The sequence below is a fragment of the Streptomyces sp. NPDC023838 genome (assembly GCF_040639555.1).
In the GTDB taxonomy this organism is placed as follows: Bacteria; Actinomycetota; Actinomycetes; order Streptomycetales; family Streptomycetaceae; genus Streptomyces.
The window spans coordinates 114,949-172,619 of the sequence record NZ_JBFAAD010000015.1 but is presented as its reverse complement, the minus strand read 5'-3'; the positions used below and the strand labels follow the sequence as shown (position 1 = coordinate 172,619).

At 73.7% G+C, this 57,671-nt stretch carries 26 protein-coding genes (2 of these 26 only partly in view); 13 read left to right on the top strand and 13 right to left on the bottom strand.

What is annotated here, in order from left to right:
• Positions 1-630: the 5' portion of a saccharopine dehydrogenase NADP-binding domain-containing protein gene (locus AB0G17_RS20190; protein ID WP_361384203.1), read on the bottom strand. Its footprint begins 399 nt before the window's first position; only the first 630 of its 1,029 coding nucleotides appear in the window; the start codon lies at positions 628-630; the stop codon falls past the left edge of the window.
• Between the two features lie 121 nt (positions 631-751).
• On the opposite strand from AB0G17_RS20190, the gene AB0G17_RS20185 reads away from it, so the two are divergent.
• Positions 752-1,723, top strand: a complete 972-nt coding sequence (locus tag AB0G17_RS20185; RefSeq protein WP_361384200.1) for a helix-turn-helix domain-containing protein — start codon at positions 752-754, stop codon at positions 1,721-1,723.
• Positions 1,724-1,946: 223 nt separating this feature from the next.
• Here the strand turns inward: AB0G17_RS20185 and AB0G17_RS20180 are convergent, their stop codons facing one another.
• Positions 1,947-2,186, bottom strand: coding sequence for a hypothetical protein (locus AB0G17_RS20180; RefSeq protein ID WP_361384197.1), 240 nt, complete (start codon positions 2,184-2,186; stop codon positions 1,947-1,949).
• Positions 2,187-2,437: 251 nt separating this feature from the next.
• Between AB0G17_RS20180 and AB0G17_RS20175 the strand changes: the two genes are divergently transcribed.
• Together AB0G17_RS20175 and AB0G17_RS20170 are read left to right on the top strand one after the other, a co-directional pair.
• Positions 2,438-3,352 carry a hypothetical protein gene (locus AB0G17_RS20175; protein WP_361384194.1) on the top strand — a complete coding sequence of 305 codons (915 nt, stop codon included), beginning with the start codon at positions 2,438-2,440 and terminating at the stop codon, positions 3,350-3,352.
• Between the two features lie 426 nt (positions 3,353-3,778).
• Complete coding sequence (locus AB0G17_RS20170) at positions 3,779-4,465, top strand: hypothetical protein (RefSeq protein ID WP_361384191.1); 687 nt, start codon at positions 3,779-3,781, stop codon at positions 4,463-4,465.
• Positions 4,466-4,989: 524 nt separating this feature from the next.
• Here AB0G17_RS20170 and AB0G17_RS20165 read toward each other — a convergent pair.
• On the bottom strand, positions 4,990-5,520 hold the full coding sequence (locus tag AB0G17_RS20165) for a hypothetical protein (protein WP_361384188.1): 531 nt from the start codon (positions 5,518-5,520) through the stop codon (positions 4,990-4,992).
• Between the two features lie 359 nt (positions 5,521-5,879).
• Here AB0G17_RS20165 and AB0G17_RS20160 point away from each other — a divergent pair, with 359 nt between their 5' ends.
• The 3 genes from AB0G17_RS20160 to AB0G17_RS20150 all read left to right on the top strand — a co-directional run bounded on the left by AB0G17_RS20160 (position 5,880) and on the right by AB0G17_RS20150 (position 9,470).
• Positions 5,880-7,184 (top strand): cytochrome P450, encoded by a 1,305-nt coding sequence (locus AB0G17_RS20160; RefSeq protein WP_361384185.1) that lies wholly within the window; start codon positions 5,880-5,882, stop codon positions 7,182-7,184.
• Positions 7,185-7,431: 247 nt separating this feature from the next.
• Positions 7,432-8,616 (top strand): acyltransferase, encoded by a 1,185-nt coding sequence (locus AB0G17_RS20155; protein WP_361384182.1) that lies wholly within the window; start codon positions 7,432-7,434, stop codon positions 8,614-8,616.
• Between the two features lie 128 nt (positions 8,617-8,744).
• Complete coding sequence (locus AB0G17_RS20150) at positions 8,745-9,470, top strand: TetR/AcrR family transcriptional regulator (protein ID WP_361384179.1); 726 nt, start codon at positions 8,745-8,747, stop codon at positions 9,468-9,470.
• A gap of 145 nt (positions 9,471-9,615) precedes the next feature.
• Here AB0G17_RS20150 and AB0G17_RS20145 read toward each other — a convergent pair whose 3' ends face one another.
• Positions 9,616-11,097, bottom strand: coding sequence for an MFS transporter (locus tag AB0G17_RS20145; RefSeq protein ID WP_361384176.1), 1,482 nt, complete (start codon positions 11,095-11,097; stop codon positions 9,616-9,618).
• 472 nt (positions 11,098-11,569) lie between these two features.
• Here AB0G17_RS20145 and ccrA (AB0G17_RS20140) point away from each other — a divergent pair, with 472 nt between their 5' ends.
• From ccrA (AB0G17_RS20140) to AB0G17_RS20115, 6 genes are all read left to right on the top strand, one after another.
• Positions 11,570-12,934 (top strand): crotonyl-CoA carboxylase/reductase, encoded by a 1,365-nt coding sequence (gene ccrA / locus AB0G17_RS20140; RefSeq protein ID WP_361384173.1) that lies wholly within the window; start codon positions 11,570-11,572, stop codon positions 12,932-12,934.
• A 28-nt stretch (positions 12,935-12,962) separates the two neighbouring features.
• A complete protein-coding gene (locus AB0G17_RS20135) occupies positions 12,963-13,964 on the top strand; it encodes a ketoacyl-ACP synthase III (RefSeq protein ID WP_361384170.1) in 1,002 nt (333 codons plus the stop codon).
• On the top strand, positions 13,961-14,887 hold the full coding sequence (locus AB0G17_RS20130; protein WP_361384167.1) for a 3-hydroxybutyryl-CoA dehydrogenase: 927 nt from the start codon (positions 13,961-13,963) through the stop codon (positions 14,885-14,887). Before AB0G17_RS20135 ends, AB0G17_RS20130 begins: the two co-directional genes overlap by 4 nt.
• A gap of 169 nt (positions 14,888-15,056) precedes the next feature.
• Complete coding sequence (locus AB0G17_RS20125) at positions 15,057-25,271, top strand: type I polyketide synthase (RefSeq protein ID WP_361384164.1); 10,215 nt, start codon at positions 15,057-15,059, stop codon at positions 25,269-25,271.
• 7 nt (positions 25,272-25,278) lie between these two features.
• Complete coding sequence (locus AB0G17_RS20120; protein ID WP_361384161.1) at positions 25,279-30,399, top strand: beta-ketoacyl synthase N-terminal-like domain-containing protein; 5,121 nt, start codon at positions 25,279-25,281, stop codon at positions 30,397-30,399.
• Positions 30,400-30,611: 212 nt separating this feature from the next.
• Positions 30,612-31,310: a TetR/AcrR family transcriptional regulator gene (locus tag AB0G17_RS20115; protein ID WP_361384158.1), complete on the top strand. Its 699-nt coding sequence runs from the start codon at positions 30,612-30,614 to the stop codon at positions 31,308-31,310.
• Positions 31,311-31,473: 163 nt separating this feature from the next.
• On the opposite strand, the gene AB0G17_RS20110 is transcribed toward AB0G17_RS20115, so the two are convergent.
• From AB0G17_RS20110 to AB0G17_RS20075, 8 genes are all read right to left on the bottom strand, one after another.
• Positions 31,474-31,821, bottom strand: coding sequence for a nuclear transport factor 2 family protein (locus AB0G17_RS20110; protein ID WP_361384155.1), 348 nt, complete (start codon positions 31,819-31,821; stop codon positions 31,474-31,476).
• Between the two features lie 134 nt (positions 31,822-31,955).
• Positions 31,956-33,188: a cytochrome P450 gene (locus AB0G17_RS20105; protein ID WP_361384152.1), complete on the bottom strand. Its 1,233-nt coding sequence runs from the start codon at positions 33,186-33,188 to the stop codon at positions 31,956-31,958.
• A 19-nt stretch (positions 33,189-33,207) separates the two neighbouring features.
• Positions 33,208-34,479 (bottom strand): cytochrome P450, encoded by a 1,272-nt coding sequence (locus AB0G17_RS20100; RefSeq protein ID WP_361384149.1) that lies wholly within the window; start codon positions 34,477-34,479, stop codon positions 33,208-33,210.
• Between the two features lie 15 nt (positions 34,480-34,494).
• Complete coding sequence (locus AB0G17_RS20095; RefSeq protein ID WP_361384146.1) at positions 34,495-36,147, bottom strand: acyl-CoA dehydrogenase family protein; 1,653 nt, start codon at positions 36,145-36,147, stop codon at positions 34,495-34,497.
• A gap of 47 nt (positions 36,148-36,194) precedes the next feature.
• Positions 36,195-37,865 carry an acyl-CoA carboxylase subunit beta gene (locus tag AB0G17_RS20090; RefSeq protein WP_361384143.1) on the bottom strand — a complete coding sequence of 557 codons (1,671 nt, stop codon included), beginning with the start codon at positions 37,863-37,865 and terminating at the stop codon, positions 36,195-36,197.
• A 20-nt stretch (positions 37,866-37,885) separates the two neighbouring features.
• On the bottom strand, positions 37,886-39,424 hold the full coding sequence (locus AB0G17_RS20085) for an FAD-dependent monooxygenase (protein WP_361384140.1): 1,539 nt from the start codon (positions 39,422-39,424) through the stop codon (positions 37,886-37,888).
• Positions 39,425-39,438: 14 nt separating this feature from the next.
• Entirely contained in the window at positions 39,439-45,021 is a 5,583-nt protein-coding gene (locus AB0G17_RS20080) for a type I polyketide synthase (RefSeq protein ID WP_361384137.1), read from the bottom strand.
• A gap of 146 nt (positions 45,022-45,167) precedes the next feature.
• Entirely contained in the window at positions 45,168-53,681 is an 8,514-nt protein-coding gene (locus AB0G17_RS20075) for a type I polyketide synthase (protein ID WP_361384134.1), read from the bottom strand.
• 903 nt (positions 53,682-54,584) lie between these two features.
• On the opposite strand from AB0G17_RS20075, the gene AB0G17_RS20070 reads away from it, so the two are divergent.
• On the top strand, positions 54,585-57,341 hold the full coding sequence (locus tag AB0G17_RS20070) for an AAA family ATPase (RefSeq protein WP_361384131.1): 2,757 nt from the start codon (positions 54,585-54,587) through the stop codon (positions 57,339-57,341).
• A 102-nt stretch (positions 57,342-57,443) separates the two neighbouring features.
• On the opposite strand, the gene ccrA (AB0G17_RS20065) is transcribed toward AB0G17_RS20070, so the two are convergent.
• A protein-coding gene (gene ccrA / locus AB0G17_RS20065; protein WP_361384127.1) for a crotonyl-CoA carboxylase/reductase crosses the window boundary here: on the bottom strand, positions 57,444-57,671 show its 3' end. The gene runs 1,104 nt beyond the window's last position; 228 of the gene's 1,332 nt are visible here — the last part of the coding sequence; the start codon falls outside the window, past its right edge; the stop codon is at positions 57,444-57,446.

Genomic DNA, 57,671 nt, shown 5'->3' with positions numbered 1-57,671 from the left:
CATCGGCTCGGGGAAGGACCATTGCAGGGCGGGCGGGGCATCGGTGCGGTGCTCCCACTGCCCGCCGGTGTAGCGCAGGCGGTAGTCGCCGCGCCGCTCCCGGGAGACCGCGCCGGACAGGCGGGTGCCGGCGGTGGGGTGCCAGTGGCTCAGTCCGTAGGCGACGTGCGCCGAGTCGGCCTGGGTCCAGTCGCCCATCGCCGCGGTGGCCAGCAGGTCGCCCAGACCGCCGAAGAAGGCCATCGCCGGGACGATGAGCGCTCCTGCTTGGCGTGCCCGGTCGGCGAAGTGGGCAAAGGTGTCGAGGTTGGCCTCGATCTCGGCCGCGACGTCCAGATACGCAATCCCGGCCCGCAGGGCGGCCTCGATGACGGGGGCCGTCGTGGACGCGAACGGCCCGGCACAGTTGATCACGGCAGACGTACCGGCCAGGGCCCGGTCGAGTGAGGCCGCGTCGCCGGCCGACGCCACCCGCGCCTCCAGGCCCGCCTCGTGCGCCAGTGCCTTCAGCTTGTCGGCGTCACGGCCGCTCAGCACAGGGACGTACCCGCGCTTGAGGAGCTCCGCCACGACGAACCGTCCGGTGTGCCCGTACGCGCCGAAAACCGCCACCTGCTGGCCCGTGCCCATGAGTTGCTCCCTGCATCCGGCTGCTCCGCGGCTGCTCCGCTGTGATCCGTTGTGTACATCCTGACGAGAAACGGGACCCCCCACGAGCGTCTGGAACGACATGCGTCATACACTTTCGGACATGCATACCGTCGCGCTGGCCGTCACCGACGGCATGCTGCATTTCGAGCTGTCCATGGCGATCGAGGTGTTCGGCTCGGATCTGACCCACATCGTGGACCCCTGGTACGACTTCTCCCTCTGCGGACCGGGCGCCGTGCGGATCGACCGCTTCCGCCTGGAGATGGACCACGGACTCGACCACCTTCCGCACGCCGACACGGTGATCGTTCCCGGCTGGGCCGACACGGATGTGGACCCGCCCGTGGAGCTCATCGACGCCGTGCGCGCGGCCCACGCGGCGGGCGCACGCGTGGTCTCCCTGTGCACAGGGGCATTCGTCCTGGCCGCCGCCGGCCTGCTGAACGGCAAACGCGCCACCACGCACTGGGCGCACACCGGGGAACTCGCCCGCCGCCATCCCGGCGTCACGGTGGACCCGGACGTCCTCTACGTCGACAACGGCGACGTGCTCACCTCGGCCGGCAAGGCCGCCGCCATGGACCTGTGCCTGCACCTCGTCCGCCTCGACCACGGCTCGGCGAACGCCAACAAGATCGCCCGTCGGCTGGTCGTTCCCCCACACCGCGACGGCGGGCAGGCCCAGTTCATCTCCACCCCGGTTCCCGACCCCGGCAACCACCCCCTCGCCGAGCTCTTCCCCTGGGTCCTGCAACGCCTGGACGAGCCGCTCACCGTGGAGGACCTGGCCCGACAGGCACGCATGAGCTCGCGCCACCTGGGCCGCCACTTCAAATCACTCACCGGCACCACACCGCTGCAGTGGCTTCACACCCAACGCATCCGCCACGCCCAGGAACTCCTGGAAACCACCGACGACACCATCGACACCATCGCCACCACCACCGGCATGGGCACCTCCACCACCCTGCGCCGGCACTTCCACCGAACCGTCGGCGTCCCCCCGGACACCTACCGCCGCACCTTCCGCACCCACACCGACCCCGGACCCGAACGCGACAGCAACAGGTGACACCACCCCGTCCCCGCACAATCCCATACGAGTTCTCAAAGACCCCAGGGAATCTCACACACCCAAAGGGACAGCAGGTCCGCCCCACCAAGACTCATGCCCAAGGGCATCCGTCAGGTCAGACAGACAGGTCAGTGAGCTGACACCACATCTGATCGTCGGCTGTGTCGGCAAGCCGCCGCGCGCGTCGGCCCGGTGCGGGCGGACGCGCAGCCGCAGTCCCTCATTCGGGCGATGTGGTCCGTGCCTTCTGGGCCGGGACGCCGGCGTGGGTTGGCCGCTCCTGTACGTCTTGGCGGCATCTGCGGCGGGGCCGTGTGCTGTCCCTGATGTGGTCGAGCTCGGCGAGCAGAGTGGTGAGGGGTTCGCCGGCGTATTCCAGTTTGACGACCTTCCCGGAGTTTTCGAGGTACACGGGTGGCGGGAGGACGTCGTTGCCCTCGTGGCCGGCGGAGTACATCATCCAGGCTCCCAGGCGTCGCAACAGTTGCGCTTTAATTTGAGGCACTTCAGTTCAACGATGTTCCGCTGCGGAGGGATTGGGCCATTCGGGGGCCGGCGCGGAATGTGGGACAAGCTTCACGGACGGTTGGGGACGGCCAATCGAGTGGCGATGAAATCGGAGCGGAGCCGAACATGGCATCACGCGTTAAGTGCAGTATGGAACCGAGGCAACTGTGGGAACGGCATGCGGTGCTTGCGAGGGCATTTTGTATGAGCGACGACCATGTGCGGGAGACACAGGTGTCGCTGGATGAGGCGCAGGCCAACCGGAGCCAGACGCTGGCCGCGTTCGCCGTGACTGTGGGCAGTGACGGGGTGGTGGCGGGGCTGCTGGGCCTGCAGGAAAGGGAGGTGCGGCAGGCCCGGCGCTCGGTGGGCAAGGAGAACGCGCGGAGTGTCGCCAATTCGCTTCTCGTCCCCCCGCCGCGTCCGCAGGACGACACTGTCCCGGAGACCTATGACACGTTCGAACCGCCGGTCGCAGGACAGGCCTACGCCCCGCCGCCGGCGGCGTCGGCCGGGCCGGGCCCGCAGGGGTCGGCCTATTGGCGGGCTCAGGCCACTCAGAGCCAGGCCGCTCAGGCTCCGCCTCCACAGGCGCAGCCGCCCCAGAACCAGCATCAGCCTCCTGTTGTGCAGGAGTCGTACGACCACACGGCGCCGCCTGTCAGGCCGCCCGCACAGGGCCAGCCCACGCCAGGTGGGCAACCGTGGACGGCCGCGCTGGACGCGCTGCTGGTCAGCAGCTGGCAGCAGGGCCTCGACCTGACCGTTCTGGCCAGTCAGTTCGGGCTGGAGCTGGTGCAGTTGGTGACCCGTGTGCAGCAGTTGTCCGCCGAGGGGCGGCTGAGCGAGCAGCACGCCCGGGAGCCGGGCCGCCACCGGCGCTCTCGTGGCCAGGCGGCAGTCGAGGACGATCCCGGGTATGACGAGGCGCCTTCCGAGCACCACCGGTATGTGCTTTCCGGCGTCGGCGCCGTACCGACGCAGCCGATGGCGGGTCATCCCGGCGCCTGGACTCAGGACTACTACGAGCCGTATGTTCCAGCCGACTCGCAGACCGTCGCGTACAACTGGGACGGGATTCTCAACCACTGGCAGACGGCCTCCCACGGTTCGCAGTAGGCCCTCGCGCGAGGCGGCCGGCCGGAGGTGCGGTGCGCGCGCTCCGCACCTGGCCGGCCACCGCACTCGGCTGTTCGGCGGCCCCGTCCGCCGTGGGTGCGGCGGCTCGCCGTCGGCAGGGAATTCCCTCCTATGACCTCGAAGACGTGCATCTGCGGGTAGGACGTCCATTCGGTACGGACCGTACAGATGGGCGATCCAAAGAAACGTTATTTCACGGCGCAGCCGCCGGGGATATTTACCGACCTGCTCTTCATAAAGCTGAACGCGCCGCCTTTATGCGCCTTTATTGCGCCCCGCCGTTCGGTGTAACATCCGGTTCACAGGAACGTTATTTCTAGTTCTCGGCAGGGCCTCACGCGCACTCCACTCGTTCCCTCAAATGTCCAATATGTGCACCCTCAGGACTCGTGGAGTGAAATTGCTATGGCTGTAAGCTGGGCGAGACGTATCGCCATCATCGAGCCCGCCCCCAGAACTGTGCGGTACGCCCGCTATCTCGCCCCCCACTGGAAAGGTCTGACGCGCCTGGAGAGCGATAATTGTATTGGTCTCTTTCCCGCAGTGCTGCTCTTCACCCTGGTCGCTCTTGCTGTTTTCGGTGCGGGCGGCGCCGGACTCGCATGGCTGGTCGACGAACTGACCGGGCACCGCCGGCTCGCCTACCCGTGGCTGGCGTTCGACGCCGTCACCGGTGCGTCGGTGGCTTTGTCGTACTGGCTGATCAGCCGCCACGCCCTGCGCTTCTACGAGGCGGAGCCCGCCTCCTCCCCCACCTGGCGGCTCGTCACGGTCGCCAACACCGCCTGGCGGTGCCTCCCCGCATGCCAGCGGGATGCCCAGAAGCCGCGGCTGCGTGCCGTCAACACCGCGGCCCGTCTGCTGCTCACCGACCCGGACGACTCCCACACGCACCGGGTTCTCACCGAACACGCCGATGTCCTGCGCCGTCTTGCCACCACCGTGCTCCACGAGACGCAACAGGAGCAGCAGGAGCAGTCGGAGCAGTCGGAGCAGTCGGAGCAGTCTGAGCAGCAGGACATGGCCGGCCCCGCCCTTCCCTTCGCACGGTCGGAACGACTGAAGGCAGGCCAGAGCGCGCGTGCGCAGTAGCGCCATCCGCCACGACCACCCGGGCTGACGTCGGGGCCCGGATGCCCGGCGCAGGTGCTGCCGGCCCTTCTGCGACGCCGCGCCCCCACGGATCGGCGCGTCGCCGCACAGCCGTGCAAGACGCACGTCCGGCGCCCGGGTCTCAGGGCCCGGGCCGCGCCGGGGTGCTCCCGGGGCGTGGGGTCCAGAGCGCCGGGGGGCCGGCTTTCCTGGACAGAGCCAGGAGGGGGAGGACAGGGAGGCATCCGATGAAGGCTCAGATACGCGGGAGCCGGCAGCCGCGGTCACGGTGGTGCGGGCGGCTGCGACCCAGCGACAGCTCGGACTCGAGACCCGGGATGAGCTGACCTCCACTCATCTCCGGCTGATGGCAGGAGCATGGGGGAAGTACGGCTCACCACCGGCGGACGGAAGGCCGTGTGGGTCGGCTGCCCCTGGAGCGGTTCACCATGGACGGCGAAGCCGACTCCGTCGGCCTCGGTCGGCGCGGCACGCGTCGACCAGATCGGTCCGCCGTGGGTTGTTCACGGGTTTGGTCGGATGCTCAGGTGCGTGAAAGCGGTGGTGTGCCGGATGCCGTCGGTGAGCACACAGTCGGTCGGAAGGTTTGCGGGCACCGTCTGGATGATTTTCTCGGCAGTGGATCCCTTGCCGCGTCCGCTGATGACTACACCGTGGAGTCTGGCGGTGTTGAGACCCAAAATCCGCAAAGAGGTACCGGAGTCGTAGGCGATGACTGCTGTGCTGCCGTCCGCGTAATGCAGGGTTTCCCTGGCTTTGTTCGACGCGAGGAGCAGGCATGTGGCCGGGGTGGTGCCCTCGGTGTGGTACTCGGCCGTGGTGCTGCGGCCTGAAGCATCCGTGCAGTGGTAGCCGCCGTCGACGGTGATGGTCGTGGTCCTGGAGGAGAGACCGAGCCCTGATCCGTAGGTGATGTTCTCCTGCCCGGTGCAGTTCTGAGCGGTGTGGGCCTGCGCTGTGGGCGCCCATCCGACACTCGCCGCCATCAGGGCGAGGGAGGACAGAGCGATCCCGATGCCATGCTTACCGGTCATGGTTCTCCTTGGCTGCCCGTGCGTGCGTCCGCCATCGGCGCGGATACCGGGCACCTTGGCTACCCCTGGCCTCCGCGGTTCTACCTTCTTCCCCGGGCGGACCGAAGCACCGCCGCGCCTTCGCGCCGCACCGTGCGCCCATTTACGCCCGGCTGCACGCCCTGCCGGACCGCGACGTGCCCGTCATCGCCGCGGAGGTGCGCCCGGACCCTCCAGCGCAGCCGCTGCCGGTCCCCGCGCGATAGGGGTGCAGCCGGTCACATTAAGGGTTGGGGTGGCGCGGGGGTGATCGTAATGTCACGGCTAGCGCCCGCATTTGAGCAGCCCGAGCCCGTCGCTTGGTTTTCGAGGGGAAGTCCATGACCACGAGTCCCGATCTCAAGAGTCCGACCGGTTGCCCGGTTACCGGACTGGCCGCCGGTTTCGACCCGTTCGGGGCCGAGTACCAGGCCCATCCGGGTGTGTCGATGGCCGACGCGCGCACCGAGGAGCCGGTCTTCTACAGTCCGGAGCTGGATTACTGGGTCGTGACCCGGTACGACGACGTCAAGGAGATCTTCAAGGACACGGAGACCTTCTCGGCCTCCATCACCCTGGACCAGATCACCCCGTCGACCGAGGAGACCATCGGGATTCTGATCGAGCACGGGTTCAACCCCGGCCTCGCGCTGGTCAACGAGGACGGCGAGTCGCACCGTGAGCGCCGCAAGGCGCACCAGGGGCCGTTCAAGGGCAAGGAGGTCGAGGCCCTTCTTCCGCGTATTCAGGAGCTGGTCGGCACCTATGTCGACACGTTCGTGAAGAAGGGGCGCGCCGATCTGATGGCCGATCTCTTCCAGGAGGCGCCCATCACCATCGCGCTCATCTTCATGGGCATTCCCGATGAGGACATCGCGGCGTGCCGGCAGTTCACCCTGGACCAGACGGTGTTCATGTACGGGCGGCCGTCGCCCGAGGAGCAGAAGCAGGTCGCTTCCAACCTGGGCCGGTACTGGGAGTTCACCGGCGAGCTGGTGGAGAAGATCCAGCAGAACGCCGACGGGCCGGGCTGGCTTCCGCATCTGATCCGTGAGAGCCAGGACAAGCCCGGTCTCTTCGGTGAGAACGAGCTGCAGACCACGGCGCTGGCCGGTCTGGTCGCCGCGCACGAGACCACCACCAACGCCAGCGGCAACGCGATGCGCGCCCTCCTGGAGAACCCGGAGACCTGGGAGCGCGTGTGCGCCGACCCCGCGCTCATTCCCAAGGCGGTGGAGGAGTCGCTGCGTTACGACGGTTCGGTGGCCGCCTGGCGGCGTCTGGCCGTCAAGGAGACCACGGTCGGCGGTGTCACGATCCCGGCCGGCGGCAAGATCATGATGATCACCTCTTCGGCCAACCACGACGAGGCGGTCTTCGAGGATCCGGAGGTCTTCGACATCGACCGGGACCGCCCCAACCGTCATATGACGTTCGGCTTCGGCGCGCACGCCTGCATGGGCGCGACCCTCGCCCGCCAGGAGATGCGGATCTTCATCGAGGAGCTTGCCAAGCGGCTGCCCCACATGCGTCTGGTCGAGGACCAGGAGATCACGTATCTGCCCAACACCTCCTTCCGCGGGCCGCTGAACCTGCTGGTGGAGTGGGACCCGCAGCTCAACCCGGTGCTCGCCGACCGGCCCTGACCCTCTTCGCACCCTTCCCCCACCGCACCCCGGTCGTCACACCTGGCCCCTGTGTCCGGACGGCGCCCGGCGGGTGCTTCCCGGCTGGCCGGCCCGCGTCTCCCCCGCCGCGGCCCGGCCAGTCAGGAAGCGTCCGCCGGACGTGCCGGCGCCTTCTCGCCCGGTGTCGACGCCCGGGGCTTTTCGTCGCCCAGCGCCGCCGCGCCGCCGGTTGTCCGAGCGCGCTCCAGAAGGAGGAACCACCGACATGAGCACCCCACGGGGGAGTTCGCTGCCCTCACTCACGGGGATGAGGATCATCGCCGCCGTCCTGGTCGCCGCGTTCCACATCGGCGCCCTGGCGCCGTTCGCCGACCCCGACATCGCCAAGGCCTACCACTCCCTGTTCGACCAGGGCGGCTGGGCCGGCGTCACCTTCTTCTTCGTGCTCAGCGGTTTCGTCCTGACCTGGGCCGTCCGTCCGAGCGACACCCTCACCGGCTTCTGGCGGCGGCGCCTGTTCAAGGTGTTCCCCAACCACCTGCTGACGGTGACGGCCGGGATCTTCCTGCTCGTCTACCTGGACGTCTTCCCGGGTGTCGGCGTCGCCGTCTCCAATGTGCTGCTGGTGCACGACTGGGACTGGCGGTTCACGACCTGGTGGGGCGTCAACCCCGTCTCCTGGTCGCTGTGCGCCGAGGCGTTCTTCTACCTCTGCTTCCCGTTCCTGATCAAGCTGGTGAACCGGATACCGGCCGAGCGGCTGTGGGTGGGTGTGGCCGGGACCGTCGCGGCGATCACCGCGATCCCCTCGCTCGCGAAGGTGGTGATCCCCGAGGAGGCCCCGGTCCCCGGGATGCCGATCAGCGCCACCGAGCTGTGGTTCATCAACGGCTTCCCGCCCGTGCGCACCCTCGACTTCCTGCTGGGCATCCTGCTGGCCCGGATGGTGCGCGAGGGCCGGCTCTTCCGGCTCCCGCTGCCGGCCGCGGTGGTGCTGGCGGTCGGCGGCTACTGGCTGTCCACCCAGGTTCCGTACGAGTACAGCCTGGCGGCGTGCACCGGGCTGCCGTTCGGTCTGCTGATCGCGTCCGCGGCGCGGGCCGACCTGGGCGGCCAGTGGTCGCCCTTCCGCGGCCGGGTGATGGTGTGGCTGGGCGAGATCTCCTTCGCTTTCTACCTGTGGCACTACCTGGTTCTCATGTGGCTCGGCCATCTCTTCCAGAAGCACCAGCCGCTGTCCACGGCGGGCACGTGGGGCTTCATCGGCCTCGCGCTGGCCGTGGTGGTCGTGCTGTCGTGGGCGACGTTCCGGGGGGTGGAGACTCCGGTGATGCGCAGGTTCGCCTCATCACGGCGTCCCCGGGCCGCCGTTGCCGGCGCGGGGACGCGTGCGGCCGCCGCCCCCGGCTTCGAGCCGCTGGCCGAGCCGGCCGACGGCAGTCGGCGCTGAGGGTTGCTCCCGTAGCCCCAGGGGCATTCCGCCGGGTCGCCCGACCTGGCGGGATGCCCCTTTCCGTCTCCGCGGCCGCCCGGAACTGACCGTAGGGGACCCGTACAGCGCACGGTAAAGTGAATTTCATGGGACAACCGACACTGAGCCGCCGCGAAAGGCTTCGGGCCGAGACGGCCGCGGAGATCAAGGCCACCGCGCTCAAGCACATGGCCGCCACCGGCGCCGCGGCGTTGTCTCTGCGCGCCATCGCCCGGGACATGGGTATGACCGCGGGCGCCATCTACAGCTACTACGACACGCGTGACGCGCTCATCAACGCGCTGATCACCGACGTCTACACGTCGCTCGCCGACGCCCTGGAGGCGGCGCACGACCAGGTGCCCGAGCACGACACCGCGCGGCGGATCCTCGCGCACGGCCATGCCTACCGGCAGTGGGCGATCGGCCATCCCGAGGAGTTCCAGCTGGTGTACGGGGATCCGGTGCCCGGGTACCGGATGCCGGAGGGCAGTCCCGCCGGCGAGGCGGAACTGCGGGTGTGCATGCTGCTGAGCCAGCTGGTCGCCGCCGCCTGGCCGTACGCGGCGCCCGCCCACTCCGCCGACGAGCACGCCTGGGAGGACTTCCAGCCGGATCTCACCCACGCGCTGCACCAGCAGGAGCCCGGTCTGTCGCCCGCCGCTCTCGCGCTGGCCCTGCGGATCTGGGGGCGGATGCACGGGCTGGTGGCGCTGGAGGTCTACGGGCACCTGCGGACACAGATCGTCGACCCCGCCAAGCTCTACCACCAGGAACTCCTCGACCTCACCGCGTCGCTGGGGCTGCCGCTGCCGTCGCCGGCCGGGGTCTGAGGGGCGAGGGACAGCAAAAGGAGGATCCGGCCGAGGAGATGGGTCCTCGGCCGGATCCTCTGTGTCTCGTGGCCTTTGGGCGGGGGACCGGTCAAGCCACGAGGTCCGGGGGCGGGAGCGGGCGCTGTGCCCGGCCCCGCGGGGGTCAGGAGCTGGTCGTCACCGGCTCCTCGGCCGGGGTGTCCGCGCCCTCACCGGGGACCGCCGCGAGGGCGGAGGGGGCCGGGTCCTTGAGGAAGAAGAAGGTGACCAGGGCGCTGACCGCGACCAGGGCACCGGCGATGACACCGGCGAGCTGAAGTCCGTCCACGATGTCGCCCGCGCTCGGCGGGGTCGCCCCGTCGAAGTCGATGCCGTGGTTGGCCACGGCCACCAGCGCCGCCAGGCCCATCGCGCCGCCGACCTGCTGCGTCGTGGAGACCGCGGAGGAGGCCACGCCCTGCTCCAGCGGGGAGATGCCCATGCCCGCAGCCGCGAAGGTGACGGTGAAGCCGACACCGCCGCCGAGGCCCCACAGGAAGATGCCCGGCATCAGCGCCCAGACCGAGCCGCCGACCGACATACCGAGCGCGGTGACCGCGACACCCGCGCCGTTGACGATGAGCGTGCCGGTGAAGACCTTGCGCAGGCCGTACTTGGTGAGCAGGGGCGCCGTCAGCTGCCCGGCCGCCATGGAGAAGACACACAGCGGGAGGAAGACCAGGCCGGCCTTGATGGGGCTGTAGCCGAGGACCGGCTGGAGGTAGGTCGTCAGCAGGTAGTAGCCGGTGGAGAGGGTGGCCATGAACAGGCAGGCCACCACCATGGTCACCGACAGGGTGCGCACCTTCAGCAGGCGCAGCGGCAGCAGCGGCGAGGAGGTGCGCGCCTCGACGAGGAAGAACGCGAACAGCAGCACGGCGCCGATCACTTCGGTGCCCAGCGACTGGAAGGAGGTCCACCCCTTGTCGGGGCCGGAGGCCAGGCCGAAGACGATGAGCGAGGAGCCGGCGGTGGCGAGCAGGGCGCCGGGGACGTCGAAGTCGCGGATGCCCTTCTGGGCCGGGCCGTCCGGGTTGAGCAGCACGAGTCCGGCCACCAGCGCGATGGCGGTGAGCGGGACGTTCACGAAGAGCACGGACGCCCAGCCCCACCAGTCGGTGAAGAGGCCGCCGAGGACCGAGCCCGCGGCCAGACCGCCGCCGCCGATGGCGCCCCACACCGACAGCGCCTTGTTGCGCTGCGGGCCTTCGGGGAAGCCGATGAAGATGAGGGTGAGGGTGGCCGGGAAGAGGAGCGCTCCGCCCATGCCCTGGACCGCGCGGGCCGTGATGAGCATGCCCGGGTTGGTGGACAGGCCGCCCGCCAGCGACGACAGTCCGTAGATCACCATCGCGGTGAGCCAGACGCGCCTGGCTCCGAGCCGGTCGACCATACGGCCGCCCAGGAGCAGCAGGCCGCCGTAGCCGACGGCGTACGCCGAGACGACCCACTGCAGCGACTGGGCCGAGAAGCCCAGGTCCTTACCGATGTCGGGCAGCGCCACGTACACGATGTTGTAGTCGACCGCGATGATCAACTGCGAGAAACCCAACAGCGCCAGCTGCCACCCCAACCGCGCGGGCGCCCTGGTCAACGAATCCGCCATGGCCTGATCAATCTCCTAGAAACGACACGGAAGTGGCGACGCGGACGGGCCACGTCGTACGGGCGGCCCCACCGGGCGTATCGCCGGTGCGGCCTGCACTGCGCACACTATCTAAACGGTGTTCAACTTTCGCATGCAGTATAGGAATCGCTCACCGTAAAGTGTCAAGCGCGTTCCGCATAACAGTTGTTGGCGACCCGGTTCCGGACACGCCACCCCTAGTGCCGACGGCGGACCGAGTAGGGGGCGCGGGGCAAACCTGGGGTTGGCCGGGGCCTGGGTGCCACGTAGCGTCCCCATGGACTCACCGGCACCGTGCTCGTGCCGGCGCGCCGTCGCGGCACGCGTCCGCAAGTCGCGCAGTCAGTCCGGCAGTTCGGCAGTTCGGCAGTTCGGCAGCGTCGCCGACCCTCTCCTGCAGACCCAGCGTGCGCGGCGTGGCGTGCGGAAACCATTCGGCCAAAGGGATGTCATGGATTCATTGGCAAGTGCGGTGCTCGCCGGGGCCGGTCCGGAGGAGCTGGCCCGCGAGAACGTGCCCACCGACTACCTCGCCGCCCATCTGCGGGCCGAGGACATGGACAAGGCCCTCGCCACCCCGGATCCGGATGTGCGCGACACGCTCCACGTGGGCCGGGTACCGATGCCCAAGCTCGCACCCGACGAGGTCCTGGTAGCCGTCATGGCGAGCTCGATCAACTACAACACGGTGTGGTCGGCGACGTTCGCTCCCGTACCCACCTTCAGGTTCCTCGAGCGCTTCGGCGCGCTGGGCGGCTGGGCGGCGCGGCACGACCTGCCGTACCACGTCGTCGGCTCGGACGCGGCGGGTGTCATCGTCCGCGCCGGTGAGGGCGTGCGGCGCTGGAAGGCCGGCGACCACGTGGTGGCGAGCTGTGTCCAGGTGGACGACCAGGAGCCGGCCAGCCACTCGGACGCCATGCTCGGCGGCGACCAGCGGATCTGGGGATACGAGACCAACTTCGGCAGCCTCGCGCACTACACCGTGGTGCGGGCCAGCCAGCTGCTGCCCAAGCCCTCCCACCTCACCTGGGAGGAGGCGGCGGGCAACATGCTCACGGCCGCCACCTCGTACCGCATGCTGATCAGTGAGCGCGGCGCCCGGGTCAAGCTCGGCGACGTCGTGCTGATCTGGGGTGCGACCGGCGGACTCGGCGCGTTCGCCGTGCAGTTGGTCAAGCAGGCCGGCGGCATCCCGGTGGGTGTCGTCAGCTCCGAGGCCAAGGCGAAACTGCTGCGCCGCCTGGGCTGCGACGTGGTGATCAACCGCGACGAGATCGGCATTGGCGGCGAAGTGCCGCGCACCCCCGAACGGACCGCCGAGCTGGGCGACCGGCTCAGGCATGCGATCCGTGCCGCGGTGGGCGAGGACCCGCACATCGTCTTCGACTTCGTGGGCGAGGCCACCTTCGGCCTGTCGGTCCATGTGGCGCGGCGCGGCGGCACGGTGGTCACCTGCGGATCCAGCACCGGCTACCAGCACCAGTACGACAACCTCTCCCTGCGCGGCAACCTCAAGCGCATCGTGGGAAGTCACGCCGCCAACCTCCAGGAGCAGTGGGAGTGCAACCGGCTCTTCCAGCTGGGGCTGCTCAACCCGGTCCTCTCCACGGTCTACCCGCTCGAGGAGGTCGGCGAGGCGGCCCGGCTCGTGCAGACCAACCGGCACACCGGCAAGGTCGGTGTGCTGTGCCTGGCGCCCACGACGGGCCTGGGTGTCACCAATCCGGAGCTGCGTGCCCGTATCGGCGAGGACCGCATCAACCCCCTGCGGGCCGACGACGCCCCCGCCCCCGCCCCTGCCCTGGCGCTCTGACCCCACGACCGCCCAAGGAGGCTCGACGGTGCCGAACCACACGGCCGCAATCCTCGCGACCGGCTCGTACGTACCGAAGGAAGAAGTCAGCAACGAAGAGGTGGCGGCGCGTTGCGGCGTCACCGCCGACTGGATCGAAACCAAGACCGAGATCAGGACCCGGAGGTACGCGCCGCCGCACCAGGCCACCTCCGACCTCGCCGCCCGGGCCGGCAGCGAGGCGCTGAAGGCCGCGGGGCTTGAGCCCACCGCCGTCGACTACCTCATCGTCTCCACCTCCACCGCCGACTCCCCGCAGCCGCCGACCTCCGCGCTGGTCCAGCACGCCCTGGGCGCCTACGGCGCGGCCTGCTTCGACGTCAACGCCGTGTGCAGCGGCTTCGTCTACGGCCTGGAGCTCGCCCGGGGCCTGATCGCGCTGCGCCCCGGCGCCCGCGCGCTGGTGATCGCCGCCGATGTGTACTCCCGGATCCTGGACTTCTCCGACCGGCGCACCGCGCCGCTGTTCGGCGACGGAGCCGGCGCGGCCGTGGTCGGCGCCGCCGAGCAGCCGTACGGGATCCTCGACACCGACCTGGCGACCAGCGGCGGGGCCCACCACCTCATCCGCGTCGAAGCGGGCGGCAGCCGTCTGCCCGCCTCCGGCCAGACCGTCGCCGAGGGCGGCCACTACTTCCGGATGGAAGGCCGGGCGGTGCGCGCGTTCGTCAACGAGCACGTGCCCCCGGCGCTCGGCCGCCTCGTGGAAGGCACCGGGCTCGCCCTCGCCGACATCGACCACTTCATCCCCCACCAGGCCAACGGAGTCATGATGCGCGAACTCGTCGAAGCCTCCGGGCTGACCCACGCCACCGTGCACCGCACGGTCGAGCGCTACGGCAACACGGGCTCCGCCTCCATCGCGGTCACCCTCGACGAGGCCAACCGGTCCGGGCGGCTGGGCCACGGCGACCTGGTCCTGCTGGCCGGGTTCGGCGGCGGCATGGCCGTCGGCTCCACCCTGCTGCGCTGGCAGGGGGAAGCGGCATGACGCACACCGCCACCGCGGACACCGCCAACGCGGACACCGACACCGCGGACACCGCCACCCGGCCGCCGCGCTTCCAGCGGCTCGGCGTGGTGGGCTGCGGCCAGATGGGCGCCGGAGTCGCCGAGATCGCCGCCAAGGCGGGCCTCGACGTGACGGTCGCGGTCTCCTCCGACGACTCCCGGGTACGGGGCCTGGGCAGGCTCACCGGCTCGCTGGCGAGGGCCGTCGCCAAGGGCAGGCTCAGCGAGGCCGAACGGGACGCGGCCCTGGGCCGGATCACCTTCACCACCTCGCTGGAGGACCTGGCCGACCGGCAGGTGGTCATCGAGGCGATCGTCGAGCACGAGCCCACCAAGGTCGAGCTGTTCACGATGCTCGACAAGATCGTGGAGGACCCGCAGGCCGTCCTCGCCTCCAACACCTCCTCGCTGTCGATCGTCCGGCTCGCCAGCGCCACCCAGAACCCCGGCCGGGTCGTCGGCATGCACTTCTTCAACCCCGTCACGGTGCTGCCGCTGGTCGAACTCGTCGGCTCCGTCCTCACCGACGAGGACACCCTCGACCGCGCCGAGCACCTGGTCGCCGACGTCCTGGGCAAGAGCGTCATCCGCACCCCCGACCGGGCCGGATTCCTGGTCAACGCCCTGCTCTTCCCCTACCTCCTGGCCGCCGTGCGCATGGTGGACAACGGCTTCGCCACCGCCGAGGTCGTCGACCAGGGGATGGTGAAGGGCTGTTCGCACCCGCTGGGGCCGCTGCGGCTGCTGGACCTGATCGGCCTGGACACCACCGTGGCGATCGCCGAGGCGCTCTACGCGGAGCACAAGGAACCGCTGTACGCGCCGCCGCCGTTGCTTCTGCGCATGGTCGAAGGCGGGCTGCTCGGCAAGAAGACCGGCCGCGGCTTCTACACGTACGCCTGAGGGCGACCGCACAGCCCGGCGCGGCCCCGGACCGGGCCGCCGCAGCGCGGGTCCGGGGCCGGCTGCGCACGCGGCCGGCCCCGGACTCCATCCTTGGGGCAACCGAACACACCACTTCGAAACGTGAAGCGCTCGGCGAGAGCCCGCGCACGACAGGGAGGGCAGATCAATGACGTCCGCACCGAAGGACGCCTCGCCGAAGGACGCCTCGCCGAAGGCCTCGTCGTCCGCCGATGCGGTGGTGGCGGCGCTGCGCGATTCGCTGAAGGAAACGGCCCGGCTGCGGCAGCAGAACCGCGAACTGGCGGCCCGGGAACACGAACCGATCGCGATCGTCGGCATGGCCTGCCGGTACCCGGGCGGGGTCGTCTCTCCCGACGGGCTGTGGGACCTCGTACTGGCCGGGACCGACGCGGTGACGGAGTTCCCGGTCGACCGTGGGTGGGATGTGGAGGGTCTGTACAACCCGGACCGGTCGGTGGCGGGGACGTCGTACACGCGTCGGGGCGGGTTCCTGCACGAGGCGGCCGAGTTCGACGCGGAGTTCTTCGGTATCTCGCCGCGCGAGGCCCTGGCCATGGACCCGCAGCAGCGCCTTCTGCTGGAGACGTCCTGGGAGGCCATCGAACGCGCCGGAATCGACCCCGCCACCCTGCGCGGCAGCAACACCGGTGTCTATGCCGGGGTGATGTACCACGACTACGGCCCGCACCTGCACAAGTCGGTGGAGGGCGTGGACGGGCACCGGCTCACGGGCGGCCTGGGCAGTGTGCTGTCGGGGCGTGTCTCCTACACGTTCGGGTTCGAGGGCCCGGCGGTGACGGTGGACACCGCCTGCTCCTCGTCTCTGGTCGCCCTGCATCTCGCGGTGCAGGCGCTGCGGCGCGGTGAGTGTGATGTGGCGCTGGCGGGGGGTGTGACCGTCATGTCGACCCCGGGTACGTTCGTGGAGTTCTCCCGTCAGGGAGGACTCTCCGAAGACGGCCGCTGCCGTTCCTTCTCCGCCGATGCGGACGGCACGGGCTGGGCCGAAGGCGCCGGAGTTCTCCTGGTCGAGCGGCTCTCGGACGCCCAGCGCCTGGGCCACCAGGTTCTGGCGGTGGTGCGTGGTACGGCCGTCAACCAGGACGGTGCCTCCAACGGACTGACCGCCCCCAACGGCCCCTCCCAGCAGCGTGTCATCCGCGCGGCCCTCGCCGACGCCCAGCTCACCCCCGCCGATGTGGACGCCGTCGAAGCCCACGGCACCGGCACCCGCCTCGGCGACCCCATCGAAGCGGACGCGCTGCTCGCCACCTACGGACAGGGCCGTGAAGGCGGCGAACCGCTCTGGCTCGGCTCCCTCAAGTCCAACCTCGGACACACCCAGGCCGCCGCCGGAGTCGGCGGCGTCATCAAAATGGTCATGGCCATGCAGCACCGGACCCTGCCGTCCACGCTGCACGCGCAGAACCCCTCCCCCTTCATCGACTGGGAGACGGGCGCCGTCGAGCTGCTCCACGAGGCACGCGCATGGCCCGAGACGGGACGGCCGCGCCGGTCCGGTGTCTCCTCGTTCGGGATCAGCGGCACCAACGCCCACGTCGTCCTCGAATCCCCCGCCGACACCGAGACGGACAGCACCGCCGGGGCCGACGACTCCGGGGTCGTCCCGGTCGTCGTCCCGGTCGTCGTCTCGGCCCGGAGCGCCGAAGCCCTGCGCGGACAGGCCGGTCGTCTGGCCGACTTCCTCACCGAGCGGCCCGACGCCCGGCCCGCCGACATCGGCTACTCCCTGGCCACCACCCGCGCCGCCATGGAACACCGCGCCATCATCGCCGCCGCCACCCGCGAGGAACTGCTGAGCGCTCTCACCGCACTGGCTGAAGGGGAAGACAACTCCCGCCTCGCCACTGGGCAGTTGGCCGGTGGCGGGCTCGCGGTGCTGTTCACCGGCCAGGGCAGCCAGCGCCCCGGCATGGGGCGTGAACTGCATGAGACCCAGCCCGTCTTCCGGCAGGCCCTCGACGAGGCCTGCGCGCTGCTGGACGCCGAGCTCGCCGACGAGCTGGCCGAGGCCGAGGCCACCTCGCTGCGGGATCTCATGTTCGCCGCGCCCGGCAGCCCTCAGGCCGAGGCTCTCGACCGTACGGTCTTCACGCAGGCCGCGCTGTTCGCCTACGAAACCGCCCTCTACCGGCAGGTCTCCGCCTGGGGCCTGACGCCCAGTCACCTGGCCGGGCACTCCGTGGGCGAAGTCGTCGCCGCACACATTGCCGGCGTCCTCACCCTCACCGACGCCGCCACCCTCATCACCGCACGCGGCCGCCTCATGAACGCCCTGCCCCACGGCGGCACCATGATCTCCATCCGCGCAACCGAAGAACAAGTCACCACCGCCCTCGCCACCACCGGCGGCCAGGCGGCCATCGCCGCCGTCAACACCCCCACCTCCATCGTCATCTCCGGCGAGGAAGAAGCGGTCGTCAAGACCGCCGCCCTCCTGGAGGAACAAGGCGCCAAAACCCGCCGCCTCACCGTCAGCCACGCCTTCCACTCCCCCCTCATGGACCCCATGCTGGACGACTTCCACAAAGTCCTCAGCACCCTCACCTTCCACACCCCCGCCATACCCGTCATCTCCAACCTCACCGGCAACCCGGCCACCGGCGACGACCTCACCACCCCCCACTACTGGCTCCGCCACATCCGCGAAGCCGTCCGCTTCCACGACACCCTCACCACCCTCCACGCCGAGGGCGTCCTCACCTTCCTGGAGCTCGGGCCCGACGCCGTCCTCACCGCCTTCGGCCGTGACGGCGAGAGCGAGGACGCCGAGTTCGTGGCCGCCGTCCGGCGCGACCGGCCCGAGACCGCCGGTCTGGTGCGGGCGGTGGGCGCCGTTCACGCGCGGGGCTTCGCCCTCGACTGGGAGGCGGTGTTCGCCGGCCGCGGTGCGCGGACCGTCGAGCTGCCCACGTACGCCTTCCAGCGCAAGCGGTACTGGCTGCCCTCGGACGCCGACACGGCCGGGTCCGCCGCCGGGCACCCTCTGCTCGGGATGACGATGTCGCTGGCGGACTCCGGCAGCGTGGTGCTCAGTGGACGCCTCTCCCTGGACGGGCAGCCGTGGCTGGCCGACCACGCCGTCCTGGGCAACGTGCTCTTCCCCGGCACCGGTCTCGTCGAACTGGCGGCACGCGCCGCCGCCGAGACCGGGCTCGCCGCGGTGGAGGAGCTCACCCTGGAGGCGCCCCTGGTGCTGCCCGCGACCGGCGGGCGCCAGGTGCAGCTGGTCGTCGCCGCCCCGGACGCCACCGGGCGGCGCGCGCTGAGCGTCTACTCGCGCCCGGACGCGGACCCGGCTCAGGCGCTGTCCGGTGAGGACGCGTTCGGCGGCGACACGGGCCCGGAGTGGACCCGGCACGCCACCGGCGTCCTCGCCGACGACACCGCCGTCGTGGCCGGGGAGGACCTGGCCGTGTGGCCGCCGTCGGGCGCCGAACCTGTCGAACTGGACGGCTGGTACGAGACGCTGGCCGCCAAGGGCTTCGCGTACGGCCCCGCCTTCCAGGGACTCAAGGCCGCCTGGCGGCGCGGCGACGAGGTGTTCGCCGAAGTCACCCTCGACGAAACACAGACCGAGGAAGCCGCCCGCTACGGACTGCACCCCGCCCTCCTCGACTCCGCCCTGCACGCCATCGAACTCGGCGCCCTGCCCGCCACCCCCGGCCAGACCCGCCTCCCCTTCGCCTTCAACGGCGTACAACTCCACGCCACCGGCGCCCCCACCGCCCGCATCCGACTCGCCCCCACCGGACCCGGATCGGTGTCGGTGACCGTCGCCGACGTCGCCGGGCAGCCGGTCGCTCAGGTCGAGTCGCTGTCGCTCCGGCCTGCCGACGCCGGGCAGTTCGCGGCCGCGGCGACCGGGCCGCGCGACGCGCTGTTCACCCTCGGCTGGGTGCCGGTGACCGCCACGGGCACCGAGGACGTGCCGTCCTACGCCGACGTCACCGACGCCCTGGCGGCCGCCGCCGACGGCTCGGCGGCGGCGGTACGGTTCACCTCCGCGTCCGGAGCCCGGGCGCCGGAGTCGGTGCACGAACTGGCTCATCGCGCCCTGGCGGCCGTACAGCTGTGGCTGGCCGAGGAGCGTACGCAGGACGCGCCTCTGGTCGCCGTCACCCACGGGGCGGTCGCGGCCGCCTCCGGTGAGGACGTGCCGGATCTGGCCGGCGCGGCGGTGTGGGGCCTGCTGCGGTCGGCCCAGACCGAGAACCCGGGCCGTATCGTGCTGGTGGACCTCGACGAGGGCAGCGCCGCCGACCCGGCGCGGCAGGCCACCGCCCTGGCCGCCGCCATCGCCTCCGGCGAGCCCCAGCTCGCCGTGCGGGACGGCAAGTTGCTCGCCCCCCGGCTGCACCGCGCCGGGCCGGCGCCGGCGCCCGCCGAGTGGGATCCCGAGGGCACCGTCCTGCTCTCCGGCGCCACCGGCGCCCTGGGCGCTCTCGTCGCCCGGCACCTGGTCGCCGAGCACGGGGTGCGCCACCTGCTGCTGACCAGCCGCAGGGGCGGCCAGGCCCCGGGGGCCGCCGAGCTGGCGGCGGAGCTGGCCGCGCTCGGCGCCGAGGCCACGTTCGCCGCGTGCGACGCGAGCGACGCGCAGGCCGTGGAGCGCGTCCTCGCGCAGATCCCGGCGACCCACCCCCTGCGAGCCGTCGTGCACGCGGCGGGTGTGGTCGACGACGGCGTGATCGGCGCGCTGAGCGCGGAGCGGGTCTCCGGGGTGCTGCGCCCCAAGGCCGACGCCGCCTGGAACCTGCACCGCGCCACCGCCCACCTGGACCTGAGCGCTTTCGTCCTGTTCTCCTCCGTCGCCGGTACCTACGGCACCGCGGGCCAGGCCGCTTACGCGGCGGGCAACGCCTTCCTGGACGCGCTCGCCGCCCACCGCCGCGCCCAGGGCCTCACCGCCACCTCACTGGCCTGGGGCCCCTGGGCCGAAGGCGGCATGGCCGCCCAGCTCAGCGCCGCCGACCAGGCACGCCTGGCCCGCACCGGGATGAAGGAGATCGAGCCCGCGCGGGGCCTGGCGCTGTTCGACGCGGCCCTCGCCCTGGACACGGCGGTGGCCGTGCCGGTGGCGCTGGACACCGGCGCGCTGCGCGCGCTCGGCGACGAACTCCCCGCGCTGATGCGGGCGTTGGTGCGGGTCCCGGCCCGCCGGGCGGCCACCACCGCCGCCGCCACACCGCTGGCCCAGCGCCTGGCGGGGCGGCCCGAGGCGGAGCAGCGCGAGATCCTGGTGGAACTCGTGCGTGCGCAGATCGCGGCCGTGCTGAACTTCGAGGACGCTGCGGGCGTCGATGCCCGGCGCGGTTTCAAGGACCTGGGCCTGGACTCGCTGACCGCCGTCGAGCTGCGCAACCGGCTCGGCAAGGAGAGCGGGCTGCGGCTGCCCGCGACGCTGGTCTTCGACCATCCCTCGGCCGCCGCGGTCGCGGACCACCTGCTCGCCGAGCTCCGCTCCGCGCAGGCCCCGGCCGCGGCCGCCGGCCGCGGCGCCGCGACGCGGGCCGTGCGCGACGCCGACGAGCCGATCGCCATCGTCGGGATGGCCTGCCGCTATCCGGGCGGGGTGCGCTCGCCGGAGGACCTGTGGCAGCTCGTCATGGGCCGCGGCGACGCGATCTCCGAGTTCCCGGCGGACCGGGGCTGGGACGTGGCGAACCTGTTCGACCCGGACCCGGACCGGCCGGGCACCTCGTACACCCGCGAGGGCGGGTTCCTGCACGACGTGGCCGACTTCGACGCGGAGTTCTTCGGCATCTCCCCGCGCGAAGCCCTCGCCATGGACCCGCAGCAGCGGCTGCTGCTGGAGACCTCGTGGGAGGCGCTGGAGCGCGCCGGGATCGACCCGGCGGCGCTGCGCGGCAGTGACACCGGTGTGTTCACCGGCGTCATGTACCACGACTACGTGAGCCGGCTGCCCGAGATGCCGGGCGACCTGGAGGGGTACCTGGGCACCGGCAACACCGGCAGTGTCAGCTCGGGCCGCATCTCGTACACCTTCGGCTTCGAGGGCCCGGCCGTGTCGGTGGACACCGCCTGCTCCTCCTCGCTGGTGGCGCTGCACCTGGCGATCCAGGCGCTGCGCTCGGGCGAGTGCTCGCTGGCGCTCGCGGGCGGCGTGACCGTGCTGTCGTCGCCGTTCACGTTCATCGAGTTCTCCCGGCAGCGGGCTCTGTCGCCGACCGGCCGCTCGCGGTCGTTCTCGGCGGACGCGGACGGCACCGGCTGGGCCGAGGGCGCGGGCATGCTGCTCGTGGAGCGGCTCTCCGACGCGCGGCGCCTGGGCCACCGGGTCCTCGCGGTGGTACGCGGCTCCGCCGTCAACCAGGACGGCGCCTCCAACGGACTGACCGCCCCCAACGGCCCCTCCCAGCAGCGCGTCATCCGCGCCGCCCTCAACAGCGCGCGGCTCACTCCCGCCGATGTCGACGCGGTGGAGGCGCACGGCACCGGCACCCCGCTGGGCGACCCCATCGAGGCGCAGGCGCTCCAGGCGACCTACGGCCAGGAGCGTGCGGGCGAGGACCCCTTGTGGCTGGGCTCGGTGAAGTCCAACATCGGCCACACCCAGGCCGCGGCGGGCGCCGCGTCGGTGATCAAGATGGTGCAGGCGCTCCAGCACGGGGTGCTGCCCCAGACCCTGCACGCCGAGACGCCGTCGGCGATCGTGGACTGGGACGCGGGCGCGGTGGAGCTGCTCGCCGAGGCGCGTCAGTGGCCCGAGACCGGGCGGCCGCGCCGCGCCGGAGTCTCCTCCTTCGGGATCAGCGGCACCAATGCGCACGTGATCCTGGAGCAGGCCCCGGCCGAGCCCGCCGCGACGGCCGAGGAGCCGCCCGAGGACGCGGCGGAGCGCGCCGAGGTGGCGCTGCGGCTCTCCGCCACCACCCCGGACGCGCTGCGCGACCAGGCCCGGCAGCTGGCCGCGCACCTCTCGCTCCACCCGGAGCTGCGCCGCGCCGATGTGGCGCACGCGCTGGCCACCACGCGGGCGGCGCTGCCCCAGCGGGCCGTCGTGTTCGGGGACGGCCTGGACGCGCTGGCGCGCGGCGAGTCGTCGCCGCGGGTGGTCACCGCGACCGCCCGCGAGTGGGGCCGCACGGTGTTCGTGCTGCCCGGCCAGGGCTCGCAGTGGCACGGCATGGCGGTGGAACTGCTCGACACCACACCGGACTTCGCCGACCGGCTGCGTCAGTGCGCGGCCGTCGTGGAGCGGTACGTGCCCTGGCGCGTGGAGGCCGTGCTGCGCGGTGAGCCCGAAGCGCCGTCGCTGGAGCGCATCGAGGTGCTGCAGCCGGTCCTGTTCGCCGTGAACATCGCGCTGGCCGCCGTCTGGCAGGCCCACGGCATCCACCCCGACGCGGTGATCGGCCACTCCCAGGGCGAGATCGCCGCAGCGCACCTGTCGGGCGCGCTCACGCTGGAGGACGCCGCCCGTATCGTCGTCGTCCGCTCGCAGATCTTCGCGGACGAGCTGACCGGGCACGGCGCGGTCGCCTCCCTCCAGATGACCGAGGACGACGTGCTCCCCCACCTGGCGCCGTACACCGGCCGCCTGTGGATCGCGGGCGTCAACGGACCCACCGCCATCACCGTCGCGGGCGACAACGACGCCCTGGAAGAACTGGTCGCCTCGGTGACCGCCGAGGGGATACGGGCCCGCATCGTGCCCTCCACGGTCGCCTCCCACAGCCCCAAGGTGGAGCCCCTGCGCGAACGCCTCCTGGCCGCACTCGACTTCGTCCAGCCCACAAAAGCCACCCTCCCCCAGTACTCCACCGTCAACGGCGCCGTCCTCGACGGCACCGAACTCACCGCCGCGTACTGGTACGAGAACTGCCGACAGCCCGTCAGCTTCGCACCCACCCTCCACACCCTCCTGGCCGACGGCCACACCACGTTCATCGAAACCAGCGCACACCCCGTACTCACCACCGCCATCGAGGAGATCGTGGACGCGGCGCAGGGCGAGGCCCTGGTGCTCGCCACCCTGCGGCGCGGCGAGGGCGGACCGCTGCGCCTGAACACCTCGCTCGCCGAGGCGTGGGCGCGGGGTCTGCCGGTGCGCCCGCCGGTGCCCGCGCGACCGCGCCGGGTGGACCTGCCCACCTACCCGTTCCAGCGCAAGCGGTACTGGGTCGAAGCGGCGGGCGACCGGCCCGCGGGCGGGACGCGGGACACGGTGGAGGCCGGGTTCTGGGAGGCGGTGGAGAACCGTGACCTGGAGGCCCTGGCGGCCACCCTCGGTCTGGAGGACGGGGAACCGCTGGGCGCGGTGCTGCCCGCGCTGGCCGACTGGCGGCAGAGGGCGGCGGCGCGTTCGGCCGCCGACGCCTGGCGCTACAAGGCCGTGTGGCGGCCGGTGGCCGAGCCGGCGTCGGTCCTCCTGTCGGGCACCTGGCTGCTGGTGGCCCCGCAGGGGCACGCCGAGGCGGCCGCTCTCGCCGACCGCACGGCGAAGACCCTGGAGCGCCACGGCGCCGACGTGGTGCGGCTCGACGCCGGGCCCGCCCCGGACCGGGCCGAACTCGCCCAGAACATCGGCACGTCGACGTCGGGCGGGGTGTCGGGGGTGGTGTCGCTGCTGGCGCTCGACGAGACGCCGGCGGCCGGCCGCCCGGCGCTCACCGAGGGCACCGCAGGCACCCTCCTGCTCATCCAGGCGCTGGCCGACGCCGGGGTGACGGCCCCGCTGTGGGCGCTCACGCAGGGCGCCGTCGCCGCCCTCGGCGCCGAGGTGCCCGCCTCCCCGGCGCAGGCCCAGGTCTGGGCGCTGGGCCGGACGGCCGCGGTGGAGCACCCGGACCGGTGGGGCGGTCTGGTCGACCTCCCGGCCGACCCGGACGACCGGGCCCTCGCCCGTCTCGCCGCCGCGGTGTCGGGCCTCGCGGACGAGGACCAGCTCGCGGTGCGCGACGCCGGGACGCTGGCCCGCCGCCTGGTCCGCTCCCCGCTGGCCTCGGTGCCGGTACGGCGTACGTGGAAGCCGCACGGCACGGTTCTGGTGACCGGCGGCACCCGCGGCATGGGCGGGCACACCGCGCGCCGGCTCGCCGAGCTGGGCGCCGAGCACCTGCTGCTGACCGTGGAGCGCGAGCTCGCACCGGCCGAACAGGTGGCGCTGGAGGCCGAGTTCGCGGCCGCCGGGGTGCGCGTGAGTGTCGCCGTGTGCGACGTCGCCGACCGGGAAGCGCTCGCCGCCGTGCTGGCCTCGGTGCCCGACGACGCTCCGCTGACCGCCGTCGTGCACACCGCGGGCGAGCTGGACGCGGCGCCGCTCGGCGACCTCGACCCGGCCGCCCTGGAGCGCGCGCTGCGCACCCGGACGCTGGGCGCCGCGAACCTGGACGAGCTCCTGCGGGAGACCGAGCTGGAGGCGTTCGTGCTGTTCTCCTCGCTCGCCGGCGTGTGGGGCAGTGCCACCCAGGGCGGATACGGGGCGGCCAACGCCCATGTGGACGCGCTCGCCGCCCGGCGGCGCGGCCTCGGTCTGCCCGCCACCTCCGTCGCGTGGGGCCCGTGGGGCGACGCGGGCGCCGGCCTGGACGACGAGGAGGCCGAGGCGGAGCGCCGGGCCCAGCTGCGCCGCCGAGGGGTGGCGCCGCTGTCCTCGCGGCAGGCGGTCGCCGCGCTCGTCGAGGCGGTGGCCCGGGACGAGGACACCCTGGTCCTGGCCGATGTGGACTGGGAGCTGTTCGCCCCCGCCCTCACCGCCGTGCGCAGCAGCCCGCTGCTGGACGAACTGCCGGAGGCCGCACGGGCGCTGGCGGGTTCGGCGCCGGACGCCACGGCCGCGGCGAGCGCCACGCAGGACCTGACGCAGAGCCTGGCCGGCCTCTCCCCCACCGACCAGGAGAGGGTGCTGACCGATCTGGTGCGTACCGAATCCGCGGTCGTGCTCGGCCACAGCGACAGCGAGGCGGTCGACGCCCAGCGGCCCCTGCAGGAACTCGGCTTCGACTCCCTGGCCGCGGTCACCCTGCGCAACCGGCTGGGGGCGGTGACCGGACTGAAGCTGCCGGCCACGCTCGTCTTCAACCACCCCACCCCGGCCGCGGTCGCCGCGTTCCTGCGCGGCGAACTGCTCCCGGAGCAGGCGCCGGTGTCGCTGGACGCCGAACTCGACCGGCTGCAGGAGGTGCTGGAGGGCAGCGGTCTGGCCGACGACGCGGCGGCCCGCGCCCTGGTCGCGGCCCGGCTGCGGCGTCTGCTGGAGGAGGTGGCGGACGAGCCGTCGGCCGCCGGGGCGCGCCTGGACGTCGAGGACCAGCTCGCCTCCGCCTCCGACGACGACATCTTCAGCTTCATCGACAACGAGCTTGGACAGTGAGGACCCGATGACGACGGGAACGGCATCTTCCGACGAGAACAAGCTGCGCGCCTACCTCAAACGGGTCACCGTCGAACTCGGTGACGTGCGGGGCCGGCTCAAGGACCTCCAGGCGCGCGGCAACGACCCGGTCGCGATCGTGGCGATGAGCTGCCGGATGCCCGGCGGGGTGCGCTCGCCCGAGGACCTGTGGGACCTGGTCGCGGCGGGCAAGGACACGCTGCGCGAGTTTCCCGGCGACCGGGGCTGGGACCTGGCGAACCTCTTCGACCCGGACCCCGACCGGCCCGGCACCTCGTACGTGCGCCAGGGCGGGTTCATGCCGGAGGCCGGGGAGTTCGACGCCGCGTTCTTCGGTGTCTCCGACGCCGAGGCCGTGGCGATGGACCCCCAGCACCGGCTGCTGCTCGAAACCACCTGGGAGGCGCTGGAGCGGGCCGGGATCGACCCGGCCTCGCTGCGCGGCAGCGACACCGCGGTCTACGCCGGGTGCAGCGTCGACGACTACACGATGCTGCTCGCCGATCCGCCCGAGGACGTGGCGGCCCACCGGCTGACCGGCGGCGGCAACGCGCTGGCCGCCCGCGTCTCGGGTGTCTTCGGCCTCACCGGCCCCTCGATGACCATTGACACCGCCTGCTCGTCCTCGCTGGTCGCGCTGCACCTGGCCGTCCAGTCGCTGCGCCAGGGCGAGTGCTCGCTGGCCCTGGTCAGCGGGGTCTCGGTGATCTCCACGCCGCAGCTGTTCGTGGACTTCAGCCGTCAGCGGGGCCTGGCACCGGACGGCCGGGTCAAGGCGTTCGCGGGCGCCGCCGACGGCACCGCCTGGTGCGACGCGGTGGGCACCCTGGTGGTGGAGCGGCTCTCCGACGCGCGGCGCCTGGGCCATCGGGTCCTCGCGGTGGTACGCGGCTCCGCCGTCAACCAGGACGGCGCCTCCAACGGGCTCACCGCCCCCAACGGTCCCTCCCAGCAACGCGTCATCCGCGCCGCCCTCAACAGCGGTGCGCTCTCGCCCGCCGAGGTGGACGCGGTGGAGGCGCACGGCACCGGCACCCGCCTCGGCGATCCGATCGAGGCGGAGGCGCTGCTGGCCACCTACGGGCAGGGGCGCCCCGCCGGCCGTCCGCTGCGGCTGGGCTCGGTGAAGTCCAACTTCGGTCACGCGGGCGCCGCGGCGGGCGTCACCGGTGTCATCAAGATGGTGCAGGCCATGCGGCACGGCCTGCTCCCGGCCACCTTGCACGTGGACGAGCCCACACCGATGGTGGACTGGGACGCGGGCGCGGTGGAGCTGCTCACGAAGGCCGAGGCGTGGCCCGACACGGGCCGCCCGCGCCGCGCCGCCGTATCCGCGTTCGGTGTCAGCGGGACCAACGCGCACGTGATCCTCGAACAGGCCCCGGCGGAGCCGGAGCCGGCCGCGCCGGTCCGGGGCGCGGCCCCGGACACCGCCGGCGCGCCGCTGGTCCTCTCGGCGGCGAGCCCGCGGGCGCTGCGCGACCAGGCGCGACGCCTTGCGGAACACCTCGCGCTCAACCCCGCGCTGCGCCTCACGGACGTCGCGCACTCCCTGGCCACCACCCGGGCGGCGCTGCGCCACCGGGCGGCGGTGACGGACACGGGCTCCGTCCCGGCGGCCCTGGAGCTGCTGGCGCGCGGTGCGCCGGGGCCCGGCGTGGTCACGGGCACGGCCCGCGAGCCGGGCCGCGTGGCGCTGGTACTGCCCGAGGAGGGCACCGAGCTGCTGGCGTCGGCCGCCCGACTGCTCGACTCCAGTGCCGCGTTCGCCGCCCGGCTGCGCCCCTTCGCCGAGGCCGTCGAGGCCCGGGTGCCGTGGCGTGTGGAGGAGGTCCTGCGCGGTGCGGCCTCCTCCCCCTCGTACGAGGGGGAGGAGGTGGGGCGGCCCGTCCTGTTCGCGGTCGCGCTCGCGCTGGCCGGTCTGTGGCAGGACCACGGCGTACGGGTCGAGAGGGCCACCGGGCATGCGCTGGGCGATCTCGTCTCCGATTACCTGGCCGGCGCCCAAACGCTTCAGGACGCCGTCCGGGCCGTCACCGGGGCCGGGGCGCCCGCCGGCCCCGCCCGGCCCGTGGCCGGAGCTCTGCTGGCCGACGGCTACCGCACCTTCGTGATGGCGGGCGCCGCCGTGGGCATCGAGGAGGCGGCCGCACTGGCCGGTGCGCTGGTCGTCCACGCGCTGCCGGTGGGCGAGGGGCTCGCGCAGGCGTGGACCGCCGGGCTCGCCGTCCGGTGGCCCGCGCCGCAGGGCGTACGGACGGTGGAGCTGCCCACGTACGCCTTCCAGCACAAGAAGTACTGGGTCGGGGCCCGCCCGGCCGCCGCGCCCGCCGCCGAGGGGCCCGACGCGGACTTCTGGGCCGCGGTGGAGGGGCAGGACCGGGCGGCGCTGGCCCGGCTGCTCGACGTGGCCGGGGCGGGCGCCGTGGAGCCGGTGCTGCCCGCCCTGGCCCAACTGCGGGACGAGGCGCGCCGCCAGGCGGCCGTGGCGCACTGGCGCTACCGCACCCAGTGGCACGAGGTGGCGCCGCCCGCCGGCCGGGCGCCGTCCGGGCGCTGGCTGGTGGTGCTCCCCGCGCAGTCCCCCGCCTCCCCCGCGTCCCGGCAGGCGCAGCCGTGGATCGGGGCGCTGGAGCACGGCGGGGCGAGCGTGGTCCGGCTGGCCGTGGCGCCCGGCACCGACAAGGAGACGCTCGCCGCGCAGCTCGCCCCCGTGGTGGAGGCGGGCCCGCTGCGGGGGGTCGTCTGCGCACTGCCGCTCGACGACAGCCCGCACCCGGGGCGCCCCGCGCTGGGAGCCGGGCTGACCGGCACGCTCGCGCTGGTGGGCGCGCTGGCCGCGCTCGGCGCCGAGGTGCCGGTGTGGTCGCTGACCCGGGGCGCGGTCGCGGCCGCCCCCGGCGATGCGGTCGGCTCTCCGGCGCAGGCCGCGGTGTGGGGCCTGGGCCTCGTCCTGGCCGAGGAGCACCCGCAGTTGTGGGGCGGCACCATCGACCTGCCCGCCGACGACCCGGACAGCACGGCGGCCGGCCTGCTCGCCGCGGTGCTCACCGGCGAGGAGGACCGGGTCGCGCTGCGCGGACCGTCCGTGCTCGCCCGGCGGGTGGTGCGCGCACCGCTGGAGAACCGGCCGGGCGACGCCTGGCGCCCCGACGGCACCGTCCTGGTCACCCAGGGCACGCACGGCATGGGGGCGGCGGTCGCCCGGCACCTGGCGGGCGCGGGCGCACGCCATCTGCTGCTGAGCGCCGCGCAGGAGCCGGGACCGGGCGAAAGGGCCGCGCTGGAGGCCGAGTTCGCGGCTCTGGGCGCGCGGGTGACGATCGTCCGCTGCGACTTCACCAACCTCATCGAGGGCGCCCAGGTGCTGGCAGCCCTCCCCGGCGAGGAGCCGCTGACCGCGGTCTTCCACTGCGCCGAGGTGCTGGAGGAGAGCCCGCTGGACGACGTCGAACTGGCGTCGCTGGAGCGGGTCCTGGGGGCCAAGGCGGTCGCCGCCACGGTCCTGGACGAGCTGACCCGGGACCTGGACCTGTCGGCGTTCGTGCTGTTCTCCTCCATCGCCGGGAGCATGGGGGTCGGTGTCGGGCTCGGCGCGTTCGCCGCCGCCAACGCCCAGCTGGACGCGCTCGCCCAGCGCCGGCGCGCGGCGGGACGGCGGGCCACCGCCGTGGCGTGGGGCGTGTGGGTGGAGGAGTTCGCCGATCCGGCCCGGGCCCGGCTGGAGCGGGCCCGCCACGAGCGGCTGCGCCGCCGGGGCATCCCCGCCGTCGCCCCCGAACACGCCCTGACCGTACTGGACCAGGCCCTGGACGGCGGTGAGGGCGACCTGCTGGCCGCCGAGATCGTCTGGCCCGACTACGTGCCGGCCACGGCGGCCGGGCGCGGTCCGCTGTTCGCCGCGCTGCCCGAGGCGGCCGCGGCCCTGCCCGCCGGCCCGGACGCGGACGCGGCGGCGCGGACGCCCGCCCTCGCCCTGCTGGACGCGCGGGCCCGCCACGAGGCGCTGCTCGGTGTCGTACGGGCCGAGATCGCGGCCGTGCTGGGCCTCGCGGGGGCGGCCGAGGTGGACGCGGGGCGCGGCTTCCTGGAGCTCGGCATGGACTCGCTGACCACGGTGGAGCTGCGCAACCGGCTCGCCGCCGCCACCGGCGTACGACTGACGGTCCGTCAGATCTTTGACGAGCGGACCCCGCAGGCGCTGGCCGGCGCCGTCTCCGCCGCCCTCGGCGAGCAGGAGCCGGGCGGAGCCGGGAGCGCCCCGGCGGCGCACGCGCCCGCCGAATCCACCCTGGCCGGGCTCTTCCGTACGGCGCTCGCGGCGGGCCGGGCCGGGGAGTTCACCGAGCTCCTGGCCACCGCCGCCGACTTCCGGCCGGTGTTCGGGGAGGAGGGCGGTGCGGACCTCGCCGCGCCGGTGCTGCTGGCGCGCGGCGGGTCGGGGCCCGCGCTGTTCTGCCTGCCCACGGTGCTGGCCACCTCCGGGCCCGAGCAGTTCGCCCGGCTCGCGGCCGGTTTCGGCGGCGCCTCGGACGTCTTCGCGCTGGCGCTGCCGGGCTTCCGCGAGGACGAGGCGCTGCCCGCCGGCGTCGAGGCGCTCGCGGCGGCCCTGGCGGCGACGGTCCTCGACGGCGCGGGCGACGCGCCGTACGCGCTGCTCGGCTACTCCTCCGGCGGGCTGCTCGCCCACTCGGTCGCGGCCCGCCTGGAAGCCGAGGGCGCGGGTCCGGCGGCGGTCGTGCTGCTCGACACGTTCCCGGTCGGCGGCGGCCGCCTCGCGGAGTTCGGGCCCGCCCTGGTGACGGCGATGGCCGAACGGGCGGAGGTCACCGGCCTGGACGACGCCCGGCTGAGCGCCATGGGCGGGTATCTGCGCCTCCTCGCCGACTGGCGGCCCGCCGCCCTGTCCGCGCCCACCCTGCTGGTGCGGGCGGGCGACCACGGCTGGGGCTCCTCCGGGCCGGACCGGACCGAACTCGCCGCGCTCGCCACGGTGCTGGACGTGCCGGGCGACCACTTCACCCTCATCGAGGAGCACGCGCCGTCCACGGCGCGGGCGGTCGGCCGGTGGCTGGCCCAACTGCCCCTGCCCGCCCGGGCGGCGTAGGGCTCACCAGGGGGTGGGAAGGCACGGCGAAGGCTCCGGACGGGGATACCGTCCGGAGCCTTCGCCGTGCCTGCGGGGTGTCCGGCGCCGAAGTGCCGTACGTCCGGGGGGTCCACCCGGGGTGTCTGCTGCGGTCTGCACCATGCGCACTACCTACACAGTGTTTAACTTTCGCATGCAGTATAGGAATCATGCACCGTAGAGTGTCAAGTATGGGGATCCCACGGAAGAGCCGGCGAGAGCGCCTGCGCGCACATACGACCTCCCAGATCAAGGCGACTGCGCTCGACCACCTGGCCGGTGGCGGCTCGGGCGCCGTCTCACTGCGTGCGATCGCCCGTGAGATGGGGATGACGGCCGGCGCCATCTACAGCTACTTCGACACCCGCGAGGCGCTCATCACGGCGCTGATAGCGGATCTCCACACGGCCCTGGCCGACCGGCTGGAGGCCGCCTGCGGGCGCGCCCCGGGGGAGGGACCGGCCGCCGCGGTCTTCGCGCTCGGCCACTCCTACCGCGAGTGGGGCATCGCCAACCCGCGCCACTTCCACCTCATCCACGGCCACCCCGCCGACCCGGGCCAAGAGGTCCCGGAGGCGGCCCACCGGGTCCCGGTGCTGCTCACCGGCCTGGTGGCGGCGTGCCTGCGGCTGCGGGGCGCGCCGGAGCCCGCGGCGGGCCGCCTGCCGTACGACTGGGGCGACTTCGAGCCCGGGTACGTCGTCCGGGTCCGCGCCACGCACCCGGACGCCTCTCCGGCCGCCCTGGCGGGCGCGCTGCGGCTGTGGGGACGGATGCAGGGCCTGGTGTCCCTGGAGGTGTACGGGCACCTCGGCGCCCAGACGCGCCGGCCCGCCAAGCTCTTCCACGCCGAGATGCGCCACTCGCTGCGGGCCTTCGGCGCCTGCTGAGCCTTCCGGGGGCGAACGCCCCCGGACACGGCGAAGCGCCCGGCCGGGAGAACCCGGCCGGGCGCGGGCCCGGCGAACCGCCGCGGCCGAGGGGGACGGCCCCCGGCCGGACAGGACGTCGTACGGATCTGACGGATCTGACGGATCTGACGGATCTGACGATCTAGTCGAAGAAGCCGTGCAGACGCGCGATGCGGCCGTCCTTGAGCAGCACGTAGTCCTTGCCGCTCGCGATCGGGGCACCGCCCTCGGGGGCGGCGCTCCAGGCGAACAGCACGACGTCGTGATGGGCCTTGATCTCGCCCAGGGCGAAGATCAGGCCGGGGGCCTGCTGGCGGAAGGCCTTGAGGTAGCCCTCGATGCCCTCCCAGCCCACGACCTCGCCCATGGGGTCGGAGTAGACGGCGTCCTCGGTGAAGAGCTCGGTGACGCCGGACTTGCGGGCGACGTCGTCGGTCTCGTTGAAGACGTCGATGTACTTCTTCAGAAGGTCGTTGACGGAGACGCTCATGGAAAACCCCTCGGGATGACGAGGTGAGCGCGCACGATGCAGACCGCGGGAAGCAAAAACGCGGTGATGGACCGTCACCGCAGCAGACATGATCCACTCTACAGGGCCGGACCGCGTACGCGGTCACCGGCCGGTCACTTCAAGGTGACCGGGATCTCGCTGTAACTGCGCTGGGTGATGGCGCCGTTGGTGGGCGGGCTGGGCGTCAGCAGCTCGGGGTCGAACCGCCCGAACAGGACGTTGAGGCCCACCTCGGTGATCAGCTTGGCGACCGGCGCGGCCACGCAGTAGTGGATGCCGTGCCCGAAGCCCAGGTTGCGCGGTCCGACCCGGGTCAGGTCCAGCACGTCGGGGTTCTCGTAGACCTCGGGGTCGCGGTTGCCGGAGGCGAGCATGAGGTAGACCTCCTCGCCCGCCCTGACCTCGACACCGCCCACCTCGGTGTCCTGAAGGGCCATCCGCTCCACCAGCTGCACCGTGCCGTCGTAGCGCAGCAGTTCCTCCACCGACCGGTCGGCGTGCTCGGGGTGGGCGACGTAGTACGCGCGCTGGTCGGGGTGGTTCATCAGCGCGACCGCCGAGAGCCCCAGCATCGCCTGCGGCGCGGCGAAGCCGGCCAGGAAGATCATGGAGATCGTCAGCAGCAGTTCGGTGTCGGTCAGCCGGTCGCCCGCCTCCTCCGCCCGGATCAGATCGGTGACCAGGTCGTCCTCGCGGGGGTTGGCGCGCCGGTCCGCGATGATCTCCAGGCCGATCTCCATGACGCCCTCGCGCACCGCGCGGCGCTGGTGCTCCTGCTCGGGGGTGAGGGTGAAGCCGGGGTCCAGGCCCCGGCCGCCGTCACGGCCGAAGTCGATGCACCGCTGGGTGTACTCCTCGGGCACGCCGACCAGACGGTTGACGGACCGCACCGCGAGCGGGCGGCTGAACTCGGCGGAGAGGTCCACCGGCCCTTCGCCGTGCTTGGCGCGGGCCGCGGTGAGGAGTTCGACGGCGATCTCCTCGATGACCGGGCGCAGCCGCTGCACCACCCGGGGGGTGAACGCGCGGTTGACCAGGGACCGCAGCCGGGTGTGGTCCGGCGGGTCCATCAGCATCAGGCCGTCCCCCGGGCCGTCGGGGGTGGGGAGCTTGGCGTCCTGGACGCCCAGGCCGTCGCCGTGGCCCAGACGCGGGTTGCGCAGCGCCTTGTTGACCTCCTTGTAGGACAGCACGGCCACCCCGGCGTCGGTCCGGTGCACCGCGGCCTGCGCCCGCAGCTCGGCGTAGTTCCCGTACGGGTTGGCCAGGAACTCCGGGTTCAGCGGGTCGTACGGCAGGACCTGCGGCGGCTTGTTCTCTTCGGTCGGCGCCAGGGTCTCGGTCATCTGTGCTCTCCTTCGGGGCTTACGCGGGCAGCAGCTCGACGGGCAGGTCGAGCAGCACGGTGTGCTTGTTGTAGGGGGTGTGGACCGCGGTTCCGGCGGGCCGGATCTCCGCCACGCGGTCGAGGAGGACGTCGAACAGCGGGCGCAGCGCGGTCCGGGCCGCCTCGCCTCCGGCGCAGTCGTGGATGCCCGCGCCGAACGACAGGTGCGGGTTGGGGTTCCTGCGGATGTCGAAGGTGTCGGGGCGCGCGAAGACGGCGCCGTCGCGGTTGGCGGAGGGCCACCACAGGGTGACCTTGTCGCCCGCCCGGACGACCTGGCCGTGCAGTTCGACGTCGCGGGTGGCGGTGCGCCGGTTGTACGGGTTGGGCGGCGTCCAGCGCAGCAGCTCCTCGATCGCGCCGGGCAGCAGCGAGCGGTCCTCGCGCAGCAGCCGCCACTGACCGGGGTGCCGGGCCATCGCGAGCAGGGCGTCGGCCAGCACGTTGCGGGTCTGCTCGTACCCGTGCATCAACAGGACCAGGAAGTTGTGCTCCCGCTCGTATTCGCTCAGCTCCGGCTCACCGGAGCCCGGCGCGAAGCGGCCGTGGGCGAGCAGGGAGCCGAAGTCCTGGCCGGGCACCTCTCGCTTGGCGGCCAGCAGGTCCTTGAAGTAGCGGGCCATGGCCATGAACGTGGTGCGGGAGAAGTCGTCGGCCTGCCCGGTACGGCGGTTGGCCAGGCCCACCACGCCGTGCACCCAGGTCAGCAGCCGGTCCCAGACGTCCTCCGGGGCGCCGAAGAGCCCGGCGACGGCGCGCAGCGCGAACGGCTCGGCCAGTTCGTCGACGAGATCGACCCGGCCGCGGGCGAGCACCGCGCCGACGAGTTCGCCGGCGTGGCCGCGCAGCTCGTCGTCCTGGAGCAGCGAGCCCGGACCGCCGAGCGACGGGGTGATCATGTCCTTGAAGACCTGGTGGCGCGGGTCGTCCATCATCGGCAGCAGCACGCCGGCGTGGACGCCGATCTCCATGTCCTCCAGGTGGGTGCCGCCGCCCGCACGAGAGCCGCCGCCCTGGGCGGAGAAGGCCGGGTCGGCGGCGACGGCCGCGATGTCTGCGTACCGGCTGAGCACCCAGAAGCCCTCGCCGTCGGTGCTGTTGACGCCCGGCGGGTGGTAGAGGAGGGGCGCCTCGCGGCGCAGCCGGGCGAACAGCTCGTAGGGCACTCCGGCGGCGAAGCGGGTGTGGTCGGTCAGGTCGAAGCCGTCGAGGACGTCCGGCAGGGCGAGGGACTCGGGGGTGGTGGTCATGGGGTCTCCGTGAGGTCAGCCGGCCGCCAGCCAGGCGCGGCTGATCTCGGCGTAGTCGGGGGCATCGGGTTCTTCCTCGGCGGACAGGCGCCGGATCAGGTCGGTGACCCGGTGCCGGGCCTCCGTGGCGTACACGCCGGCCAGCTCCTGGGCCCGCTCATCCCCGGCGCCGGCGGCTCGGCCGAGGACCGCGCAGAGGCCGAACAGCTCGGTGGCGAGCCGGCCGACGAGGATCACCGCCTCCTCGCGCGCGGCCAGCAACGACGGCTCGGGGTGCGCGGCGACCAGGCGGCGGCAGATGAGACGGAGCTCCTGGAAGGCGCTGGACGCGGCCTCCAGATGGCGGCGGTTGGCCTCGCTCAGGCCCGTGTCGGCGGTGCACAGCCGCGGGAACACCGCGGGGGCCCCGGCCTGGTGGCGGGCGAGCAGGAGGCGCCCGGCGCGGTGGTCGTTGATGAAGTCGACGTTGCCGACGACGCGCAGGGTGCGCGCGTCGCGGTGGTAGCGCTCCACGGGGTGCGCGACCGCTCCCCGCAGGCGCTTGCTGTGCGCGGTCTCGATGCCCTCGCCGCCGAGCAGCGACACGGTACGGTCGCTGGCCTGCCAGCCGCGTTCGGCGGCCAGGTTCTTCGTGACGTACAGCTCGAAGGACCGGTCCTGGGGGCCGTCCTCCAGCATGGTCCAGCGCGCCGCGCTCTGCACGGCGAACTCGTCCGCCAAGGTGGCGGCGAGGATCCGCTGGACCTTGTCGTACTCGGCCAGGCCCCGGCCGTCGATCTCGCGCCGGGCGACGAACTCGGCCGAGTACTCCAGGCAGTTGGCGAGGACCGCGAGCGCGCCCGCCACCGCGAAGGCGGTACGGCCGAAGGAGCCCTGCAGGGCGATGGCCATCGGCAGGCGCATCGTGGCGTCGCCCAGCAGGGCGTGCTCGGCGGGCACGCGTACATCGGTGAGCCGGAAGGACGCGGAGAGGCCGTTGACGCCGATGAAGCCGCTCGGGGCGGTGACCTGGAAGCCGGGCGTGTCGGTGGGCAGGAAGAAGACGCCCGCCCTCGGCCCCCCGGGCCCGGTGACGGTGGCGGAGACGCCGATGACGTCGGCGATGCCGGCGTTGGCGATGAACAGCTTCTCGCCGTTCAGCACATAGGCGGCGCCGTCCTCGGTGAGGGTGGCGGTGGTGGCGGGCAGGGTGTTGTTCTGGCCCGCCGGGTCGGTGTCCCCGAAGCCGGAGACGGCGCCGTCCGCGCTGCGCGAGCGCAGGAAGTCGTGGAGCGGGCCGGGCGGGATCGCCGGGAGCAGCGCGCCGGCGGCGATGCCGTTCTGCACCAGCAGCATCTGCCCCACGCCCATGGACCGGCGGTCGGCCCGCGCCGCGGCCCGGACCAGGTCGTAACGGGTCAGACCCCGCCCGTCGGGGCCGAGCAGCCGGAAGTAGCCGCGCTCGCGCAGCTCCTGGAGGAGCCCGTCCGGCCACAGGCCGGTGCGGTCCACCTCGTCGCCGTCCACCCGGGAGTCGACGAGGCCGCCCAGCTCCGCCAGGAGCTCCTGCGCCTTCGCGCCCTCCTCGGGGCCCGGCTGGGGGAAGGCGGCGAACAGCTCCCACGGGAGCCGTCCCGAGGCGAGGCCCTCGATGAAGCTCTGTGGCGCGGCGGGGGGTTGCTGGGGCATGCGCTGCTCCTTGGCGTGACGGCGGGGCGGGCGGGTGCGGGTGCGGGTCAGGCGGGGGGATTGCCGTGCTTGCGGGACGGCAGATCGGCGTGCTTGAAACGCAGCATCGCCAGCGACCGGATCAGAACGCCGCGGGTCTCGGCCGGGTCGATCACGTCGTCCACCAGGCCCCGCTCGGCCGCGTAGTACGGATGCATCAGCTCCGCCTTGTACTCCTCGACCTTGCGGGCCCGCGTCGCCCCGGGGTCCTCGGAGGCGTTGATCTCGCGCCGGAACACCACGTTGGCCGCGCCCTCCGCGCCCATCACCGCGATCTCGTTGCTGGGCCAGGCGTAGGTGAGGTCGGCGCCGATGGACTGGGAGTCCATGACGATGTACGCCCCGCCGTAGGCCTTGCGCAGGATCAGCGAGATCCGGGGCACGGTGGCGTTGCAGTACGCGTACAGCAGCTTGGCGCCGTGCCGGATGATCCCGCCGTGCTCCTGGTCGACGCCCGGCAGGAAACCGGGCACGTCCACCAGCGTGATCAGCGCGATGTTGAACGCGTCGCAGAACTGCACGAAGCGGGCCGCCTTCTCGGAGGCGGAGATGTCCAGGGCCCCGGCCATCGCGCGGGGCTGGTTGGCGACGATCCCGACTACCTGGCCGTCCAGGCGGGCGAGCGCGCACACCACGTTGGTCGCCCAGGCCGGGTGGACCTCGAAGTAGTCGCCGTCGTCGACGATCTCCTCCAGCACGGCGCGCATGTCGTAGGAGTCCTTGCCGGACAGCGGCACCAGGGAGGCGAGCGACTCGGTGCGGCGCTCCGCCCGGTCGCCGCCGGCCGCGGCCGGCGGCAGCTCGCGGTTGTTCGACGGCAGCAGGGACAGCAGGAAGCGCACCTCCTCCAGGCAAGTCTCCTCGTCGTCGTACGCGAAGGTGGCCACGCCCGAGGTGGCCGCGTGGACGTCGGCGCCGCCCAGCCCGTCGTGGCTGACCTCCTCGCCGGTGACGGTCTTCACCACGTCGGGCCCGGTCAGGAACATCTGCGAGGTGCCGCGCACCATGAAGACGAAGTCGGTGAGCGCCGGGCTGTAGGCGGCGCCGCCCGCGCACGGGCCGAGCATCACGGAGATCTGCGGGATGACGCCCGAGGCGCGCGTGTTGCGCTGGAAGATGCCGCCGTAGCCGGCCAGCGCGGTGACGCCCTCCTGGATCCGGGCGCCCGCGCCGTCGTTGAGGGAGACCAGCGGAGCCCCGGCGGCCAGGGCCAGGTCCATCAGCTTGTGGATCTTGGCGGCGTGCGCCTCGCCGAGCGCGCCGCCGAAGATGCGGAAGTCATGGGCGTAGACGAACACCGTACGGCCGTGGACGGTGCCCCAGCCGGTGACGACGCCGTCCGTGTACGGCTTCTTGGCCTCCATGCCGAAGCCGGTCGCACGGTGCCGGCGCAGCCCCTCGATCTCGGTGAAGCTGTCCTTGTCGAGGAGGAGTCCGATGCGCTCACGGGCGGTCAGCTTGCCCTTGGCGTGCTGGCGTTCGGTGGCGGCCGGGTCCGGTCCCTGGACGGCGGCCTCCTTGCGGCGGGCGAGTTCGGCGCGCAGTTCGGCGAGGGTGGGCGCGGGGGCGGCGGGCGGGACGGGCACGGGGGCGGCGGGCGGGACGGGCGGGGCCGGCTCCGCGATCGCTCCGGCGGCCGCGGGGACCGCGGGAGCCGTGCCGACGAGGGTGCTGTGCATGCGTATGTCCTTCTTCGTGGTCAGGCGGACGGGATCGCCCGCCCGGCCCGCAGGCCGATGATCAGGCTCTCCACCTGGTCGAGACCGGCCGGGTCGGCGCCGGATGCCGCCACATAGCCGTCGGGGCGCAGCAGGACGTAGCCGGTCGCGCCCCACCGGTGGTGGTGCTCGTGTGTGAGGGCGGCGCTGTGCGCCTGGGCCAGTCGGCGGCCCCGGCGGGCGATCTCCGAGCCGGTGGGGCTGCCCAGCGTCAGCAGCCGGAAGCCGGTGGCCGCGCCGGGCGGGGCGGTGGGCACCCAGTGCGGCGGCCGCGAGCCGGGCCTGGGCAGGGGCCGCCCGGGCACGCGCAGCGCGGCGGTGCGCCGCTCGGGCACCGGGCGTACCGGCGTCAGCGCCTGGGGGTAGCGGACCTTGCGTCCGGCGAGCAGCGGGACGAACCAGGTGCGGAGCACCCCGGTGGCGCCGAGCAGCTTCCAGGAGGCGTTCTGCACCCGGGAGGCCGCCGGGCCGAGGGTGAACATCCTCATCAGCCGGTGGGTGGTGGTGACGATCTGCCGGGCGGCCGCGAGGCGCTCCGTCTCGTAGCTGTCCAGGATCGACGGCGCGTACTGGCCGTTGACCACGGCCGCCAGCTTCCAGGCCAGGTTGTGGGCGTCCTGGAGCCCCAGGTTGAGCCCCTGGCCGCCGACCGGGGTGTGCGTGTGGGCGGCGTCGCCGACCAGGAACGCCCGGCCCTTGCGCATGCCCGTCGCGATGCGCTCGGCGGTGGCGAACGTGGCGAGAGTGTCCAGTTCGACGACCTTGAGGCCGCCGCCGGTGCGCTCGTCCAGGAAGCCCTGGACGGCCTCGGCGGTCAGCGGGAAGCCGGGCGCCAGCACGCCCGAGACGCGCACCTTGCCGCCGGGCATCGGGCCGAAGACGACCGAGCCCTTGGGGCCGAGGTGGTAGTGGAGCGTGCCGGGCTCGTAGTCGCCCTCGATACGGCCCTCGGCGAGCAGGAAGTCCAGGGGCAGCCGGACGCCGTTGAAGTCGATGCCGAGCTCGCGGCGGACCACGCTGTGCACACCGTCCGCGCCCACCACCCAGTCGGCTTCGATGAGTTCGGCGGTGCCGTCGGGGCCCTCGGCCTTGACGCTCGCGCCGCTGTCGGACACCTCGACGGCGGTGACGCGCACGCCCCGCTCGACGCGCCCGCCGAGCCGCTCCAGGGCCTCCTCCAACAGCTCCATGGTCTGCTCCTGGGGCAGCAGCAGCGGCTCGTTGCGGCCCAGCGGCACGGTCAGGACGCGGTCGCGCAGGTGGTAGACGTTGCTGTGGACCCGCAGGCCGCGGCGGAGCGCCTCGTCCAGGACGCCGACGGCGCGCAGCACTTCCAGGCCGAGCGGCCACAGCTGCACGGCCCGGGAACCGACGACGCGGTCCTCGCGGGCCTCCAGGATCCGCACCGGGACCCCGAGTTGCATCAGTTCGCAGGCGAGCGCGAGACCGCACGGTCCGGCCCCGACGATCAGGACGGGAGTGCCGACGCCGCCGGCGGCGGGCAGGGTGCTCTCGGTCATGGGGACGTGCTCCTTCATTCCGCGGGTTCCGGGGCGGGCCCCGAGGGAGCGGAAAGCCAGGCCCGGATCAGCCGGGCGGTCGACGGGGCGTGCTGCGTGAGCAGGGTGAAGCGGTCGCCGGGGGCCCGCACCGAGCGGTGCGCGGCGGGCAGCGGCGTCCTGTCCGTATGCTCCGCGGACCGTACGGACAGGACGGGCGCGGCGGCCGGGGCCGGACCCGGCCCGGTGAGCAGGGGGACATAGGCGCCCAGCGCGGTCAGCCGGACCTCGTCCGGCGGCTCGGCGTCGGCCGGCTCGTCCAGGAACGGCCCCCGGGCGGTGGCGAGTTGGGCCTCGGTCACCGGCGCCGTGTCCAGCAGGACCACACCGGCCACCGGGTCGCCGTCCGCCTCCAGGCGGGCGGCGACGGCCTGGGCGAGCAGACCGCCGGCGGCGTGGCCGACCAGCAGGGCGGGGGCCCGCCCGGCCCGGCGGCGTACCGCCTCGGCGAGCGCCCCGGCCAGCGCGTCCAGCGTCCGCGGCACCGGCTCACCGTCCCGGAAGCCGGGCAGGGCGAACGCGGTGACGTCGTGATCGCCGTCGAAGTGCGCGGCGAGGGCGGCGAACTGCTCCGGATCCGGGTCGCCCAGGGGGCTGGGCAGGCAGAACAGCGCGCCGGTGGCGCCGCGTGCCAGCCGGAGCGCCGCGGGCAGGCCGCCCTCGTCGGGCACCTCCTCGAAGGACGCCCGGTATCCGGCGGCGGCCGTCAGGAACCGAACGAACTCCCCCGCCCGGCCCGTCTCGCGGGCCCGCCGGAACAGCGGGGCGACCAGGCCGGGCCCGCCGGCCGTGTCCGGGGCGGACGCGGCCGGGCCGGCCGCCTCCGGGGCCAACTGGGCGGCGAGATGGGCCGCCAGGGCGTCCGGGGTGCGCTGTTCGAGGATGGCCCGCACGGTCAGCCGGGCCCCGGTGGCGGCGGCGAGCCGGTTGCGCAGCTCGACCGTGGTGAGCGAGTCGAGGCCGAGCTCCAGGAACAGCAGGCCGGGGTCGAGCGCGGTGGTGCCCGCGTGGCCGAGGACCTCGGCGATCTCCCGGGACACCAGGTCGAGCACCGCCCGGTGCCGCTCGGCGGGCGCGAGCGCGGCGAGCCGCGCGCGGAACGCGGCCGGCGCGGCGGTGCGCTCCGGGGCGCCGCCCGGCGCGGCCGCCGCCGGGCGGAACTCGCGCGCGGCCTCGGGGATCTCGGTGAGCAGAGCGGCGGGCACGCTCGCGCCGTGCGCGGCGAGGTAACCGGGCCAGCCGACGTCGGCGACCAGGGCTGTGCCGTCCCCGCGGGTGAGGACCGCCCCCAGGGCGGCCAGCGCGAGGTCGGGGGCGAGCGGGCGGACCCCGCTCTGCTCCTGCGGCTCCTGCGGCTCCTGCCGCTCCTGCGCGGGCGCGCTGCCGTCGGCCCACGCGCCCCAGGCCACCGAGGCGGCGGGCAGCCCCTCGGCGGCGCGCTGCGCGGCGAGCGCGTCGAAGTACGCGCCCGCGCCGCCGCTCTCGCCGGGCCCCGGGGCCGCGCCGAGCACGCCGCCCAGCGAGGAGAACAGCACGAACGCGGTCAGCGGGTGGTCGCGGGTGAGGTCGTGCAGGTGCCAGGCGGCGGCAGCCTCGGCCGCGAGCAGCCGGGCGCGCTCCTGCGGCCCGGGGCCCTGCGGCGCGGCGCCCTCCGGCCCGGGGCCCTGCGGCGCGGCGGCTTCGCGCGGGGCAGCCGTGTGCACGACGGCGCTCAGGGGCAGCCCGGTGGGCACCGCCGCGAGCGCGCGGGCCAGCGCCCGGGGGTCGGCCGGGTCGGCCTCGACGAGCGTCGTCCCGGCGCCCAGGGCGGCGAGTTCGGCGACCAGTGCGGCGCTGCGGTCCGCCTCGGGCAGGCGTACGGCGGTCAGCACCAGGTGGGTCGCCCCCGCCCGGGCCAGCCACCGGGCGACGTGCGCGCCGGCGCCGGTGAGGCCGCCGGTGACCAGGGCCGCCCCGCTCGTGGCCCAGCCGTCGGCGGCCGCGGGCGCGGCGTCGGCGCGGACCAGACGGCGGGCGAACACCCCGGTGCGGCGCACGGCCAGCTCCCGCTCCCCGGCCGCCGGGCCGGTGCCGGCCGCGCCCGCGGCCAGGACCAGGGCGAGCCGGGTCGCGACCCGCTCGTCCAGGCGCGCCGGAAGGTCGATCACGGCGCCCCACAGCTCCGGGTTCTCCCGCGCCGCCGTACGGGCCAGGTCCCACTGCTGGGCCTGCGCCGGACCGGCCGGGGCCTCGTGCGGGCCGGTGCGGACGGCGCCCTGGGTGAGCGTCCACACCCGTGCGCCGCAGCCGAGCGCGGCCAGCGCCCGCGGCAGCACCGCCGAGACGCCCAGGGCCGCCACGTGCGGGTCCCCGGCCGTCTCCGGCAGCGACACCACGCCCGCGGCCCGCTGGGCACCCGCCTCCAGGAGCAGCGCGGCGAGCCGGTGTTCGTCCAGGTCGTCGGGGCCGGTCCGCACACGCCGCACACCGGCGCCGTGCCGCCTCAGGGCAGCCTCGACCTCGTCCGCGGCCCGGTGCCCGGCAGGCGCGACGAGCAGCCAGTCGCCGGACAGGACCGCGAAACCGGGCTCGGGCAGCGGGCGCCACACGCCGCGGTAGTGCCAGGAGGCCAGCGCGGTACGGACGCGGCGGCCCCGGCGCCAGGTGGCCAGGGCGGGCAGCAGCTCGCGCAGCGCGCCCGCGCGCTCGGCCCCGCCGAGGCGGAGCGCGTCGGCCGCGCCGGGCGCGTCGCCGCTCTCCACGGCGTCCCACAGCGCGTTCAGCGCGGGGCCGTCCTCCTGCGGCCGGGCGTCGGGGGCCTCGGGCAGGAACCAGTACCGCTTGCGCTGGAAGGGATACGTGGGCAGGTCGATCCGCCGGGCGGCGGTGCCGGCGAACCGCGCGCTCCAGTCCACCGGCAGGCCTCGCACCCACGCCTCGGCGAGCGAGGTGTGCAGCCGGGCGAAGCCGCCCTGGCCCCGGCGCAGTGTGGCCAGCGCGGTGATCTGGGCGCCGGCGCTGTCGGCGCCCTCCTCGATGGCGGTGGTGAGTACGGGGTGTGCGCTGGTTTCGATGAAGGTGGTGTGGCCGTCGGCCAGGAGGGTGTGGAGGGTGGGGGCGAAGCTGACGGGCTGTCGGCAGTTCTCGTACCAGTACGTGGCGGTGAGTTCGGTGCCGTCGAGGACGGCGCCGTTGACGGTGGAGTACTGGGGCAGGGTGGCCTTCTTGGGCTGGACGAAGTCGAGTGCGGCCAGGAGGCGTTCGCGCAGGGGCTCCACCTTGGGGCTGTGGGAGGCGACCGTGGAGGGCACGATGCGGGCCCGTATCCCCTCGGCGGTCACCGCGGCGACCAGCTCTTCCAGGGCGTCGTTGTCGCCCGCGACGGTGACGGCGGTGGGGCCGTTGACACCCGCGATCCACAGGCGGCCGCTGTAGGCCTCCAGGCGGTGTGCCAGGTCCTGCTCGGTCATCTGGAGGGAGGCGACCGCGCCGTGGCCGGTCAGCTCGTCCGCGAAGATCTGCGAGCGGACGACGATGATGCGTACGGCGTCCTCCAGGCTGAGGGATCCCGCGACGTGCGCGGCGGCGATCTCGCCCTGGGAGTGGCCGATCACGGCGTCGGGGTGGATGCCGTGGGCCTGCCAGACGGCGGCCAGCGCGATGTTCACGGCGAACAGGACCGGCTGCAGCACCTCGATGCGCTCCAGGGCCGCCGGGTCGCCGAGCGCTTCGGCGAGGTCCCAGTCCACGTGGTCGCGCAGTACGCGCGCGCACTCCTCGAAGCTGCGCCGGAACACCGGGTCGTGGGCGTGGAGTTCCTCGGCCATGCCGACCCACTGGCTGCCCTGACCGGGGAAGACGAACACGGTCTTGCCCTGGCCCCGGCCGCCGCCGGGCGCCGTCACGACCCGGGCGGCCGCGGCGCCCCGGGCCAGCGCGTCGAGGCCGGCGACCAGTTCGGCCCGGTCCTCGCCGAGGACGACCGCCCGGTGGCCGAGCGCCGAGCGGGTGACGGCCAGCGACAGGCCGACGTCCGCGAGGTCCGGCTCGTGTCCGGCGGCCAGGAACGCGCGCAGCCGGGCGGCCTGGGCGCGCAGCGCGCCCTCCCCGGCGCCCGACAGGGCCAGCGGCAGGGCGGCGAGGGCCCGCCGCGGCGCCGCCTGCGCCTGCGCCTGCGGCTCCGACTCCGGCTCCGGCTCCGGCTCCGGCTCGGGGGCCTGCTCCAGGATGACGTGCGCGTGGGTGCCGGTGATGCCGGATGCCGACACGCCCGCACGGCGCGGCCGGTCGGTCTCGGGCCAGGGGGTGCGGCGGGTCAGCAGGGCCAGCGAGCCGCCGTCCCAGTCGATGTGCGGCGACGGCGTGTCCGTGTGCAGGGTCGGCGGCAGTTCGCCGTGGCGCAGCGCCATCACCGTACGGACGATCCCGGCCAGGCCCGCGGCGGCCAGGGTGTGCCCGAGCTGCGACTTGACGGTGCCGACCAGCAACGGCCGCTCCGGCGCGCGGCCCTGGCCGTAGGCGGCCGCCAGCGCGGTCGCCTCCGCCAGGTCGCCGGCGAGGGTGCCGTCGCCGTGCGCCTCCACCGCGTCCACCTCGGACGGGGTGAGCCGGGCGTCGGCCAGGGCCTGCTCGATGACCCGGCGCCGGGCCCGGCCGCCCGGTGCGCCCCCGCTGTTGCCCTCCTGGTGGACGGCCGAGCCGCGCACCACAGCCAGCACGTGGTGCCCGGAGCGGCGGGCCTGGGAGAGCCGCTCGACGACCAGGACGCCGACGCCCTCCGCCAGCGCGGTGCCGTCGGCCCCGGCGGCGAACGCCTTGACCCGGCCGTCCGGGCTCAGCGCACCGCGCCGCCCGAAGTCCGTGAAGCTGTCGGGGGTCGCCAGCACGGTCGCGCCGCCGACCAGGGCGAGCGAGCACTCGCGTTGGCGCAGCGAGCGCACCGCCATGTGCAGCGCGACCAGCGAGGTGGAGCAGGCGGTGTCGACGGTGACCGCCGGCCCCTCCATGCCGAGGATGTACGAGAGCCGGCCCGACAGCACACTGCCGGCCAGGCCGGTCAGCCGGTACGGCTCGATCTCGTCGCTCGGCTCGGCGAGCACCAGACCGTAATCCTCGGTGACGCGGCCCGCGAAGATGCCGGTGCTGCTGCCCTTGAGCGCCTTCGGGTCGATTCCGGCGCGCTCCAGCGCCTCCCACGAGGTCTCCAGGAACAGCCGCTGCTGGGGGTCCATGGCGAGGGCTTCGCGCGGCGAGATGCCGAAGAACTCCGCGTCGAAGTCGGCCGCGTCGTGCAGGAACCCGCCCACCCCGGCGCCGCCCGCGCCCGGCTCGCCGACCCGTGCGCCGGGCACCGCCCAGCCGCGGTCGGCGGGGAACTCGCCGCTCGCCTGCGAGCCGTCCAGCAGGAAGTCCCACAGGTCCTCGGGCGAGCGCACCCCGCCGGGGAACCGGCAGGCCATGCCGACGATGGCGATCGGCTCGGACCGGTCCGCCTCGGCCTCCTTCAGCCGCCTGCGCGAGTCGGCCAGTTCGACCGTGGCGCGCTTGAGGTACTCCCTCAGCTTCTGTTCGTCTGACATGTGCTCCGTGATCCTTCTCGGCGATCTGGGGCTACGGCGCTCTGGGACTGCGGCGGTCTGGGGCTCGGCGGTCTGGGCTGCGGCGGTCTGGGCTACGGGGGGTGCGCGGCCGGCGGGGCGCACCGGGGGCCGGCCGCGCCGCGGGCTCAGGACTCGGTGCCCTCGCGCGCCATCCGGATCAGCTCCTCCACGTCCAAGGCGTCGATGAGGTCCGGCTCGACCGCCTCCGCCCCGGACTCCGGCGCGGCCGCGGCGGACCCGGCCTCCGTCTCCTCCTGCGTCCCGGCGGGGAAGAGTTCGGCGGCCAGGTGCCCGGCGAGACCCGCCGGGGTGGGGAAGTTGAAGACGACGGTGGCGGGCAGCCGCAGGCCTGTCGCCTTGCCGAGCCGGTTGCGCAGCTCGACGGCGGTCAGCGAGTCCAGGCCCAGGTCCTTGAAGCCCTTGACGGCGTCCACGCCGTCGGCGGAGTCGTAGTCGAGGGCGGCCGCGACCTCGGTGCGCACCAGATCGACCAGTGCCTTCTCCCGCTCCGGCGCGGAGAGCGGCGCCAGCCGCTCCGCCAGGGACGGGCCCTGGGCCGCGCCGCCCTGCGCGGAGTGCGCGGCGACCGTACGGCGGGCCGGCACCCGGACCAGGCCGCGCAGCAGGTGCGGGAGTTCGGCGCCGCGGGTGCGCAGGACGGAGGGGTCGTAGATGACCGGGGCCAGTGCGGCCGTCTCCAGGGTGAGCGCCGCGTCGAACAGCGCCAGACCCCGCTGCGGCGGCAGTGCGGTCATGCCCGCCCGGGCGAAGCGTGCCTGGTCGGCGGCGCTGAGCTGGGCGGCCATGCCGCCTTCGGCCCAGGGGCCCCAGGCCAGTGAGGTGGCGGTGAGGCCCTGGGCGCGGCGGTGGGCGGCGAGCGCGTCCAGGAAGGCGTTGCCCGCCGCGTAGTTGGCCTGTCCGGCGCCGCCGACCCAGCCCTGGATCGAGGAGAACAGGACAAAGGCCTTCAGGTCCAGGTGGGCGGTGGCCCGGTGCAGGTTCCAGGCGGCGTCGGCCTTGGGCCGCAGCACCAGGTCGAGGCTGTCGGGGGTGAGCGACGCGAACGTCGCGTCGTCCAGGACGCCGGCGATGTGCACGACGGCGGTGACCGGCCGGTCGGCGGGGACACCGGCGAGCACCGCGTCCAAGGCCGTCCGGTCGGCGGTGTCGCAGGCCGCGAAGGCGGTCCGGGCCCCCAGTCCGTCCAGTTCCGCGGCGAGTTCGCCGGCCCCCGAGGCGTCCTTGCCCCGACGGCTGACGAGCAGCAGGTCCTGTACGCCGTACGCGGTGACCAGGTGCCGTACGAACAGGCCGCCCAGCGCACCGGTCGCACCGGTGACGAGCACCGTGCCCTCGCCGAAGCGGGCTTCGCCGGCACCGGCTTCGGCGGCGGGCCCCTCGGCCCTGGCCATCCTCGGCACCAGCGCCGCGCCGGCCCGTACGGCGTTCTGCGGCTCGCCCGCGGCCACCACGTCCGCGAGCGCGGCCCAGGATTCCGGGGCCCCGTCCAGGTCGACCAGGACGATACGGTCCGGGTTCTCGGTCTGGGCCGACCGCAGCAGACCCCACACGGCGGCGTGCGGCAGGTCGCTCACGTCGTCGCCGTCGCCGGTGGCGACCGCACCGGTGGTGGCCACCACCAGGCGCCCGCGCTGGAAGCGGTCCCGGGCCAGCCAGTCCTGCACCAGCGCCAGTACGTCGCGGGTCACCGCGTGGACCGCGTCGGCGGTGTCGTCGGGTGCGACTTCCCGCCCGGTCAGCGGCAGCAGCAGCACATCGGGCGCCTCCTCGACGGCGTCGAGGCCGGCGGCCTCGGTCGCCGTCACCCCCAGACCCTCGGGCGCCGTGCCCAGGACCGTCCAGCTCTGGCCGGCCGCGGCCCGTGCGGGCGCGCCCTGCGGGCGGCGCCAGCGCATCTCGAACAGCGCGTCGTCGACGGCGCCGCGCGCGGCCTTGAGCTGGTCGCGGGAGACGGCACGGCGGTCGAGCGAACCGACGCTCGCGACGGGGTTGCCCGCGTCGTCGGCCACCTCGATCGAGACGGACTCGGGTCCGGTGGGGGCGAGTCGGATGCGGGCGGTGGGGGCGCCGGTGGCGTGGAGTTGTACGCCGTTGAAGGCGAAGGGGAGGCGGGTCTGGCCGGGGGTGGCGGGCAGGGCGCCGAGTTCGATGGCGTGCAGGGCGGAGTCGAGGAGGGCTGGGTGCAGTCCGTAGCGGGCGGCTTCGTTGGTCTGTGTTTCGTCGAGGGTGACTTCGGCGAACACCTCGTCGCCGCGCCGCCAGGCGGCCTTGAGTCCTTGGAAGGCGGGGCCGTACGCGAAACCCTGCTCCGCCAGCGTCTCGTACCAACCGTCCAGGTCCACCGGTTCGGCACCCGACGGCGGCCACACGCCGCCCGGTTCGATGACCGGGGCGGGCGCCTCGCCCTCCGGGGCGAGCACACCCGACGCGTGCCGGGTCCACTCCCCCGCCCCGTCGCCCTCGGGCCGGGAGTGGACGGCGACCGGCCGTCGGCCGCTCTCGTCCTCCTCCCCGACGACGACCTGGAGCTGGACACCGCCCCGTGCGGGCAGCACGAGCGGCGCCTCCAGCATGAGTTCCTCCAGCACCCCGCCGCCGACCTGGTCACCGGCGCGCACGGCCAGTTCGACGAGACCGGTGCCGGGGAAGAGCACGTTGCCCAGGACGGCGTGGTCGGCCAGCCACGGGCGGGCCGCCGTCGACAGACGGCCGGTGAGCAGGATCCCGTCGTGGTCGGCGAACGGCACGGCGGCGCCGAGCAGCGGGTGCCCGGTCACGCCGAGGCCGAGCCCGGCGGCGTCGCTGGCGGCGGCCGCCGGGCGGTGCCAGTAGCGCTTGTGCTGGAAGGCGTAGGTGGGCAGTTCCACCGTGCGGGCACCGCTTCCGGCGAAGACGGCTTCCCACTGCGGTGAGATGCCGCGCGTGTGCAGTGTGGCCACCGCGCGGACCAGCGCGGTCACCTCGGACGTGTCCCGGCGTACGGCGGCGACCAGCAGCGGGTCGCCGTCCTCGCCGGACAGCGTCTCCGCACCGAGGGCGGTGAGGACGGCGTCGGGCCCGAGCTCCAGGAACGCGCTGACGCCTTCGGCTCGCAGGGCATGGACACCGTCGGCGAAGCGGACGGCTTCGCGGATGTGGCGGAGCCAGTAGTGGGGGGTGGTGAGGTCGTCGCCGGTGGCCGGGTTGCCGGTGAGGTTGGAGATGACGGGGATTTGGGGGGTGTGGAAGGTGAGGGTGCTGAGGACTTTGTGGAAGTCGTCCAGCATGGGGTCCATGAGGGGGGAGTGGAAGGCGTGGCTGACGGTGAGGCGGCGGGTTTTGGCGCCTTGTTCCTCCAGGAGGGCGGCGGTCTTGACGACCGCTTCTTCCTCGCCGGAGATGACGATGGAGGTGGGGGTGTTGACGGCGGCGATGGCCACTTGGCCGCCGGTGGTGGCGAGGGCGGTGGTGACTTGTTCTTCGGTTGCGCGGATGGAGATCATGGTGCCGCCGTGGGGCAGGGCGTTCATGAGGCGGCCGCGTGCGGTGATGAGGGTGGCGGCGTCGGTGAGGGTGAGGACGCCGGCAACGTGTGCGGCGACGACTTCGCCCACGGAGTGCCCGGCCAGGTGACTGGGCGTCAGGCCCCAGGCGGAGACCTGCCGGTAGAGAGCGGTCTCGTAGGCGAACAGCGCGGCCTGCGTGAAGACCGTACGGTCGAGGGCCTCGGCCTGAGGGCTGCCGGGTGCGGCGAACATGAGATCCCGCAGCGAGGTGGCCTCGGCCTCGGCCAGCTCGTCGGCGAGCTCGGCGTCCAGCAGCGCGCAGGCCTCGTCGAGGGCCTGCCGGAAGACGGGCTGGGTCTCATGCAGTTCACGCCCCATGCCGGGGCGCTGGCTGCCCTGGCCGGTGAACAGCACCGCGAGCCCGCCGCCGGCCAACTGTCCAGTGGCGAGGCGGGAGTCGTCCTCCCCGGCGGCGAGCGCCGCGAGCGCGGTGAGCAACTCCTCGCGGGTGGCGGCGGCGATGACGGCGCGGTGTTCCATGGCGGCGCGGGTGGTGGCCAGGGAGTAGCCGATGTCGGCGGGCCGGGCGTCGGGCCGCTCGGTGAGGAAGTCGGCCAGACGACCGGCCTGTCCGCGCAGGGCTTCGGCGCTCCGGGCCGACACGACCACCGGAACGACTCCGGAGTCGACGGTCCGGGCAGGGGCGTCGGACGGGACCTCGGCGGGGGATTCGAGGACGACGTGGGCGTTGGTGCCGCTGATCCCGAACGAGGACACCGCGGACCGGCGCGGCCGTCCGTTCCCGGGCCACTGACGTGCCTCGTGGAGCAGCTCCACCGCGCCCGTCCCCCACTCGATGTACGGCGAGGGCGTCTCGGCGTGCAGGGTCTGTGGCAGCAGCCCATGGCGCATGGCCATGACCATCTTGATGACGCCGCCGACTCCGGCGGCGGCCTGGGTGTGTCCGAGGTTGGACTTGAGGGAGCCGAGCCAGAGCGGTTCGCTGTCGTGACGGTTCTGTCCGTACGTGGCGAGCAGCGCATGCGCCTCGATGGGGTCGCCGAGGCGGGTGCCGGTGCCGTGGGCTTCGACGGCGTCGATGTCGGCGGGGGTGAGCTGGGCGTCGGCGAGGGCGGCGCGGATGACACGCTGTTGGGAGGGGCCGTTGGGGGCGGTCAGTCCGTTGGAGGCACCGTCCTGGTTGACGGCCGTACCACGCACCACCGCCAGAACCTGGTGGCCCAGGCGCTGGGCGTCCGAGAGCCGCTCGACCAGGAGGACACCCGCGCCCTCGGCCCAGCCCGTGCCGTCCGCATCGGCGGAGAAGGAGCGGCAGCGGCCGTCCTCGGAGAGTCCTCCCTGACGGGAGAACTCCACAAACGTCCCCGGCGTCGACATGACGGTCACACCCCCCGCCAGCGCCACATCACACTCACCGCGCCGCAGCGCCTGAACCGCGAGATGCAGGGCTACCAGAGACGAGGAGCAGGCGGTGTCCACCGTCACCGCCGGGCCCTCGAACCCGAACGTGTACGACACCCGCCCCGACAGCACACTGCTGGCACCGCCGGTCATGTGCTGGCCCTCAAGCGGGTCGGGGCCGCCGCCGGGGGCGGTGTGGTCACGGAAGGCGAACGCGCCCGCGTAGACGGCGGTGTTGCTGCCGCGCAGGGTGGCGGGGTCGATTCCGGCGCGTTCGATGGCCTCCCAGGACGTCTCCAGCAGAAGGCGCTGCTGTGGGTCCATGGCCAGGGCCTCGCGCGGCGAGATACCGAAGAACTCCGCGTCGAACTCGGCCGCCTCGTGCAGGAACCCGCCCCGACGCGTGTACGACGTCCCCGCCACCGACCGGTCCGGGTTGTACAGACCCTCCACATCCCACCCACGGTCGACCGGGAAGTCACCGATGACGTCCCGCCCTTCGGCGACCAGGTTCCACAGGGCCTCGGGGGAATCGACCCCGCCGGGCAGGCGGCAGGCCATGCCGACGATGGCGACCGGCTCGTCGTCCCGCTCGCGGGCGGGCCGGTCCGCCGCCGGGGCGTCGAACGCTTCGGCGCCGAGGTGGCGGATCAACGCCTCGGGGGTGGGGTGGTCGAAGACGAGGGTGGAGGGCAGGGTGACGCCCGCGGACTCGGTGAGCAGGTCGCGCAGCTCGACGGCGGCCAGTGAGTCGAAGCCGAGGTCCTTGAACGTGCGCTCCCGCTCGACGCGTTCGGGCGAGCCGTGGCCGAGGACGGCGGCAACCTGAGCGAGGACCAGGTCCGCCAGCGCCCGCTCGCGCTCGGCGCCGGGCAGCGCGGCAAGCTGCTCCCGCGGGGCGCCGGCCGGGTTTACGGCGGGGGGCGCGGCCGGAGCTGAGGCCAGGGCGCCTGCCTCGCCTGCCGCGCCGGGCGCGGCCGCGGCCGGCGCGTCGGCGCCCTCCGCGAGCCAGTAGCTCTCCCGCTGGAAGGCGTACGTGGGCAGGGGCACACGCTGCCCGCCCGTGCCTTCCAGGACGCGGTCCCAGACGACGGGCACGCCTCGTACGTGCAGTCCCGCGACCGCGGCCGCGAGGGTGTCGGGCTCGGGGCGGCCGGAGCGGGCGGTGGGCAGGAAGGCCGCGCCGGCGCCGACGCAGTCGCGCCCCATGGTGGCGAGCACCGCGTCCGGTCCGACTTCGAGGTGGAGCGTGATGCCCCGGGCCTCCAGGGCGCGCATGCCCTCCAGGAAGCGGACGCCCTCGCGGGCGTGGCGTACCCAGTGCTCGGGGTCGAGCAGTTCGTCGGGCGTGACCGGGCGGCCGGTCAGGTTGGAGACGACCGGCAGCCGGGGGCGGTGGTAGGTCAGGCTCCGCGCGATCCGGCGGAAGTCGTCGAGCATGCCGTCCATGTGCGGCGAGTGGAAGGCGTGGCTGACCCGCAGCCGCTTGGTCTTGCGGCCGCGTTCCCGCCACTGCCCGGCGAGGGCGAGGACGGCGTCCTCGTCCCCGGCGAGGACGGTGGCGGCGGGGCCGTTGAGCGCGGCGATCTCCACGCGTCCGGCGAAGCCGGCCAGCTCCGGGGCGAGTTCGGCCTCCGACGCCTGGACGGAGACCATCGCGCCGCCCTCGGGCAGGGCCTGCATGAGACGGCCGCGCGCGGCGACGAGGGCCGCCGCGTCGGCGAGTGACAGCACACCGGCGGCGTGTGCGGCGGTGAGCTCGCCGATGGAGTGGCCGAGCAGGGCGGCAGGGGTGATGCCCCAGTGCCGCAGCAGGCGGTACAGGGCGCTCTCGTACGCGAAGAGTGCCGCCTGGGTGTGGACGGTCTGGTCGAGGAGGCCGGCGTCGGGCGCGTCCGGCCCGCCGAGGACGAGGTCGCGTACGGACCGGTCGAGGTGGGCGTCCAGCTCACGGCAGGCGGCGTCGAAGGCGTCCGCGAAGACCGGGTGGGCGGCGTGCAGGGCGGCGCCCATGCCGGGGCGCTGGCTGCCCTGGCCGGTGAAGAGGAAGGCGACGGGCGGCTCGGTGCGGCCCGCGGCGGCGCGCACGACGCGCGGTGAGGTGCGACCGTCCGCCAGGTCGTCGAGAGCGGCGGCGAGGGCGTCGCGGTCGTCGGCGAGCAGCACGGCCCGATGACGGTGGTGAGCGCGGGCGAGCGCGGTCGTACGGGCGAGCGAGGGCAGGCCGGGGCCGGAGCGGCCGGCGAGGTGGGTGCGCAGCCGGCGGGCCTGGTCGCGCAGCGCGCCCTCGACGTGTCCGGAGAGCAGCACGGGGTGTGGGCCGCCGGCGCGGTGGCCGGAGGCGGGTTCGCCGGAGGCGGGTTCGCCGGAGGCGGGCACGGGGAGTCCGGTGGTGTCCGACAGCACCAGGTGGCAGTTGGTGCCGCCCATGCCGAAGGAGCTCACCCCGGCGAACACCGGGCGCTCGTCGCCCGGCTCGGGGGTGAGGTCGACGGCGGCGGCCGCGACCCGCAGGCCGAGGGCGTCCGGATCGATCGCCGGGTTGGGGCTCTCGTAGTGGAGGCTGGGCGGAAGGGTGCGCTCGTGCAGGGCGAGGGCGGCCTTGAGGAATCCGGCGACGCCGGCCGCACCCTCCAGGTGCCCGATGTTGGACTTGACCGAGCCGACCAGGAGGGGCGAGGCGTCCGGCTGGGCGCGGCCGATGACCGCGCCCAGCGCGGACGCCTCTATGGGATCGCCGACGGGGGTTCCCGTGCCGTGCAGTTCCACGAAACGCACCTGCGCGGGGTCCACTCCCGCATCTTCGTAGGCCCGTTGCAGGACGTCGCGCTGCGCGCTCTCGCGGGGAGCGGTGAGGGTGTCACCGCCGCCGTCGTTGTTGACGGCGCCCCCTCGGATCACGCAGTACACGGTGTCGGCGTCGGCGAGGGCTTTCCGGAGTGTTTTGAGCACGACGACACCGCCGCCCTCGCCGCGTACGTAGCCGTCGGCGCGGGCGTCGAACACGGACGCCCGGCCGGTCGGCGAGAGGGCACCGAAGCGCTCGGCCGCGGTGAAGCCCTCGGGGAGAAGATTGAGGCTGACCCCGCCCGCCAGGGCCAGGTCGCTCTGTCCGCCGCGCAGACTCTCGCAGGCCAGCTGGATGGCGACGAGCGAGGAGGACTGGGCGGTGTCGACGACGATGCTGGGGCCCTGCAGGCCCAGCACGTAGGAGACGCGGTTGGCGATGACGCCGCGGCTCTGGCCCGCCAGGGAGCGGCCGTTGACGGCGTCGGCGCCCCGCTGGTGGGCGAGCTTGGCGTAGTCGTCCCAGATCGCGCCGAGGTAGACACCGGTGCGGGTGTCCTTGAGGGCGGCGGGCACGATGCCGGCGTCCTCCAGGGCCTCCCAGGCCAGTTCCAGGGCGAGCCGCTGCTGGGGGTCCATGTCGGCGGCCTCGCGCGGGGAGACGCCGAAGAACTCCGGGTCGAACCGGTCGGGGCCGTCGATGAACCCGCCCCGCAGCGGACGGGCCCCCTCGGGCCGGGGGCCGAAGGCGAGCCGGGTGGACGGCACGTCGGTGACCGCCTCGGTGCCGGTGCGCAACAGCTCCCAGAAGGCGGCCGGGTCGGCAGCGCCGGGCAGACGGCAGGCCAGACCGACGACGGCGACGGGCTCCGCCGGGGCCGGCTGGTCCTGGGGGCCGCTGTCGAAACGGGGTTCGTCGGTCATGGCCGTACCCTCGCCTTCCTTTCAGGCTTGCTCAGACGTTCCTGGACGCGTTCTCGGGGCGCTTTCGCGGGTGGTTTCTCCCGGCGCTCCCCCGGTCCGCCGCGGGCTCCGCACACGCGCGGGGCCCGCGGGACAAGCGTTTCGGAAAACCGGTCGCGCGGCCGGTTTCCGGCACCCCGGCCGCCTGCGCCGACCGCCGACGGAAGTGACGTTCGACACAAGCTCTCCAGCCGCTTTTCCGAATTGCGGAAACCAGTGGATGAGCCGCCCGTTATTGCACGATGAGAGCTCAGTGAGCGGCCTGTGATTGCGCGGTGAATTCGGACAGGCAAAACGCTACTTGCGGTCCCGTCGCAGGCCAACCCTTACCTTGCTCCCCTATCTCCTGTTTCCCGGGCATTACGGGGTAGGGGTACTCGCGTGCCTTACGGGGCCGGTGGCCCCTGCCCCGCACGCCGGGGCGGCGCCGGGGCGACGCAAACGCCATCTCCGCAGGTGGAATGACCTGTAGGGGTTGACCGCTAGGGGGTGCGCCTCACTAGGTTGACTCTCCGGAAAGAGCGATCAATCCCAGCCAATCGGTGAAATCAACCGATCACCGAGGGTAGTGCAACCGGAATATTCAACTCCTCTTCATGGTCGGGCCGGCCCGGACCACCGCAGCTTCGACGGCCCTTCCGCCCATCCGAATCAACCACTCATTACAATCACGGACAGCAATACGAAGGCCAGAACTGGTCACCATGGCACGGGGGACGCATGACCTTTGCACGAGGCCGCTCCGACGGCGTGCACGACGCCCGACGGAATGCCCCTACCGCACTTTCGAAGAAAACAGACAGCTCGCCCGATCACGGTCCAATGGCGCGCCGGATCGGCAGAGGTGAGGCAAAAGGGAAGAGGATGGCATTCGTCGAGCGCGCGGAAGAACTGTCCCTCCTGGAAAACGTTCTCGGCGAAGCGCTCGGCGGCTTCGGGCAAGTCGTCACCATCACCGGCCCGGTCGGCTCGGGGAAGACCGAACTCACCCACCAGCTCGCCGCGCTGGCCGCCGAACGGGGCGTCCGGGTCGTACGGACCCACGCGTCGGCGGCCGACGCCGGGCCCGGTCTCGGTATCTTCGGGCAGATCCTGGAGACCTGCCCCTCGGCGGACGAACTGCGGGCCCGACTGGCCTCCTCCGGCGGCACCCTGTCCCCGCAGCTCATCCTGAGCGTCTGCCACGACCTGCTGCGCTCGGCGGCCCGCACCCCGCTCCTGCTGATCGCCGACGACGTCCACCTCACCGACGCCGATTCCCTCAACGGCCTGCTCCACCTCATCCGGCACTCCCGCACCGCGCCGGTCACGCTGGTGCTCGTCACCGGCGAGTGCTCGCAGCAGACCATCCCGCTCTTCCACGCCGAACTGTTCCGCGAGCCGCACCACCGCCAGATCCAGCTCCCGCTGCTGTCGGTGCGCGGAGTCGCCGCCGTCCTCGCCGAACGGCTCGACCAGGACACCGCGGACCGGCTCGCCCCCGCGGCCCACGCGGCCGGCGGGGGAAACCCCCTGGTGATCCGGGCGCTGCTGGAAGAGCATCTGACGCACCATCCGGAAGGCGGCGAGGAGCCCCTTCGTCCCGGCGAGGCCTCCGCCACCGCGGTGCTCGCCTGTCTGCACCACAGCGGGGCGCCCGGTCTCGAAGTGGCCCGGGCCGTCGCCCTGCTCGGCTTCTACGCCACCCCCCAGCTGATGTCCGAACTGACCGGCCTGTCCCGCCGGGTCGTCAACCGCTTCACCGCCGCGCTCCTGGAGGCCGGGCTGCTCGGCGAGGACGGAGAGCTGCGCCACCCGGCGGCCGCGGCCGCCGTGCTCAACGACCCCGCCCTGCGCGACGCCTCCGGACTGCGGCTGCGCGCCGCCGAACTGCTGCACGGCGAGGGCGCCTGCCCCATCGCGATCGCCCAGCACCTGGCCGCAGCCGACCGCATCGACCTGCCGTGGCACGTACCGCTGCTGCGCCGGGCCGCGGAGGAGGCCCTGGAGCGCAAGGAGGTGGGCCTGGCCCTGCAGTACCTCGACCTCGCGCTGCGCGAGTCCCGCGACGGCGAGGAGCGGGCACTGATCACCGCCGCCAAGGTCCGCGTCGAGTGGCTGATGAACCCGGCCCGCGCGACCCCCCACTTCGCCGCGCTGCTCAGCGCCTTCGAGCAGGGCCAGCTGCCGGACCTGGACGCCGTCATCCTGGCCCGCGCCCTCGCCTGGCACGGCCGCGACGAGGAGGGCGCCGACATCCTGAGCGCCATCCGCGCGCGCGAGCACGCCCCCGAGGTCGGCCGGGCCCTGCGCACCACCACCCGGTCGCTGCTCAGCACGCACCCCGAGTCGGCGGCCTTACTGCAGGAGCCGCCCACCGCGCCCCTGCCCGACGACGAGGACCCGGCGGCCGCCCAGCCCTCCGAAGTGATGATGTGGGACCACCTCCAGGCCGGGGACCACACGGAGGCCGCCCGTCTCGCCGAGGACATCCTGGGCGGCGGCCAGGCGCCGGAGTACTGGACCGGCCCGCGCGGCAGCGCGGTGTGCGTGCTCGTCTACGCCCACGAGCTCGACCGCGCCCACTACTGGACCACCCGGTTCTTCCAGGACGACGGGCCCGGCTTCCTCACGTGGCGCGCGGTGCAGGCCGCCGCCCTGGCCGAGGTGGCCCGCCGGCGCGGCGACCTGCCGGAGGCCGTCAGGCTCGCCCGGGACGCCCTGCAGCGGATGAGCCCCCGCGCCTGGGGACCCCAGATCGAACTGCCGCTGGCCTCGCTCATCTCCGCCGCGACCGCGATGGGCCACCACAGCACCGCGGCCGAGTGGGTGGCCTTCCCCCTCCCCGAGGACGCCCCCAGGACCCGCTACCACCTGCATTACCTGGAGGCCCGGGGACAGCACCACCTCGCCGAGGGGCGCTACTTGCCGGCGCTGCGGGACTTCATGGCGTGCGGCGGGCTGATGAAGACGTGGGACATGGACATCCCCGCCGTCGTGCCCTGGCGCCTCGGCGTGGCCGAGGCCCTGCTCGGACTCGGCCAGACCGAACGGGCCGCCAAGATCCTGGACGCCCAGGAGGCCCGGCCGGGTGCCCGCCACCCACGGGTGCACGGCCCGCTGCTGCGGCTGCGCGCGGGCACCGTGAAGCCGCGCCAGGCGGTGGGGCTGCTGCGCGAGTCCGCCGAACTCCTCGACGCCGCCCGGCTCCCGGTCGAGCTGCTCGCCACCCTGATCGACCTCAACCGGGCGTACCTGGAGCTGGGCGACTCGCACCGGGCGCGCTTCACCGCCCGCCGGATCTGGCAGACGGCCGCCCAGTGCGGGGCCGAGGCTCACGTACGCGCGGCGCTGGCGCCCAGGCCCCCGGCTCCGCGCACCGGCGCGGGAGTGCCCGCGCCGGCCGAGGACGACCTGCGACGGGTGCTCAGCGAGGCCGAGCTGCGGGTCGCCGAGCTGGCCGCCCGCGGCTACACCAACCGTGAGATCGCGAGCCGTCTGTACATCACGGTCAGCACGGTCGAGCAGCACCTCACCCGGGTCTACCGCAAGCTGAGGGTGGGCGGGCGCAGCGCCCTGCAGGCCCGGGTGTCCCCGTCCCTGCACGGCGCCTCGCCGAGCAGTTCGCGGACCACCGCGTGAGCCCGCTCCCGTGACCACGGGAGCGGGGCCGGCCGCGCCGGCCGGCCCGTATCCGTCAGGGATACGGCGCCGCCGGCGCGGCCGGCCCGCGCCGCCCCCCGTTCAGCCGGTCGGCGCCCCGACCCGGAACGGGGTCAGCTTCCTCTCGCCGATCCGCTCGCGCAGGACCGGGTCGGCGACCCCCAGGCCCTCGCGCGGGGCCAGGCACAACACCCCGACCTTGCCGATGTGCTCGTTGTTCTGCACCAGCCGGGCGGCCTCGCCGACCTCGGCCAGCGGGTAGGTGCGCGAGAGCACCGGGGAGAGCCGCCCCAGGGTGAGGAGCCGGTT

What these genes read in the sequence shown, in the direction of transcription:
- AB0G17_RS20185 (WP_361384200.1), top strand. Translation starts at nt 752, where the DNA reads ATGCATACCGTCGCGCTGGCCGTCACCGACGGCATGCTGCATTTCGAG.
- AB0G17_RS20180 (WP_361384197.1), bottom strand. Translation starts at nt 2,186, where the DNA reads ATGATGTACTCCGCCGGCCACGAGGGCAACGACGTCCTCCCGCCACCC.
- AB0G17_RS20175 (WP_361384194.1), top strand. Translation starts at nt 2,438, where the DNA reads ATGAGCGACGACCATGTGCGGGAGACACAGGTGTCGCTGGATGAGGCG.
- AB0G17_RS20170 (WP_361384191.1), top strand. Translation starts at nt 3,779, where the DNA reads ATGGCTGTAAGCTGGGCGAGACGTATCGCCATCATCGAGCCCGCCCCC.
- AB0G17_RS20165 (WP_361384188.1), bottom strand. Translation starts at nt 5,520, where the DNA reads ATGACCGGTAAGCATGGCATCGGGATCGCTCTGTCCTCCCTCGCCCTG.
- AB0G17_RS20160 (WP_361384185.1), top strand. Translation starts at nt 5,880, where the DNA reads ATGACCACGAGTCCCGATCTCAAGAGTCCGACCGGTTGCCCGGTTACC.
- AB0G17_RS20155 (WP_361384182.1), top strand. Translation starts at nt 7,432, where the DNA reads ATGAGCACCCCACGGGGGAGTTCGCTGCCCTCACTCACGGGGATGAGG.
- AB0G17_RS20150 (WP_361384179.1), top strand. Translation starts at nt 8,745, where the DNA reads ATGGGACAACCGACACTGAGCCGCCGCGAAAGGCTTCGGGCCGAGACG.
- AB0G17_RS20145 (WP_361384176.1), bottom strand. Translation starts at nt 11,097, where the DNA reads ATGGCGGATTCGTTGACCAGGGCGCCCGCGCGGTTGGGGTGGCAGCTG.
- ccrA (WP_361384173.1), top strand. Translation starts at nt 11,570, where the DNA reads ATGGATTCATTGGCAAGTGCGGTGCTCGCCGGGGCCGGTCCGGAGGAG.
- AB0G17_RS20130 (WP_361384167.1), top strand. Translation starts at nt 13,961, where the DNA reads ATGACGCACACCGCCACCGCGGACACCGCCAACGCGGACACCGACACC.
- AB0G17_RS20125 (WP_361384164.1), top strand. Translation starts at nt 15,057, where the DNA reads ATGACGTCCGCACCGAAGGACGCCTCGCCGAAGGACGCCTCGCCGAAG.
- AB0G17_RS20120 (WP_361384161.1), top strand. Translation starts at nt 25,279, where the DNA reads ATGACGACGGGAACGGCATCTTCCGACGAGAACAAGCTGCGCGCCTAC.
- AB0G17_RS20115 (WP_361384158.1), top strand. Translation starts at nt 30,612, where the DNA reads ATGGGGATCCCACGGAAGAGCCGGCGAGAGCGCCTGCGCGCACATACG.
- AB0G17_RS20110 (WP_361384155.1), bottom strand. Translation starts at nt 31,821, where the DNA reads ATGAGCGTCTCCGTCAACGACCTTCTGAAGAAGTACATCGACGTCTTC.
- AB0G17_RS20105 (WP_361384152.1), bottom strand. Translation starts at nt 33,188, where the DNA reads ATGACCGAGACCCTGGCGCCGACCGAAGAGAACAAGCCGCCGCAGGTC.
- AB0G17_RS20100 (WP_361384149.1), bottom strand. Translation starts at nt 34,479, where the DNA reads ATGACCACCACCCCCGAGTCCCTCGCCCTGCCGGACGTCCTCGACGGC.
- AB0G17_RS20095 (WP_361384146.1), bottom strand. Translation starts at nt 36,147, where the DNA reads ATGCCCCAGCAACCCCCCGCCGCGCCACAGAGCTTCATCGAGGGCCTC.
- AB0G17_RS20090 (WP_361384143.1), bottom strand. Translation starts at nt 37,865, where the DNA reads ATGCACAGCACCCTCGTCGGCACGGCTCCCGCGGTCCCCGCGGCCGCC.
- AB0G17_RS20085 (WP_361384140.1), bottom strand. Translation starts at nt 39,424, where the DNA reads ATGACCGAGAGCACCCTGCCCGCCGCCGGCGGCGTCGGCACTCCCGTC.
- AB0G17_RS20080 (WP_361384137.1), bottom strand. Translation starts at nt 45,021, where the DNA reads ATGTCAGACGAACAGAAGCTGAGGGAGTACCTCAAGCGCGCCACGGTC.
- AB0G17_RS20075 (WP_361384134.1), bottom strand. Translation starts at nt 53,681, where the DNA reads ATGACCGACGAACCCCGTTTCGACAGCGGCCCCCAGGACCAGCCGGCC.
- AB0G17_RS20070 (WP_361384131.1), top strand. Translation starts at nt 54,585, where the DNA reads ATGGCATTCGTCGAGCGCGCGGAAGAACTGTCCCTCCTGGAAAACGTT.